At 58.7% G+C, this 47,635-nt stretch carries 42 protein-coding genes and 2 tRNA genes (1 of these 44 running past the window's edge); 26 read left to right on the top strand and 18 right to left on the bottom strand.

All coding sequences use genetic code 11. From position 1 onward, the window contains the following. Positions 1-67 precede the first annotated feature (67 nt). Positions 68-144: transfer RNA gene (locus tag MFP24_RS11255), tRNA-Asp, on the top strand. An 8-nt stretch (positions 145-152) separates the two neighbouring features. Further along, positions 153-228: transfer RNA gene (locus MFP24_RS11250), tRNA-Trp, on the top strand. A 147-nt stretch (positions 229-375) separates the two neighbouring features. On the opposite strand, the gene hdfR is transcribed toward MFP24_RS11250, so the two are convergent. Then, positions 376-1,200, bottom strand: a complete 825-nt coding sequence (gene hdfR, locus MFP24_RS11245; protein ID WP_249230625.1) for an HTH-type transcriptional regulator HdfR — start codon at positions 1,198-1,200, stop codon at positions 376-378. A gap of 119 nt (positions 1,201-1,319) precedes the next feature. Here hdfR and MFP24_RS11240 point away from each other — a divergent pair, with 119 nt between their 5' ends. Then, positions 1,320-1,658, top strand: coding sequence for a MaoP family protein (locus MFP24_RS11240; RefSeq protein WP_136168797.1), 339 nt, complete (start codon positions 1,320-1,322; stop codon positions 1,656-1,658). Positions 1,659-1,787: 129 nt separating this feature from the next. Here the strand turns inward: MFP24_RS11240 and MFP24_RS11235 are convergent, their stop codons facing one another. Next, positions 1,788-3,314 carry a YifB family Mg chelatase-like AAA ATPase gene (locus MFP24_RS11235; RefSeq protein WP_249230624.1) on the bottom strand — a complete coding sequence of 509 codons (1,527 nt, stop codon included), beginning with the start codon at positions 3,312-3,314 and terminating at the stop codon, positions 1,788-1,790. A gap of 485 nt (positions 3,315-3,799) precedes the next feature. Between MFP24_RS11235 and ilvL the strand changes: the two genes are divergently transcribed. From ilvL to MFP24_RS11190, 9 genes are all read left to right on the top strand, one after another. Then, positions 3,800-3,898: an ilv operon leader peptide gene (ilvL, locus tag MFP24_RS11230; protein ID WP_071778504.1), complete on the top strand. Its 99-nt coding sequence runs from the start codon at positions 3,800-3,802 to the stop codon at positions 3,896-3,898. A gap of 140 nt (positions 3,899-4,038) precedes the next feature. After that, positions 4,039-5,685, top strand: coding sequence for an acetolactate synthase 2 catalytic subunit (gene ilvG, locus MFP24_RS11225; protein WP_249230623.1), 1,647 nt, complete (start codon positions 4,039-4,041; stop codon positions 5,683-5,685). A 15-nt stretch (positions 5,686-5,700) separates the two neighbouring features. Continuing rightward, positions 5,701-5,964, top strand: coding sequence for an acetolactate synthase 2 small subunit (gene ilvM / locus MFP24_RS11220; RefSeq protein WP_136168794.1), 264 nt, complete (start codon positions 5,701-5,703; stop codon positions 5,962-5,964). Between the two features lie 24 nt (positions 5,965-5,988). Further along, positions 5,989-6,915, top strand: a complete 927-nt coding sequence (locus MFP24_RS11215; RefSeq protein ID WP_249230622.1) for a branched-chain amino acid transaminase — start codon at positions 5,989-5,991, stop codon at positions 6,913-6,915. Between the two features lie 81 nt (positions 6,916-6,996). Then, on the top strand, positions 6,997-8,847 hold the full coding sequence (gene ilvD, locus MFP24_RS11210) for a dihydroxy-acid dehydratase (protein WP_249230621.1): 1,851 nt from the start codon (positions 6,997-6,999) through the stop codon (positions 8,845-8,847). Positions 8,848-8,853: 6 nt separating this feature from the next. Next, a complete protein-coding gene (ilvA, locus tag MFP24_RS11205) occupies positions 8,854-10,398 on the top strand; it encodes a threonine ammonia-lyase, biosynthetic (RefSeq protein ID WP_249230620.1) in 1,545 nt (514 codons plus the stop codon). Between the two features lie 96 nt (positions 10,399-10,494). Then, positions 10,495-11,199 (top strand): DUF2461 domain-containing protein, encoded by a 705-nt coding sequence (locus MFP24_RS11200; protein WP_249230619.1) that lies wholly within the window; start codon positions 10,495-10,497, stop codon positions 11,197-11,199. Positions 11,200-11,332: 133 nt separating this feature from the next. Beyond that, positions 11,333-11,782, top strand: coding sequence for an STM2901 family protein (locus MFP24_RS11195; protein ID WP_249230618.1), 450 nt, complete (start codon positions 11,333-11,335; stop codon positions 11,780-11,782). Further along, on the top strand, positions 11,782-12,096 hold the full coding sequence (locus tag MFP24_RS11190) for a DUF1493 family protein (RefSeq protein ID WP_249230617.1): 315 nt from the start codon (positions 11,782-11,784) through the stop codon (positions 12,094-12,096). The genes MFP24_RS11195 and MFP24_RS11190 overlap by 1 nt, the downstream gene beginning before the upstream one ends. Positions 12,097-12,115: 19 nt before the next feature. Here the strand turns inward: MFP24_RS11190 and MFP24_RS11185 are convergent, their stop codons facing one another. Together MFP24_RS11185 and ilvY are read right to left on the bottom strand one after the other, a co-directional pair. Beyond that, the gene (locus MFP24_RS11185; RefSeq protein WP_249230616.1) at positions 12,116-12,574 is read right to left on the bottom strand and encodes a thermonuclease family protein; all 459 of its coding nucleotides are present in this window, start codon (positions 12,572-12,574) and stop codon (positions 12,116-12,118) included. Positions 12,575-12,615: 41 nt separating this feature from the next. Then, entirely contained in the window at positions 12,616-13,506 is an 891-nt protein-coding gene (ilvY, locus tag MFP24_RS11180) for an HTH-type transcriptional activator IlvY (RefSeq protein ID WP_249230615.1), read from the bottom strand. Between the two features lie 167 nt (positions 13,507-13,673). Between ilvY and ilvC the strand changes: the two genes are divergently transcribed. After that, positions 13,674-15,152, top strand: a complete 1,479-nt coding sequence (ilvC, locus tag MFP24_RS11175) for a ketol-acid reductoisomerase (protein WP_249230614.1) — start codon at positions 13,674-13,676, stop codon at positions 15,150-15,152. 122 nt (positions 15,153-15,274) lie between these two features. On the opposite strand, the gene MFP24_RS11170 is transcribed toward ilvC, so the two are convergent. From MFP24_RS11170 to putP, 10 genes are all read right to left on the bottom strand, one after another. Further along, entirely contained in the window at positions 15,275-17,185 is a 1,911-nt protein-coding gene (locus MFP24_RS11170; RefSeq protein ID WP_249230613.1) for a BglG family transcription antiterminator, read from the bottom strand. Positions 17,186-17,244: 59 nt separating this feature from the next. Beyond that, positions 17,245-17,985 (bottom strand): 2-dehydro-3-deoxy-phosphogluconate aldolase, encoded by a 741-nt coding sequence (gene dagF / locus MFP24_RS11165; protein ID WP_249230612.1) that lies wholly within the window; start codon positions 17,983-17,985, stop codon positions 17,245-17,247. After that, positions 17,982-19,100 (bottom strand): DgaE family pyridoxal phosphate-dependent ammonia lyase, encoded by a 1,119-nt coding sequence (locus MFP24_RS11160; protein ID WP_249230611.1) that lies wholly within the window; start codon positions 19,098-19,100, stop codon positions 17,982-17,984. The genes dagF and MFP24_RS11160 overlap by 4 nt, the downstream gene beginning before the upstream one ends. Continuing rightward, positions 19,084-20,217, bottom strand: a complete 1,134-nt coding sequence (locus MFP24_RS11155) for an amidohydrolase/deacetylase family metallohydrolase (protein WP_249230610.1) — start codon at positions 20,215-20,217, stop codon at positions 19,084-19,086. Before MFP24_RS11155 ends, MFP24_RS11160 begins: the two co-directional genes overlap by 17 nt. Before the next feature lie 41 nt (positions 20,218-20,258). Further along, positions 20,259-20,903 carry a DUF4310 family protein gene (locus MFP24_RS11150; protein ID WP_249230609.1) on the bottom strand — a complete coding sequence of 215 codons (645 nt, stop codon included), beginning with the start codon at positions 20,901-20,903 and terminating at the stop codon, positions 20,259-20,261. Positions 20,904-20,915: 12 nt separating this feature from the next. Further along, positions 20,916-21,692: a DUF4311 domain-containing protein gene (locus MFP24_RS11145; RefSeq protein WP_249230608.1), complete on the bottom strand. Its 777-nt coding sequence runs from the start codon at positions 21,690-21,692 to the stop codon at positions 20,916-20,918. A gap of 41 nt (positions 21,693-21,733) precedes the next feature. Then, positions 21,734-22,033 carry a DUF4312 family protein gene (locus MFP24_RS11140; RefSeq protein ID WP_249230607.1) on the bottom strand — a complete coding sequence of 100 codons (300 nt, stop codon included), beginning with the start codon at positions 22,031-22,033 and terminating at the stop codon, positions 21,734-21,736. Positions 22,034-22,035: 2 nt separating this feature from the next. Continuing rightward, positions 22,036-22,398, bottom strand: coding sequence for an SFCGS family glycine-rich protein (locus tag MFP24_RS11135; protein WP_249230606.1), 363 nt, complete (start codon positions 22,396-22,398; stop codon positions 22,036-22,038). Positions 22,399-22,414: 16 nt separating this feature from the next. Continuing rightward, a complete protein-coding gene (locus MFP24_RS11130; RefSeq protein ID WP_249230605.1) occupies positions 22,415-22,756 on the bottom strand; it encodes a glycine dehydrogenase in 342 nt (113 codons plus the stop codon). Between the two features lie 198 nt (positions 22,757-22,954). Continuing rightward, the gene (putP, locus tag MFP24_RS11125) at positions 22,955-24,448 is read right to left on the bottom strand and encodes a sodium/proline symporter PutP (RefSeq protein ID WP_249230604.1); all 1,494 of its coding nucleotides are present in this window, start codon (positions 24,446-24,448) and stop codon (positions 22,955-22,957) included. A gap of 473 nt (positions 24,449-24,921) precedes the next feature. Between putP and putA the strand changes: the two genes are divergently transcribed. After that, positions 24,922-28,890, top strand: a complete 3,969-nt coding sequence (gene putA / locus MFP24_RS11120; protein ID WP_249230603.1) for a trifunctional transcriptional regulator/proline dehydrogenase/L-glutamate gamma-semialdehyde dehydrogenase — start codon at positions 24,922-24,924, stop codon at positions 28,888-28,890. 80 nt (positions 28,891-28,970) lie between these two features. Here the strand turns inward: putA and ppiC are convergent, their stop codons facing one another. Continuing rightward, positions 28,971-29,252, bottom strand: a complete 282-nt coding sequence (gene ppiC / locus MFP24_RS11115) for a peptidylprolyl isomerase PpiC (RefSeq protein ID WP_136166730.1) — start codon at positions 29,250-29,252, stop codon at positions 28,971-28,973. Positions 29,253-29,410: 158 nt separating this feature from the next. Between ppiC and rep the strand changes: the two genes are divergently transcribed. Next, positions 29,411-31,435, top strand: coding sequence for a DNA helicase Rep (gene rep / locus MFP24_RS11110; protein WP_249230602.1), 2,025 nt, complete (start codon positions 29,411-29,413; stop codon positions 31,433-31,435). Between the two features lie 33 nt (positions 31,436-31,468). Here rep and MFP24_RS11105 read toward each other — a convergent pair whose 3' ends face one another. The 3 genes from MFP24_RS11105 to rhlB all read right to left on the bottom strand — a co-directional run bounded on the left by MFP24_RS11105 (position 31,469) and on the right by rhlB (position 36,283). Further along, positions 31,469-33,283: a glycosyl hydrolase family 28 protein gene (locus tag MFP24_RS11105; RefSeq protein WP_249230601.1), complete on the bottom strand. Its 1,815-nt coding sequence runs from the start codon at positions 33,281-33,283 to the stop codon at positions 31,469-31,471. Positions 33,284-33,484: 201 nt separating this feature from the next. Continuing rightward, entirely contained in the window at positions 33,485-34,987 is a 1,503-nt protein-coding gene (gene ppx, locus MFP24_RS11100) for an exopolyphosphatase (protein WP_249230600.1), read from the bottom strand. Between the two features lie 6 nt (positions 34,988-34,993). Continuing rightward, positions 34,994-36,283, bottom strand: a complete 1,290-nt coding sequence (gene rhlB / locus MFP24_RS11095) for an ATP-dependent RNA helicase RhlB (RefSeq protein WP_249230599.1) — start codon at positions 36,281-36,283, stop codon at positions 34,994-34,996. 118 nt (positions 36,284-36,401) lie between these two features. Between rhlB and trxA the strand changes: the two genes are divergently transcribed. The 11 genes from trxA to MFP24_RS11040 form a co-directional block, all read left to right on the top strand. Further along, a complete protein-coding gene (trxA, locus tag MFP24_RS11090) occupies positions 36,402-36,728 on the top strand; it encodes a thioredoxin TrxA (protein WP_009111024.1) in 327 nt (108 codons plus the stop codon). Between the two features lie 407 nt (positions 36,729-37,135). Beyond that, positions 37,136-38,395 (top strand): transcription termination factor Rho, encoded by a 1,260-nt coding sequence (gene rho / locus MFP24_RS11085; RefSeq protein WP_009111025.1) that lies wholly within the window; start codon positions 37,136-37,138, stop codon positions 38,393-38,395. Positions 38,396-38,639: 244 nt separating this feature from the next. Beyond that, positions 38,640-39,722: a UDP-N-acetylglucosamine--undecaprenyl-phosphate N-acetylglucosaminephosphotransferase gene (gene wecA / locus MFP24_RS11080; RefSeq protein ID WP_263458470.1), complete on the top strand. Its 1,083-nt coding sequence runs from the start codon at positions 38,640-38,642 to the stop codon at positions 39,720-39,722. A gap of 21 nt (positions 39,723-39,743) precedes the next feature. Continuing rightward, complete coding sequence (gene wzzE, locus MFP24_RS11075; protein ID WP_249230597.1) at positions 39,744-40,790, top strand: ECA polysaccharide chain length modulation protein; 1,047 nt, start codon at positions 39,744-39,746, stop codon at positions 40,788-40,790. A 67-nt stretch (positions 40,791-40,857) separates the two neighbouring features. Next, positions 40,858-42,000: a non-hydrolyzing UDP-N-acetylglucosamine 2-epimerase gene (gene wecB, locus MFP24_RS11070; protein WP_249230596.1), complete on the top strand. Its 1,143-nt coding sequence runs from the start codon at positions 40,858-40,860 to the stop codon at positions 41,998-42,000. Then, entirely contained in the window at positions 41,997-43,259 is a 1,263-nt protein-coding gene (gene wecC / locus MFP24_RS11065) for a UDP-N-acetyl-D-mannosamine dehydrogenase (protein WP_249230595.1), read from the top strand. Before wecB ends, wecC begins: the two co-directional genes overlap by 4 nt. Further along, complete coding sequence (rffG, locus tag MFP24_RS11060; RefSeq protein ID WP_249230594.1) at positions 43,256-44,323, top strand: dTDP-glucose 4,6-dehydratase; 1,068 nt, start codon at positions 43,256-43,258, stop codon at positions 44,321-44,323. The genes wecC and rffG overlap by 4 nt, the downstream gene beginning before the upstream one ends. Before the next feature lie 39 nt (positions 44,324-44,362). After that, positions 44,363-45,103 (top strand): dTDP-4-amino-4,6-dideoxy-D-galactose acyltransferase, encoded by a 741-nt coding sequence (gene rffC, locus MFP24_RS11055; protein WP_249230593.1) that lies wholly within the window; start codon positions 44,363-44,365, stop codon positions 45,101-45,103. A 4-nt stretch (positions 45,104-45,107) separates the two neighbouring features. Beyond that, a complete protein-coding gene (gene rffA, locus MFP24_RS11050; protein ID WP_249230592.1) occupies positions 45,108-46,238 on the top strand; it encodes a dTDP-4-amino-4,6-dideoxygalactose transaminase in 1,131 nt (376 codons plus the stop codon). 1 nt (position 46,239) lies between these two features. Further along, positions 46,240-47,490, top strand: a complete 1,251-nt coding sequence (gene wzxE / locus MFP24_RS11045; RefSeq protein ID WP_249230591.1) for a lipid III flippase WzxE — start codon at positions 46,240-46,242, stop codon at positions 47,488-47,490. Continuing rightward, positions 47,487-47,635 carry the 5' end (the start) of a TDP-N-acetylfucosamine:lipid II N-acetylfucosaminyltransferase gene (locus tag MFP24_RS11040; RefSeq protein ID WP_249230590.1) on the top strand. The gene runs 934 nt beyond the window's last position, so 149 of the gene's 1,083 nt are visible here — the first part of the coding sequence; the start codon lies at positions 47,487-47,489; its stop codon lies off the right edge, out of view. Before wzxE ends, MFP24_RS11040 begins: the two co-directional genes overlap by 4 nt.

Below are 47,635 nucleotides of genomic sequence, written 5' to 3'. Positions count from 1 at the left end.
CATAAACTGCCAGGCATCAAATTAAGCAGTAAGCCGGCGAAATGCTGGTGAATAAAAGAAATTCGGTGGAGCGGTAGTTCAGTTGGTTAGAATACCTGCCTGTCACGCAGGGGGTCGCGGGTTCGAGTCCCGTCCGTTCCGCCACCCTATTTAGGGGCGTAGTTCAATTGGTAGAGCACCGGTCTCCAAAACCGGGTGTTGGGAGTTCGAGTCTCTCCGCCCCTGCCAGATAAAAACCCTTCACCGTGAGGTGAAGGGTTTTTTGTTACCTACCATCCCTGGCGGTCACCCTTGCGGACCATCGCTGGCCGTTAGTAAACGGAGTCAGCATGCCCGGATTAGCCAGAGCATGCCCAACATCCCCGATAAGGCCGTTTATGCTAGTTCAATGGGGTTTTTCAGCAACTGCCGAATCAACGCCTGCTGATCGCTGTTTTGCAGCCAAACCGCATAAAACGGACGCACAACAGCCGGCGTATCCCCCAGCACTTTCAAATGCGTGTACTTTTGTGCCCAGTGGCTGGGTAAAAATGCGCAACCGCCGGTTGTCGCCAATAATTTACGCGTCAGATGGGCTGAAGTCGTGGCGAGAACCGGATGCTGTTCGCTGGTCAGCAGGTTATTTTCCTGCTGATGGAAATCAGCTCCCCATTCCAGCTTGATATAAGGCAATTCCTGATGGATTTCATTCGCCGCCGAGGTAAACAGCGAGAGTGAGAAATCACCGAGCAGCTGGCTGGCTAACTCCTCCATTTTGGGCTGTTCCGTGGTAATGAGCAGATCCAACTGGCGTTCATGCAGCTGCTTTACCAGCGAATGGCGCAGGGCGATGCGCGCCTCCAGTTGCAGCAACGGGCGTTGGGCATAAATCGTTTGCAGCCACGGGGTCAAATACGCTTCCCATAGCGACGCGGTGGCCCCGATCGACAGAAGACTATGTTGCTGTGAACGCGCCACCTCTTTTTTAGCCAGCTGCCAGGTGCCGATCAGGCTTTCCGCATAGGGTAAAAGCCGCTCTCCCGCCGGCGTCAGACGGATATTGTTGCGGTGACGGGTGAATAAATTTGCCCCAAGCTGGGTCTCTAATTGACGGATGCGAAAACTGACCGCGGACTGCGTCAGGTAGAGGGATTCTGCGGCGCGACCAAAGTGTCTTGTCCTGCTGACTTCCAGAAAGGTTTTCAGTAATTCGGTATCCACGCCTATCTCCAAAAAAATTTGTCGTGATGATTTAAATGTTTTGTTTTACACATTGTCAAGCCTATCTAATACTCCGCGCCATAAACAGCACGACCATAAAAGAATTAGGAGCGTGTAAGATGGCGGAAAGCTTCTCTACCAATAATCGTTTTTTTGATAACAAGTTTTACCCACGTGGTTTTTCCCGACACGGCGACTTTACTATTAAAGAAGCACAACTGTTGGAACGCCATGGTTATGCCTTTAACGAACTCGATCTGGGTAAACGCGAACCGGTCACTGAGGAAGAGGTACAGTTTGTGGCGATGTGCCGCGGCGAGCGTAAGGCTGAAACGGACATGGAAAAAATATGGTCCAAGTATATGGATCGTATCCGTCGTCCTAAGCGGTTCCACACGCTGTCAGGCGGTAAGCCGCAAATGGACGCGGTGGAAGAATACATCGAAAGCGACGATTAATAAAAACGGGGCGCAGGCTTAATGCCGATCGTTCAGGGATTGTTGAGCGATCAGCCGGCCGGTGCAAAAAGGGTTCATGATTTTCCATGAGCCCTTTTTTATTACGCCGACTGACGCACCGCCTTCGTTTTATTCCAGATTTTTGTGCAGTTGTATCAGCAGACGATCCATACATCGGTAGTTAAGCGCTTCTGCAAGATGTTTTCTCTGTATATTATCCTGTTCGCCGAGATCGGCGATGGTTCGGGCGACTTTTAGTATCCTGTGCCAGGCGCGGACGGATAGCCCCAGTTTACTCATCACCTCTTCCAGATAGACCGCATCATCCGACTCCAGCCGGCAATGTTTTTCTACCTCATGGGGATTTAACAGCGCGTTGGTTTTATTGGCCCGCTTAAGCTGCCTCTGCCGTGCGGCCAGAACACGTTCCCTGACGACCGCGCTGCTTTCCCCCTGATAAGCCTGCCGGCGTAATATGCCGGGCGGCAGCAAAGGAACCTCAATCGAAATATCAAAACGATCCAGAAAGGGACCGGAAAGTTTGCCGAGATAGCGTAAAATCTGCCGTGCGGGCAGGCGGTTATGCATGCCCTGATAATGGCCGGAAGGGCTGGGGTTCATCGCCGCAACCAGCTGTACCCTGGCTGGATAGCAAACTTTTGCCCGGGTGCGGGAGATAATGATTTCTCCTGACTCTAACGGTTCGCGCAGCGAGTCCAGCACGCGGCGCTCAAATTCGGGCAGTTCATCGAGAAACAGCACGCCGTTATGCGCCAGGGAAATTTCACCCGGTTTAGGCAGCGAGCCGCCGCCGACCAGCGCCGTCATGGAGGCGCTGTGATGCGGCGCCCTGAACGGCCTGGTGCGCCATCGGGTCATGGTGGCGTCGATATTTATCAGGCTATTGATCGCCGCGCTTTCCAGCGCCTCTTCGTCGCTCAGCGGGGGCATCAGGTTGTTGAGCCGGCTGGCTAACATGGTTTTCCCCGTTCCCGGCGGCCCAAGTAACAGCAGGTTATGTCCGCCGGCCGCCGTGATCTCCAGCGCCCGCTTTGCCTGCTCCTGTCCGATAATATCTTTCAGGTCGGGCTCGTCGTTGTGGAACGAGGGGGGCTCGGGAATCGCGCTGCAACGCACCAACGCTTCCTCGCCTTGTAAAAACGCGCAAACCTGCAACAGATGTCCCGCCATCAGCGCTTCTCCCTGCGGGATCAGCGCCATTTCCAGCTTATTGCCGTCTGGCAGGATGAGCTGACGGCCTGATTTTATCGCCTCCAACGCTGCCGGAATGGCGCCGTTGACCGACCGTAGCGCGCCTGAGAGGCCCAACTCGCCGAGAAACTCATAGCGGCTTAACCCTTCGCCGCGGATTTGCTCCGAGGCCGCGAGAACGGCCAGGGCGATAGGGAGATCGTAACGGCCGCCCTCTTTGGGAAGGTCGGCAGGGGCCAGATTGACCGTAATACGTTTGGCGGGGAATGAGAATCCGCAATTGATAAGCGCGCTGCGTACACGATCGCGCGCCTCCTTGACGGTGGTTTCCGGCAAGCCAACCAGCGTAAGGGCCGGTAATCCGCTGCTGATATGCACCTCAATGGATACCTCCGGCGCCTGCACGCCTATCATCGCCCGTGTATAGGTAACTGCCAGTGACATACTGTTCTCCCTTCGATAAGGGAGGCATGATGCGAAATAACGGGCAAGAAAGGGATGAGGCGATGGTGTTTTCGCGCAGTGGCTTTGAAAAATAGTCCCTTTTCGCAAGGTATTGCCTGAGGAATGCGTAACCTGTCGCAGAAGCGGCCTATGGCGCTGGGCGATTTTTTGCCGCTATGCGATCTTTACATTGACGTCACGCGGCGGCGAGAGAACTGATATGATCATCGAACGCCATCCCGGTTGCGCCAGTTTTCCGCGTAACGGTGTTGCCATTAATATACTCATCAATCGCCGAACCGTTTAAATTCCCGATTGTGCCGACATTAGCCTGAATGCCTGCTACTTTAATGATTATATTCTATTTTTTAGCGGGTCTTATTCTGCGCGACAGAAAAACACCGAAAAAATTGTTGTCATATCGTGCTGGAATGTGATAACTCTGTAGGTATTCGTTCGACAGTAGATTAATGAACACTCTATTTATGAAAGCTTTCTCCCTAGTGATTAGCCTAGTCGTGATTAGCGTGGTGGTGATTATTATCCCACCGTGCGGGGCAGCACTTGGACGAAGAATGGCTTAGAAATCAGGCCCGAATTCAAGAAAACCCCCGCACCGAAAGGTCGGGGGTTTTTTTTCGGGCGCAATGTATAACGTAAGGGAGCAGAAAATGGTTAGTGGTACAGAATGCTGTTATTCCCGCAAGATGTTGGGGAAATAACGATGAATGGGGCTCAGTGGGTGGTACAAGCGTTGCGGGCGCAGGGAGTGGATACCGTTTTCGGTTATCCCGGAGGCGCGATTATGCCGGTCTATGATGCACTTTATGACGGCGGCGTAGAACACCTACTGTGTCGTCATGAGCAAGGCGCCGCCATGGCGGCGATTGGCTATGCCCGCGCAACCGGCAAGGTCGGCGTATGTATCGCCACTTCCGGCCCCGGCGCGACGAACCTGATAACCGGGTTGGCGGATGCGTTGCTGGATTCCGTTCCTATTGTGGCGATCACCGGGCAGGTGGGATCGGCGCTGATCGGTACCGATGCGTTTCAGGAGATCGACGTACTGGGTTTGTCTCTGGCCTGTACCAAGCACAGTTTCCTGGTTGAGTCGCCGGAGTCGCTGCCCGAAGTGATGGCCGAAGCTTTCGCCATTGCCGGCAGCGGACGTCCGGGACCCGTTCTGATTGATATTCCTAAAGATATCCAACTGGCCGAAGGGGACTTCACGCCGCGTTTCGCGCCTGTCGATAACCACGTCGACTTTCCCGCAGCGGATATCGCGCTGGCGCGCGCGATGTTGGCCAAGGCGCAGAAGCCGGTGCTGTACGTCGGCGGCGGCGTGGGGATGGCGCAGGCGGTTCCCGCTTTGCGCGAGTTTATCGCCGCTACCGAAATACCCTCTGTCGTGACGCTGAAAGGGTTGGGCAGCGTGGATGCCAATCATCCCTACTATCTGGGTATGATTGGCATGCACGGTACGAAAGCGGCCAACCTGATGGTTCAGCAATGCGACCTGCTGATTGCCGTCGGCGCCCGTTTTGACGACCGGGTGACGGGTAAGCTGAACGCCTTTGCGCCCCATGCCGACGTTATCCATATGGATATCGATCCCGCCGAGTTGAGTAAACTACGTCAGGCCAACGTGGCGCTGCAAGGGGATCTGAACGCGCTGCTGCCCGCGCTGCAACAGCCGCTGAACGTTGACGCATGGCGGCGACAGGCCGTGATGATGAAAGCCGAATACCCGTGGCGTTACGATCATCCGGGCCAGGCGATTTATGCCCCGGCGTTACTGAAGACGATTTCCGATCGCAAAGCGGCGAATACCGTGGTGACGACGGACGTCGGTCAGCATCAGATGTGGGCGGCTCAGCATATGGCGTTCAGCCGGCCTGAAAATTTCATCACCTCCAGCGGCCTGGGCACCATGGGATTCGGCGTTCCCGCCGCCGTGGGCGCGCAGGTCGCCCGCCCCGACGATATGGTGATCTGTATTTCGGGTGACGGCTCTTTTATGATGAATGTTCAGGAGCTGGGCACCATCAAGCGAAAACGGTTGCCGGTGAAGATCGTGCTGCTGGATAACCAACGATTAGGCATGGTTCGGCAGTGGCAGCAGCTGTTTTTTGATCAACGCTATAGTGAAACCAACCTCTCCGATAACCCCGATTTCCTGACGCTGGCAAGCGCTTTTGATATTCCCGGCCAGCGCATCACCCATAAAAACCAGATTGACGCCGCGCTGGATGCCCTGTTTAACAGCGAAGGGCCGTACCTGCTGCACGTTTCCATCGATGAGTACGAGAATGTCTGGCCGCTGGTGCCGCCCGGCGCCGGTAACGAAACGATGTTAGATAAAACAGAATAATAGCTGGAGAAAACAATGACACGCCATCAGCTTTCGATTCAGGCCCGCTTCCGTCCAGAGATTCTGGAGCGTGTACTGCGCGTCGCCCGTCATCGCGGCTTTCAGGTCTGCGCCATGAATATGGCGCAGAGCGCCAATACCAACGATCACATTAATATTGAACTGACCGTTGCCAGTCATCGCCCGATAGATTTATTGTCGGCGCAATTAAGCAAGTTGCTGGATATTGCCTGCGTTGAAATCCAGCCAATGACCGCATCACAACAGTTCAGTGCCTAACACAGAGAGTAAGGAAAATAAAAAATGACCAAGAAAGCCGACTACATTTGGTTTAACGGGGAAATGGTTCCGTGGGCAGATGCTAAAGTTCATGTTATGTCGCACGCCTTGCATTACGGGACGTCGGTATTTGAAGGCGTCCGTTGCTATAACACCCATAAAGGACCCGCGGTGTTCCGTCACCGCGAGCATATGCAGCGCCTGCATGACTCGGCGAAAATTTATCGTATGCCCTTGCAGCAGAGCGTCGACGAACTGATGGAAGCGTGCCGCGCGACGTTACGCAAAAACAACCTGACCAGCGCCTATATTCGCCCGCTGGTGTTTGTGGGCGACGTCGGTATGGGCGTCAATCCGCCGGACGGCTATAAAACCGATGTGATTATCGCCGCATTCCCGTGGGGCGCCTATCTGGGAGAAGAGGCGCTGGACCAGGGGATCGATGCGATGGTCTCTTCATGGCATCGCGTGGCGGCGAATACCATCCCCACCGCGGCGAAAGCCGGGGGCAACTATCTTTCGTCGCTGCTGGTGGGCAGCGAAGCCCGCCGCCATGGCTATCAGGAAGGGATTGCGCTGGATGTGCACGGCTATGTTTCCGAAGGCGCGGGTGAAAATCTGTTTGAGGTGAAAGACGGCATCATTTTCACCCCGCCGTTTACCTCTTCGGCGCTGCCGGGGATTACGCGCGATGCGATTATCAAACTGGCGAAAGCGGCGGGTTTTGAAGTGCGTGAGCAAGTGCTGTCGCGCGAGTCGCTCTATCTGGCGGATGAAGTGTTTATGTCCGGCACCGCGGCGGAAATTACCCCGGTTCGCAGCGTTGACGGTATTCAGGTCGGTATTGGCAAATGCGGCCCGGTAACCAAAAAACTACAACGGGCGTTCTTCGGGCTATTTAGCGGTGAAACCGCGGATAAATGGGGCTGGCTGGATCCGGTAAACCCTTAATCAAGACAAGATGACAGACAGAATCAGGTGATGGCGCGCTTCGCCATCGCCCACTAAGTTAATACTGGAGTAAACAAGAGTATGCCTAAGTATCGTTCAGCCACCACCACGCACGGCCGTAATATGGCCGGCGCCCGAGCCCTGTGGCGCGCCACCGGAATGACCGACGACGATTTTGGCAAGCCGATTATCGCGGTGGTTAACTCATTCACGCAGTTCGTTCCCGGGCACGTGCATTTGCGCGACCTGGGAAAACTGGTTGCCGAGCAGATTGAAGCCTCCGGCGGCGTGGCGAAAGAATTCAATACCATTGCGGTTGATGACGGCATCGCCATGGGACATGGCGGTATGCTCTATTCTCTGCCTTCGCGCGAGCTGATCGCCGACTCGGTTGAATATATGGTCAACGCGCACTGCGCCGACGCCATGGTGTGTATTTCCAACTGCGACAAAATCACCCCCGGCATGATGATGGCCGCGCTGCGCCTGAACATTCCGGTGATCTTCGTCTCCGGCGGGCCGATGGAAGCGGGGAAAACCAAGCTTTCCAATCAGATCATCAAGCTGGACCTGGTGGATGCGATGATCCAGGGGGCCAACCCCAACGTCAGCGACGCCGACAGCGATCAGATCGAGCGCTCCGCCTGTCCGACCTGCGGCTCCTGTTCCGGTATGTTCACCGCCAACTCGATGAACTGCCTGACCGAGGCATTGGGCCTGTCGCAGCCGGGCAACGGCTCGCTGCTGGCGACCCACGCCGATCGCAAACAGCTGTTCCTCAACGCCGGTAAACGTATCGTCGAACTGGCGAAACGCTACTACGAGCAGGATGACGATCGCGCGTTGCCGCGCAATATCGCCACCAAGGCGGCGTTCGAAAACGCCATGACGCTGGATATCGCCATGGGGGGCTCGACCAATACCGTACTGCACCTGCTGGCGTCGGCGCAGGAAGGCGAGGTCGACTTCACCATGGAAGACATCGACCGTCTGTCGCGTAAGGTTCCGCATCTGTGCAAGGTCGCGCCGAGCACGCAAAAATATCATATGGAAGACGTGCACCGCGCCGGCGGCGTGATAGGGATCCTCGGCGAGCTGGATCGCGCCGGCCTGCTGCATCGCGACGTCTACAACGTGCTGGGCAAAACGCTGCCGGAAACGCTCGAAGCCTACGATGTGATGCTGACGCAGGATGACGGCGTGAAAAAAATGTACTCCGCCGGGCCGGCCGGTATCCGCACCACGCAGGCGTTTTCGCAGGATTGCCGCTGGGATTCGCTGGACGTCGACCGCCGGGAAGGCTGTATCCGTTCCCGTGAGTTCGCCTACAGCCAGGACGGCGGTCTGGCCGTGCTGTACGGCAATCTGGCGGAAAACGGCTGCATCGTGAAGACGGCGGGCGTGGACAAGGGCAGCCTGGTGTTCCGCGGTCCGGCGAAGGTTTATGAAAGCCAGGATGATGCGGTCGCCGCGATCCTGGGCGGAAAAGTGGTGGCGGGCGACGTGGTGGTCATTCGCTATGAAGGACCGAAAGGCGGGCCGGGGATGCAGGAAATGCTTTACCCCACCAGCTTCCTGAAATCGATGGGGCTGGGCAAAGCCTGCGCGCTGATCACCGACGGCCGCTTCTCCGGCGGGACCTCCGGTTTGTCCATCGGCCACGCTTCGCCGGAAGCCGCCAGCGGCGGAACCATCGGCCTGGTGGAAGACGGCGATATGATCGCCATCGATATTCCCGGCCGCAGCATCGTGCTGGACGTGGCGGAAAAAGAGCTGGCGGCGCGCCGTGAAACCGAACTGGCGCGCGGCGACGCGGCCTGGACGCCGCGCAGCCGCGACCGTCTGGTCTCTTTTGCGCTGCGCGCTTACGCCAGTCTGGCAACCAGCGCCGATAAAGGCGCCGTTCGTGACAAGAGCAAGCTGGGAGGCTGATTAATCATGGCTGTGTCACAACCTCTTCCCTCCGCGCCCTGTGGCGCGGAGTACCTGAGAGCGATCCTCCGTTCGCCGGTTTATGAAATCACCCAGGCCACGCCGCTGGAGAAGATGGACAAACTCTCTTCGCGGCTGGGCAACGTTATTCTGGTGAAGCGTGAGGACCGGCACGCGGTGCATAGCTTTAAGCTGCGCGGCGCCTACGCGATGATGGCCGGTCTGACGGACGAGCAGAAATCGCACGGCGTGGTGACGGCGTCCGCCGGCAACCACGCTCAGGGCGTGGCGCTCTCCGCCAGCAAGCTGGGCATCAATTCGCTGATCGTGATGCCGGTGGCGACGGCGGATATCAAAGTCGACGCGGTGCGCGGTTTCGGCGGCGAAGTGCTGCTGCACGGCGCCAACTTCGATGAGGCGAAAGCCAAGGCGATTGAGCTGTCGCAGCAGCAGAAAATGACCTTTCTGCCGCCGTTCGATCACCCGGCGGTCATCGCCGGGCAGGGCACGCTGGCGCTGGAGCTGCTGCAGCAGGACGCGCATCTGGACCGGGTGTTTGTGCCGGTCGGCGGCGGCGGTCTGGCCGCCGGGGTGGCGGTGCTGATTAAGCAGCTGATGCCGCAGATCAAGGTCATCGGCGTGGAAGCGGAAGATTCGGCCTGCCTGCGCGCGGCGCTGGACGCCGGCCATCCGGTGGATCTGGCGCGCGTGGGGCTGTTTGCCGAAGGCGTGGCGGTCAAGCGCATCGGCGACGAAACCTTCCGTTTGTGCCGCGAGTATCTGGACGATTCGATCACCGTGGACAGCGACGCGATCTGCGCCGCGGTAAAAGATCTGTTTGAGGATGTGCGCGCCGTTGCCGAGCCGTCCGGCGCGCTGGCGCTGGCGGGGATGAAAAAGTACATCCAGCAGCATCAGATCCAGGGTGAGCGGCTGGCGCACGTATTATCCGGCGCCAACGTCAATTTTCACGGCCTGCGCTATGTTTCCGAGCGCTGTGAGCTGGGCGAACAGCGGGAAGCCCTGCTGGCGGTCACCATTCCAGAGAAAAAAGGCAGCTTCCTGACCTTTTGCCAACTGCTGGGCGGCCGTGCCGTCACCGAATTCAACTATCGCTATGCGGATGACCAGGACGCCTGCATTTTCGTCGGCGTGCGCCTGACGCGCGGCCACGCGGAGCGCCAGGAGATCATTGCCGAGCTGTCCGCGGGCGGCTACAAGGTGGTGGATTTATCCGACGACGAAATGGCCAAGCTGCATGTGCGCTACATGGTGGGCGGACGGCCGTCAAAACCCCTGCGGGAGCGGCTGTATAGCTTTGAATTTCCCGAATCGCCGGGCGCGTTGCTGAAGTTCCTGAACACTCTGGGCACCCATTGGAATATTTCGCTGTTCCACTACCGCAGCCACGGTATGGATTTTGGCCGGGTGCTGGCGGCGTTTGAACTGGAAGAGAGCGATCCGTCGTTCGAGCGCCATCTGCAGGAGCTGGGCTATGAGTGTCATGACGAGACCAGTAATCCGTCGTTTCGCTTCTTTCTGGCAGGCTAGCGGCTGAATTTATCTTGCCCGCGCTCCCGATGGCGTTTCATGGTCGGGAGCGTTATCTTTACGTTATTCAACGGGTCATACGGATAATGTAAAACCATGGCAACGCATTTCAACGGCTTTTCCCAGCGGGGACTGACCTTTCTTCAGCAGGTACGCCAATACAACGATAAAGCGTGGTTTGATGAGCATCGTGATATTTACGATCGGCAATTAGTGGCTCCCTTTCGGGCATTGGTTGATGAGCTTAGCCTGACCATGCTGCAGATTGACGATCATTTTGAAACCCGCCCGGCCATCGGCAAAACGCTGTCCCGCATTCACCGCGATACCCGCTTTTCCCATGATAAATCACGCTATCGCAGCCAAATGTGGCTGACGTTCAAGCGCACCCGCAAGGACTGGACGGATGCGCCGGTCTATTTCTTTGAAATAGCGCCGGACTTCTGGCGCTACGGCCTGGGGTATTACAGCGCGACGCGCAACACCATGGAGCTGTTCCGCCAAACGCTGCGCGGCAATCCGCAGCGCTTTCTGGCGGCGGCGAGCTGTTTACAGCACCGGTTTAAGCTGGAAGGGGACAGTTACAAACGTCCGCTGATAAAAGAGCAGCCGCCGGAACTGGCCGACTGGTATAACCGCAAATCCTTTGCCGCCATTTGTACCCGCCAGGATATGGAAGCGCTCTTCTCCGCTGAGCTGGCCGCGACCCTGGCGCAGGGTTTTACCCAACTCGAGCCGCTCTATCGCTATCTGAGGGAAATCGAAGCCATGAAAAAAGCTGATGTTGCGCATTACGGTTGACCGAATAGTCGGCCGGAGATGTTTTTGAAATACATTAACGGGCTAATCAATAATAAGTATTATCTGATAAATATCATGGGCCTGGACAGATATTCTCCATCGGTACTAAATGGATCCAGATTGGAGGGGAGGGATGGATACAGTTGAAGAGTTGCGTGGAACGTATTTTTTTGACGGTATGAGTGTTGATAAGGACGAGCTTCTGCTCTGGCTGATTCTTGACGAATTTAAGAAACAGTTCAGGGGGGTGATTGATATGCTTGCTATCGCCTCGATGCTCGTCAGCCTGCCGCTCATCCCTGTGAGTGGTAAGTTGGGGGCAGGCGCGGCCACCAGAGGTACAAGCCCGCTTTCTTTGGCCAGTCGTACACTTATTCGCCAGAGGTTTAGCACAGGACACAGAACCATTACCTGGGCAAAAATGTTACGCGGCGAATGGGCTTATACGACCAGTATTGGCGCATATATTGGCCGCTGGCTTCCGTGGGCGGGGGCGGTTGTGACAGCTTATGATCTCGCCATGATTACTCGGAATGTCATACACCGTTATGAGCTGATTGTTGGTGTAGGAGGCAGACGGTAATGACCAAAGCCGATCATGTGCGGGTACTTATTAAAAAACATTTCTGGGAAATGCCGGATGAAGCCTCCCTGAGCACGGGTAAAAAATGCGTTTTGCCTGAAGATGCCACTGACTTTCTGGAGGAATACGCAGAGAAACTACACGTCGATATGACCGGTTTTAACTTCCGGCGATATTTTCCTAACGAAGGGATTCGCTTCCTTCCTAACGCTATTCTCCCCAGATACCTGCAAACGGATCACCATGCTCCAGAGCCTATAACGATTCAGATGCTGATCGCTTCCGCAGAGGCTGGCCGTTGGCTTTATGACTGAAAAAAGGCGCCACGCCCCGTCAGCGCGTGCGGCGGTACGCCCAGGGGGCCTGCGGATCGGGGGTTCGCCACAGGCCCAGCCGTTGGCGGCGGGCGGCGTTTTCACGGCTCATTAACTCGCGGTCGTTGCGGTAGTCTCGGTACACCCACGCCTGGCCGTTGCGCAGCAGTTCCAGATTGATATTGTTATTGCGGTAATAGACCGTGCCGAGGTAGCGGCCGTAGCGATCCTTTTCCTCATACCATATCGTCACCCGTTTTCCGCCGACCCGCCTGTCCAGCGCGCGGCGGGACTCCTTGCCGTAAGGCTGGCGATATTCCGGCGCGTCGATGCCCAACATGCGGATACGGTAGTCAGCGCCGTTGCGGCGCACCAGGAGGGTGTCGCCGTCAACGACTTTCACCACCTTGCCGCTGAGCGTCGCCGCCGGCGCGGGGGCGGAGAACAGTAATATCGCCGCCAGCAAATACGATTTCATCAATACCTTCCTTGTGGCCGGGCGGATAAATAGCGCCCGCTTTATGATTTTTCCCGTAGCGTTTCCCAGAACGCGGCGATCAGCGGCTCGCTTAGCCGCTTTTTCTGCACGCATACGCCCAGGTCCAGCGGTTCCATCGCATTTTCGGCGAAAACCGAGACGCGGTTGCGCACCGGTTCCGGGCTGTTTTCCAGCACCACATCGGGGATCAGCGCGATGCCGCAGCCCAGCGCCACCATCGACACCATCGCCTCGTGGCCCGACACGGTGGCGTAAATCTGCGGATTGGCGATATGGTGGCGGCGAAACCACAGTTCGATACGCTTCCGTACCGGCCCGTGTTCCGGCAGAATAAACGGGATTTGCGCCCAGTCGGTGTCGGGCTGCTTCACCTGCGCCTGAACCGGACAGGGCAGCGCCGGGATAATCAGCGATAGCGGGATGCTGCCGATGGGCATAAAGTCCACGCTGGCGGGCAGCGTCTCCGGATGCCCGGCGATACCCAAATCGGCGTCGTTGGATTGTACCTTATCGACGGCGTCGGCGGCGTCGCCGGTGGTCAGTTTGATCTCCACCAGCGGATGTTCGGCGCGGAAGCGATCCAGGATCGGCGGCAAATGGCTGTAGGCGGCGGTGACGGAGCAAAAAATACGCAGTTCGCCGCTGATCGACGGCCCGCGCTGACCGATAAGGTGCCGTAGCTGCTGGTATTGCAGCAGCGTCTGCTGGGCGAACAGCTTCAGATGTTCCCCCGCATCGGTTAGCTGCACGGTGCGGTTATCGCGTTGAAACAGGGTTTGACCGAGGTCTTCCTCCAGTCGTTGAATCTGTCGCGACAGCGTGGAAGGGCTGATATGCATCGCTTTGGCCGTGCGGCCGAAATGGCGGCTTTCCGCCAGGTGGAGAAATAATTTGAGATCACGTAAATCCATGGGCGGCGAGCCTCGTTGTTATCTTGCAGATCTTGCAATATGACGTTGTTAATATATCAATTTAAGCAACGCATTTCCTGTCATATGATGAGTGCCATAATGGTTTCCCATCCGGCGGGAAACCTTTCCCGAATAACAGACAAACAAAACAGTATACGGAGCATGACATGGCTAACTATTTCAACACATTGAACCTGCGTCAGCAGTTGGCGCAATTGGGTCAGTGTCGTTTTATGGGACGTGACGAATTCGCCGATGAAGCGGGCTATCTGAAAGGCAAAAAAGTGGTGATCGTCGGCTGTGGCGCCCAGGGGCTGAACCAGGGGCTGAATATGCGTGACTCCGGTCTGGATATCGCTTACGCCCTGCGCCAGGAAGCGATCGCCGAGAAGCGCGCCTCATGGCGTAAAGCCACCGAAAACGGTTTTACCGTCGGTACATACGAAGAACTGATCCCGCAGGCCGATCTCGTGGTTAACCTGACGCCGGACAAACAGCACTCCGCGGTGGTTCAGGCGGTTCAGCCGCTGATGAAACAGGGCGCGGCGCTGGGTTACTCCCACGGTTTCAACATCGTTGAAGTGGGCGAGCAGATTCGTAAAGACATCACCGTGGTGATGGTGGCGCCGAAGTGCCCCGGCACCGAAGTGCGTGAAGAGTACAAACGCGGTTTCGGCGTGCCGACGCTGATCGCCGTCCACCCGGAAAACGATCCGCAGGGCGAAGGCATGGCGATCGCCAAAGCCTGGGCCGCGGCGACCGGCGGTCATCGCGCCGGCGTGCTGCAATCCTCTTTCGTCGCGGAAGTGAAGTCCGACCTGATGGGCGAGCAGACCATCCTGTGCGGCATGCTGCAGGCGGGTTCTCTGCTGAGCTTCGACAAGCTGGTGGCTGACGGCGCGGATGCCGCCTATGCGGAAAAACTGGTGCAGTTCGGCTGGGAAACCATTACCGAAGCGCTGAAGCAGGGCGGCATTACGCTGATGATGGACCGCCTGTCCAACCCGGCGAAACTGCGCGCCTATGCGCTGTCCGAACAGCTGAAAGAGATTATGGCGCCGCTGTTCCAGAAACATATGGACGACATCATCTCCGGCGAATTCTCCAGCGGCATGATGGCCGACTGGGCCAACGACGACGTCAAACTGCTGACCTGGCGCGAAGAAACCGGCAACACGGCGTTTGAAAACGCGCCGCAGTTTGACGGTAAAATCGCCGAGCAGGAATACTTCGATAACGGCGTGCTGATGATCGCCATGGTGAAAGCCGGGGTTGAACTGGCGTTCGAGACCATGGTCAGCGCGGGTATCATCGAAGAGTCCGCCTACTACGAATCGCTGCATGAGCTGCCGCTGATTGCCAACACCATCGCCCGTAAGCGTTTGTACGAAATGAACGTGGTGATTTCCGATACCGCCGAGTACGGCAACTACCTGTTCGCCAACGCCGCGGTGCCGCTGCTGCAAGAGAAGTTCATGTCTTCGCTGCAGCCGGGCGATCTGGGTAAAGCCGTTGCGGCCACCGAAGTGGACAACGCCCAACTGCGCGATGTCAATGAAGCCATCCGCAACCACCCGATCGAAGCGGTCGGCCGTACGCTGCGCGGCTATATGACCGATATGAAACGTATCGCCGTCGCCGGTTAAGTTTACCCCTCGGCTCAATACCTCAAGGCACCGCGTTCGCGGTGCCTTTTTGTTGCCGACAAAGCTTCGGTGTCTAACCCTCCCCAACCCTCCCCTTCGCAGGGGGAGCACGTTATCTCCCCCTAAAACCGGCTGACGCAGTGCATCGCCACCGCTTTGAAATCCGCGAAATCCCGGCTGTCGCGCAGTTGGCTCATGGCGCGCTCGCGCAGAAAGGTGACGAACAGATCGTAAATCGCCATCGCCTCCTCATACTCGTTTTTGTTGATGGCGAGCAGGAAAATGACGTATGCCGTCTCATCGCCCCACGGAATTCCCCGTGGCGCCAGTACGGTATAGACCACCGTTTTGCGCGCCAGCAGTCCCAGCGAGTGGGGCAGCGCAATGCCTTCGCCGAGCATGGTGCTGACGATGGATTCGCGCTCCGCCACCGAGGGCAGAAAGTCGGCGTCGACGTATCCCTCTTTTTGCAACTGGCGGCACAGTTGGGCAAAAAGCGCCTGTTGGCTGATGGGCTGGTCGATGATGCGGAAGTGGCCGGCGTCAAAATATTTTTCCAGAATCCACGGCCGGGTTCTGTCCACCAGCACCAGTTTGCCGATCTGTTCCAACTGATAGCCGGTGGGAAACGGCGTCATGGTCACCACCGGTTTGTCTTTCTCCGTCACCCGGGCGGTGGCGATGACGAAATCCTCATCGATGGCGCCGCGCTGTTCGTAGTCCCGCAGGGTTATCGTTCCGGCGACCTCAATTTGCGGGTATTTGCGCAGCAGCAGCGCTTCAATCATGCGGATAGTGGAGTTGCCGCTGTCGCACACCAGCAGCACGCGCGGCCGGCGCTGATAACCGATGTTGTAATGGCGCTCCAGCCCCACGCCGATATGCAGCACCAGAAAGCCGATCTCGTTTTCGCTGATGGTATAGGGCGAGTATTTCCCCCAGCTCGATACCGCCGCCAGCGTCATGTCCCACGCCATCGGGTAGTGCTGTTTGATGTTGTCCAGCAGCGGATTGGGAATATTTATCTGATAGCGCACGCGAGTGATCATGGTTTTGATATGGGTCAGCAGGTCGGCATGCAGCTGCTCGTCGTGGAGCAGGTGGTAGTTATAGTGCGTATTGATATAGCGCAGCAGGTAGTTGACCAGCGCTTCATCGTCATCGGCGCTGATGGCGCTGGGGGAGATATCCTGAATCTGGCGCGCGGCGATATGCACCCTGAGCCAGTTTTCTTCCGCCGGCGCGAGCGGTTTGCCCGCCAGCCGCCGCAGAATATCCGCAATGCGCCGCGCCGCGTCCCGCACATTGTCATCCACATCGTCGACGGCAAACTCCGGCAGGGGATAGCCTTCGCTGATGCGCCTGACGGCAACGGCGCAGTAAAGCCGCAGGAACCGTTCGCCTTCATCGGTCAGGCGAATATGACAGCGGTGGAAACAATCATGCAGCGCGTCCGCCAGGCGAGGGAGGATATCGGGCGTGAGCGCCTCTTCGGTGATAAGCGGATCGGCGTCGTCCCGCTGGGCCAGTTCCCACAGCAGGTCGGTCAGACAGGCGCGAATCGCCGTCTCGTCGCCAAACAGCTTCATACCGTGGCGCGGGCGGGTTTCAATGCTCAGGCTGTAGCGGCCGAGCCATTCGCGCACCTCCGCCATATCGTTTTGCAGCGTGGCGCGGCTGACGAACCACGCCTCGGCGAGATCCTCCAGCTTGAGGGAAAAGGCCGCGGTCAGCAGGCGCACCACCAGATAGCGAATACGCGCCTGCGACGTCCGCGGAGTGCGCCGCGGACGCGGACGGCTTTCCTGTAGCGCCCGGTAGCGCGCCGGGTCGTCGATTTTCAACTGGTAGCCGCTGCCCCGGCTAAGCACCAGCCGGGCGCCGTGGCGCGCCAGCAGCGCATTGAGCGCGGTGATGTCGGCGCGAACGGTGCGGGTGGAAACCGACAGGCGCTGCGCCAGCTCATCCTGCGGCAGCGTCTCGTTTTGCAACAGATCAAACAACCGGGTCAAACGTTGGTTGGGGAATTGCACGCCTTTTCCTCTTGTCTTGCCGACGCGACGCCCGTTGATGCGCTATGGTGGCCGCCTCGCTAGGCTACGCGCTGCTTCACGATGGCGAGCAGGGCGCGCACGTCCTCCGGCCGGGTGTCGCCGCTCTGTTTATCGATAATCGAACTGTAGACGTGGGGGATGATTTTGCTTACCCCGGCATCCAGCGCAATCTGCAAAATATCGCCGACGTTGTCCAGATCGATGCCGCCGGTCGGCTCCAGCCAGAAGTCGTGGCGCGCGCAGGCGTCGGCCACCGCCTGATACTCGTCGCGGCAGCCTAGCCCGCCCATCGGGAAATACTTGATCGAACTGCCGCCCATATCCTGCAGCAGGGCGATGGCGGTATCGATGGGGACGACGCCGTCCGGCGACCGGCTGCTGCGTGGGCCGGTGGAAATTTTTACCCACCCCGGCCGGCCCGTCGGCGAGACCAGACCGTTCACCACCGTATCATACTGGCCGAGCAGCGCGCGGCTGGCCGCCACGCCGGTAAATACCTGGTTGACGTGCTGCGGCTGCACCTCACGGGCAATGTCGCCGACCATCGCCGACTGATTGGGGTCGCCCGCGCCCAGCCCGACGGAAAGCGCGTTATCAATCAGTTTGGCATAATCGCGCATATCCGCGACCGCGCTGGCCACGTCGGGATAGTTTTTCGACAGCACGCCGACCAGCACATGGCCTTCGGCGGCGTCATAAATGGCGCGGGCGTTGGTTTTCGATCCCGCCAGCACATTCAGGCAAACGCGGCCGCGGTAAAAATCGGGGGTCAGTTTCATGCACTTTTCTCCTGATGCAGCACGTCGCGAATACGGCGATAGACAATGTCCAACTGCTCGGCCGTCACGCTGCGCACGTCCGCTTCGATAATGCCTGCGTTGGCCTTGTAGCCGCGAAAATAGATGGCGTACTCGCCCTGCTTTAAGGCGTTGATTAAATCGGCGGTGGCGACGCCGGTGATGGCCTGGTCAAAGGTGATTTCGGCGCGGGCGATATCGCGTCCGGCGCTGTCCCACACCACGCGGGCGGAGACGCCCTCCAGCGTATTCAGCCGGTTGATGAAGCCGCTCATCTTTTCCGCCATCTGCGCGCCGCTCTCTTTCGCGGCGCCGAGATAATGTTCAATGGCGCAGGTCAGCCCCAGAATGCCCTCTTTGCCGACTTTCATGGCGCGCCCAATGCCGCCGGACTGGCGTTTCACCCACTCGACGTAGCGCGCTTTGCCGATCACCAGGCCGCTGGTGGGGCCTTCAATCGCCTTGGCGCCGCTGTAGATCACCAGATCGGCGCCGGCACGGTAGTAGCGCTGCAAGTCTTCCTCGGCCGCCGCGTCGACGATCAGCGGCACCCGGTATTCACGCGCCACCGCCGCCGCCTGTTCTACGCTGAGCATGCTTTTCTGCACGCAGTGATGGGATTTGATATACAGGATCGCCGCGGTGCGCGAGGTGATGGCCGCGGCGAGCTGAGCGGGCGAGCATTCGTTGGCGTAGCCGGCTTCCACCACTGCGCCGCCGCCGAGCGCCACCATCGCGCCCACCGGCGCGCCGAAGTTGACGTTATGGCCTTTCGGCAACAGGATATGGTTGTTTTCGATGGGGGTAACGTGCAGGTTTTCCAGCAGCCAGTCGCTGTCTTGCACCAGCACGGCGGCAACCGACTGCGCGATGCCGGCGCTGGCGCAGGAGACCACGACGGCGCCTTCCACGCCCAGCAGCCGCGCGATGTACTCCCCGGTTTTGTCCACCAGATCTTTGATTTCGAAGTAGTGGTTCATCCCCGCGACGACGGCGTCCACCACCTCCGGACGCGGGGTGGACACCCCGAGCGCCGTCATGCGCCCGGAGGCATTAATTACCTGTTTTAACTTATATTTATCATAAATCGACGGCATGTGACGTTCTCCCGTGTTCGGTCAGGAAGCCTTTGCCCGCCCGGATGGCGGCCAGCGGCAGCAGCAGATGCTCGGCCTGAAGGCTGTCGTCGGCGCAATCGGTCAATACGACGGGCCGGCGCTTTAGGTCAAACAGCGTCAGGTCGGCGTCGAGGCCGACGGCCAGGCGGCCTTTACGCGCCAGGCGCAGCCCGTCGGCGGCGTTGGCGGTGACGCAGTCAATCACCTGCGGCAGCGACATGCCGAGGGCGAGGAATTTGGACATCACCTGCGCCAGGCTATGCACCGGCCCGTTGATGCGATTGCGGCAGTAGATGTCGGAACTGATGGTGTGCGGCAAAATACCCTGGCTTATCGCCTGCCTGGCCACCGCGAAGCTGAAGCTGGCGGAGCCGTGGCCGACGTCTAGCCGCACGCCGCGCGCCAGCGCCTGCGAAATCGAGGCGCGTAATTGCCCGGTCGGCGTCAGAATACGGTTCGGCTTGCCGTTATAGCAGTGGGTGATGATGTCGCCGGAGGCCAGCAGCGCGGCTATCTCGTCCAGATCGGGCGGGGTGTTGCCGATATGCACCATCAGCGGCAGGCCGCCGTTTTCCTGCTGGAGCGCCTTGGCGCGCGCCAGCGGCGCGATGCCGTTGGCGCCCACCACGCTGCCGCTGAGGCGGGCTTTGAGCCCGACGATAAAGTCCGGGTGACGCTTTACGGCGTCGCGTACCGCGGCACCGTCGATATGTGACAGGTCGGCCAGCTCGTTCTGGGCGATCAGCCCGACGCGGGAAATATTCAGCAGCGCGTAAACCTCGGTGGCGGCGGCGCGCGTCAGGCGATAAAAGTCGTCCACATCGTCCGCGCCGGTGCTGCCGGCGTCCACCACGGTGGTGACGCCGGCGGCGATCCCCACGCTGTCCGGCTCATCGTGATAAATCGGCGAAGCCGGGTAGCAGTGGACGTGGGAATCAATCCAGCCGGCGCTGACATAGTGTTCCCCCTGAAGGTCGCATTCCTTGCGCGCCGGGCCGGCGACGTCGCCCAACGCCGCGATGCGTCCGTCCTGAATGGCGATATCGGTCAGCGCATCGTCCGGCAGGCGGGCGCGGCGAAGGAGTAAATCGAACATGGTTGCCTCCTGTTGAGACGGGCGCCGCGGCGCCCGACGGATTAGCCGATGGCCACCGGGAAAAAGGTTCCGAACAGCATCGCCCCGAGGATCGCGCCGCCGGTGATAGGTTTCTGCCACAGATAGAACAGCAGGGCGCCCAGCAGCGAGCCGACGCCGATGGGAATCGAGGCGCTCATCGCGCTGAGGATAATCAGCGGACCGAGAAAGCGGCCGGAGGCGTTGCCCGCGCCCATCATGACGTCGGCGCCGTAGGTGGAATCGCTCTGGTTGATGGTGAATTTACGCGCCAGAATAATCAGGTAGCCGATCGCCAGACCGATGACCAGGCCGGTTATCAGCGAGGCGGCGAAGTTGGCGACCGGGAAGACAAAGCCCGCGCCGAGCAACAGCGCCGGCACGCCAAGGCCGACGCCGGTCTGAATGGCGCCGCCGATATCCAGAATGCCCACCAGCGAACCTTCGATAATGCGGGCGAACAGAAAGCTGGCGCCGAACGCGGCCACCGCGCCGTAAACGCCGGTATCCATTCCGGCGCGCAGCATGGACACAAACGCCACTTCGTTGAACGCGCCGATGCCGTAGAGGTAATACATATGCGTACCGGCGAATACGCCGGAGGAGAGCAGGCCGACAAAGATCGGAAACGACCAGTCGGCATACCAAAACCCTTTATTCTCTTCCATTATTGGCTCCTGTTATTTTCCGCTCAGCGCGTTATGGATGCGATCCAGCCAGTCCGGCACGGTCAGGTGGAAAGATTCGATCATCTTCATATCGAAACCGCGGAAGAAGGCGCTCAGCACGAACAGGGCGACGATGGCGGTCATCATGATTTTGGTGACCCGGTTCCAGCCGCTCTCTTCAACGCCTTTGCCGATCAGAATCCCCAGCACCAGCCCCGGCACGGCGTTGCCCATAATCAGCTGCGCCGCGCCGCCGAATACGGTGGCCCAAAAGCCCGATTTTTTGCCGGCGTCGATCGCCGCCAGCCAGAAGATCACCGGCATCACGATATTGACCAGCAGGTTGGCGGCCGGCACCAGCACTTTCACCGCCGTCACCTGCAAGGCTTCCGGCACCGAGGAGGCGGTGAGGTTGAGGAAGGTGACCACCGCCATGCCGACGATGCCGCAGGCGATGGCCATTTTTCTCGGATCGTGCAGGGTTTGCGCCACGTTGCGGTTTTTCACCATCAGCGCCGCCGCGCCCCAGTTGGGGATGATGCGGTGGTCGACGTCCTGGGTGAAGGCGCCCGCCGCCACCGACGAGGCCCAGGCGTTAAAGAAGAAGCCCAGCCCGAAAGAGAAGTGCGACGCGGGATCGCCCTCGCAGGCGTTCAGTTCGCCCAGGGTGCGAAACGCGCCCATGCCTTGCGTGGTGGGCGCGTGAAACATGCGCGCCGCCCCGGCGCCCACGCCCACGCCGACCAGCGCGCCGATGATGAGCGATTTCATTAATATTATTAAGAACATCAGCCAGCCCCTTTATATTGAACATTCGCCGTTTGGCGCCATCAGCGTTGGGTAACGAAATCCACCTTATCGAGATTGATGGCCGTCACGTTGACGGTGACGTCCAGCTCCACGCTGAAGGTGCGTCGTTGCCGGCGCAGAAAGAAAAACAGAAACGCTTCGTTACGCACCGCTTCACGCGCGGCGATAACCCGCACGTCCTGCGGCTCGATGCGCAGCAAAATATGGGGTGAGGATTTCATCACGGCGGCCTGAACCTGGTTCAGGGCATCGGCGAAGGCCCTGGTCTTGCTCTCCCCCTTGCCGCTAACGCGCACCGTGGCGGTAAATTGCGTTTTCATTGTCAGCCGCCGTATTTCTTTTTCCAGGCTTGCACCAATCGTTCGCCCAGCTCTTCTTTATCCATAAAGCCGAAGCCCAGCACGTTGCAGCCGTCGTTGATGGCCGTCACCCCTTCCTCCACCGAGCGCATGCCGTATCTGGCTTTGTAGCCATGCTTATTCTGCGCGGTGATCGCCCCGGCGCCGCCGCTGCCGCAGAAAGAGATGCCGAAGTCGGCGTTTTCCGTTTTCATCACGTCGCCGAGCTTCATATCGGCGGCCATGCCGGGCACCACCACCGCCCGGCCGCCCGCTTTCTCGACGCCCGCCGCCACTTTCTGACCTTTTCCCAGACGATCGCCGATGACTACGCTGATTTTTTCCATCACTCACTCCTGAAAGTTAAAGGTTCTCTTTTGCCACTTCGAAATGAACCGACAGCAGCCAGGCTTCTTCATCGGGAAGATTGGCGAACTCCGCCACCACCGCGCGCGCCAGGCGCATCGAGTCGGCGGAAATCTCGTCGAACAGATCGGCGTCCACCTCCGGCAGCGGTTCGCCGGTCACCGACCGGTGCGCCATCGCCCGGACGTGGGAGGTCAGCATCTGCGTCTGCACCGCGTTCGGGATGATGTTGTGGCGTCTGAGTAGCTCGTCGATCCATAGCAGCATGCGATCGGCGAGTTGCCGGCTTTGCTCCGCTTCACGACTCCCGTTTTCGTTCATTACCGCTCCGTTATGCACATGTGTTACCTGTTTGATGGCGTTGTAGGCACACTAGCGCCGGCGGAGGAAGGTTTGTAGCGAGTTGTTTTCCACTTCAAAGTGGAAATCGGCGAGGCGTTGGCGATCTTCGCCACAGAACAGGCGCGTAGCGATGGGGGAAATAGCCGGTTGGACGGAGCGAAGAAACGGGCGCGGCGAACCGCGCCCGGCGGCGGATCAGACTTCCTTGATGGATCTGAATTCCGTTTCCGCTTGCTGGAAGCGTTCGGTAATCGCTTTGGACGGCGCCCGTCCCAGCAGGCTGACCACAAAGATGGTCACGCAGTTGAACAGGAAGCCGGGGATGATTTCATACAGCCCCAGAAAGCCGTAGTGTTTCCAGATCAGCACGGTGGCCGCGCCGACGATCATGCCGAACAGCGCGCCGTTGCGGGTCATGCGCGGCCACAGCAGCGAGATCAGGATAACCGGCCCGAACGCGGCGCCAAAACCGGCCCAGGCATAGCTGACCAGCCCCAGCACGCGGTTTTCAGGGTTGGCGGACAGGGCGATGGCGATAACCGCCACCAGCAGCACCATGGCGCGGCCTACCCACACCAGCTCTTTCTGGCTGGCGTTTTTACGCAGGAAGGGTTTGTACAAATCCTCGGTGATGGCGCTGGAGCACACCAGCAGCTGGCAACTGAGGGTGCTCATCACCGCCGCCAGGATGGCCGACAGCAATATGCCGGCGATCCACGGGTTGAATAACAGCATGGCCAATTCGATAAACACCCGTTCGCTGTTCTGGGACACGTTGCCCGCCAGTTCCGGGTGGTCGGAAAAATAGGCGATGCCGAAGAAGCCGACGGTTACCGCCCCGGCCAGACAGAGGATCATCCAGGTCATGCTGATGCGTCTGGCGTTGTGAATGATGTGGTGGGAATCGGCGGCCATAAAGCGCGCCAGAATGTGCGGCTGGCCGAAATAGCCCAGTCCCCAGCCCATCAGTGAAATAATCGCAACGAAGTTCAAGCCCTTGAACATATCCAGATTGGCGGGATTTTTCGCTTCAATCACCATCAGCGAGGTATCGATGCCCCCCAGCGCCAGGATCACCATCACCGGCGTCAGGATCAGGGCGAAAATCATCAGGCTGGCCTGTACGGTGTCCGTCCAGCTTACGGCGAGAAATCCGCCGATAAAGGTATAGGCGATGGTGGCGGCGGCGCCCGCCCACAGCGCGGTGCCGTAGCTCATGTCAAAAGTGCTTTCAAACAGGCGGGCGCCGGCCACCACGCCGGAGGCGCAGTAAATGGTGAAAAAGATCAGAATAACCACCGCGGAGATCACGCGCAGCAGCTTGCTGTTGTCCTCGAAGCGGTGAGTGAAATAGTCCGGCAGGGTCAGCGCGTTGTGGTTGACTTCGGTGTGCACGCGTAAACGGCCGGCCACCCACTTCCAGTTAAGGTAAGCGCCGATGGTCAGGCCGATGGCGATCCAGCTTTCGGAAATGCCGGAAATAAACACGGCGCCAGGCAGTCCCATCAATAGCCAGCCGCTCATATCCGACGCGCCGGCGGAGAGGGCGGTGACCAGGCTGCCCATACGGCGTCCGCCCAGAATGTAATCACCGAAGTTGTTGGTCGCCCGGTAAGCAAACAGGCCGATAAGGACCATCCCGAAGATATACACCAGAAAAGTCACCAGCATTGGTGTGCTCATTGTCATTTCACTCTCCACGTTCGTTATTATTCGCGCACCGTTGTGGTTGCGATAAACCCTGGCTTTCCACTCTGGCCGGAACGGGGCGCAGAGTGGATGTGTTATCGGTTGCAATAAGTGCCACTCGTATTGGCGGCCGTTGGTTATCCTAGTTGAGCAAGTGCGTTACCAACAGTATTTTTAACATATGAATTACATATTTCTCACTCCACATCACATTTACCATAATCGCTCTGGCCGAAAATCACACCGGCGATCGCACGTTATAATCCCTTGATAATATTATGGGTAAAGGCTTGTTATACGGGCGTTTCTTTTCTTCGCCGGCGGTGCGAGCCGTTTCGCAGCGCGGCGAAATGTTAAAAATAGCGAAAATAATCACCTTGCGTACGTCCCTGATTTAACAAGGTTGCACAAAGTTGCAACATGGCCGATATTGACGTGGACGATATTTACTTTTAATCACAGGAGTGGAGCGAATGGGTTCTACCACGATGGGCGTCAAACTCGACGAGGCAACGCGCGACCGCATCAAGGCAGCTGCGCAGCGCATCGATCGCACGCCGCACTGGCTGATCAAGCAGGCCGTTTTCAACTACCTCGAACGCCTGGAAAGCGGCGCCGATACTCCTGAGATACCGCAATCGGCCACGTCCGGCCACATTGAAGCGGAAGAGATTATGCCGCAATCTCAGGAAGAAGAAACCCATCAACCGTTTTTGGATTTTGCCGAACAGATTTTGCCCCAGTCGGTGATCCGCGCCGCCATCACCGCCGCCTACCGCCGTCCGGAAACGGAACTGGTGCCGATGTTGCTTGAACAGGCGAAACTTCCCGACGAAATGGCGCAATCTACCCATAAAATGGCCTATCGCCTCGCCGAGCGGCTGCGCGGACAAAAGTCGGCCGCCGGTCGCGCGGGCATGGTGCAGGGGCTGCTACAGGAATTTTCACTCTCCTCTCAGGAGGGCGTGGCGCTGATGTGCCTGGCCGAAGCCTTACTGCGCATTCCGGACAAGCCGACCCGCGATGCGCTGATCCGCGACAAAATCAGCGGCGGAGACTGGCACGCCCATCTCGGCAACAGCCCGTCGCTGTTTGTCAACGCCGCCACCTGGGGGCTGCTGTTTACCGGCAAGCTGGTCGCCACCCATAACGAAGCCAACCTGTCGAGCTCGCTTAACCGCATCATCGGCAAACGCGGCGAACCGCTGATCCGCAAAGGGGTGGATATGGCGATGCGCCTGATGGGGGAGCAGTTCGTCACCGGCGAAACCATCGCCGAGGCGCTGGCGAACGCCGGCAAGCTGGAAGCGCAGGGATTCCGCTACTCCTACGATATGCTGGGCGAAGCCGCGCTGACGGAAAAAGACGCCGCGGCCTACCTGGTCTCCTATCAACAGGCGATCCACGCCATCGGCAAAGCCTCCAACGGGCGCGGAATCTATGAGGGGCCGGGCATTTCCATCAAGCTCTCCGCCCTGCATCCCCGCTATAGCCGGGCGCAGTACCAGCGCGTGCTGGATGAGCTATACCCGCGTCTGCTGTCGCTGACGCTGCTGGCCCGCCATTACGATATCGGCATCAATATCGACGCGGAAGAGGCCGATCGGCTGGAGATTTCCCTCGATCTGCTGGAAAAACTCTGTTTCGAACCGCAGCTCGCCGGCTGGAACGGCATCGGTTTTGTTATTCAGGCCTATCAGAAGCGCTGTCCGTTCGTTATCGACGCCCTGATCGACCTGGCGCAGCGCAGCCGCCGGCGGCTGATGATCCGCCTGGTGAAAGGCGCCTACTGGGACAGCGAAATCAAATGGGCGCAGGTGGACGGTCTGGAAGGCTATCCGGTCTATACGCGCAAGGTCTATACCGATATCTCCTATCTGGCCTGCGCGCGTAAGCTGCTGGCGGTGCCCAATCTGATTTATCCCCAGTTCGCCACCCACAACGCCCACACCCTGAGCGCCATTTATCACCTGGCCGGCAACAACTACTACCCCGGCCAGTATGAGTTCCAGTGTCTGCACGGCATGGGCGAACCGCTGTATGAGCAGGTGGTGGGGAAGGTGGCGGACGGCAAACTAAACCGTCCGTGTCGCATCTACGCCCCGGTGGGCACCCATGAGACGCTGCTGGCCTATCTGGTGCGCCGGCTGCTGGAAAACGGCGCCAATACCTCTTTCGTCAACCGTATCGCCGACGCCAGCCTGCCGCTGGAAACGCTGGTGGCCGATCCGGTCGGCGACGTTGAAGCGCTGGCTGAGGCGGAAGGGCGTATCGGTCTGCCCCATCCGCGCATCCCGCTGCCGCGCCGGCTGTACGGCGACGGGCGGCCCAATTCCAGCGGACTGGATTTGTCGAATGAGCACCGCCTCGCGTCCCTGTCCAGCGCGCTGCTCAGCAGCGCGGCGCAGCCGTGGCAGGCGGGGCCGCTGATGGCCGACGCGCCTGAGCCGGGCGAGGCGCGGCCGGTGGTCAACCCGGCGGACGCCGGCGATATCGTCGGCTATGTGCGCGAGGCCGGCGCAGCGGATGTCGAACGGGCGCTGGACGCCGCGCTAAACGGCGGCGCCATCTGGTTCGCCACGCCGCCGGCGGAGCGGGCGGCGGTGCTGAATAACGCGGCCTCGCTGATGGAGAGCCAACTGCAACATTTGCTGGGGCTGCTGGTGCGCGAAGCGGGTAAAACCTTCGACAATGCGATAGCGGAAGTGCGTGAAGCGGTTGATTTTCTACGTTATTACGCCAGCCAGGTGGGCGAGTCGTTCGCCAACGACACCCACCGGCCGCTGGGGCCGGTGGTGTGCATCAGCCCGTGGAATTTTCCGCTGGCGATTTTTACCGGGCAGGTGGCGGCGGCGCTGGCCGCCGGCAATAGCGTGCTGGCCAAACCGGCGGAGCAAACGCCGCTGATCGCCGCCCAGGCGGTGCGGATCCTGCTGGAGGCGGGAGTGCCCGCCGGGGTGCTGCAACTGTTGCCGGGGCGGGGAGAAACCGTCGGCGCGGCGCTGGTCGACGACGGCCGGATCCGCGGCGTGATGTTTACCGGCTCGACGGCGGTCGCAGGCTTGTTGCAGCGCAGCATCGCCGGGCGTCTCGATGCGCAGGGGCATCCCATCCCGTTTATCGCCGAAACCGGCGGGCTGAACGCGATGATTGTCGACTCGTCCGCGCTGACGGAACAGGTGGTGACCGACGTGATCGCCTCGGCCTTCGACAGCGCCGGCCAGCGTTGTTCGGCGCTGCGGGTATTGTGTATCCAGGAGGACGCGGCGGAGCATACCTTGCAGATGCTGCGCGGCGCGATGGCCGAATACCGCATGGGGAATCCCGAACGCCTGTCCACCGATATCGGGCCGCTGATCGACGCGGACGCCCGGCAGGCCGTCGAACGGCATATTCAGGCGATGCGGGCCAAAGGACGCACGGTGTTCCAGGCGGCGCGGCCGGAAGAGCGCCAGGAGTGGCAGCGCGGCACTTTCGTCAAGCCGACGCTGATTGAGCTGGAAAGTTTTGACGAATTGGAGCAGGAGGTATTCGGGCCGGTATTGCACGTGGTGCGCTATCAGAGCCAGAACCTGAACGCGCTTATCGGGCAGATTAACGCGGCTGGCTACGGCCTGACGCTGGGCCTGCACACGCGCATTGATGAAACCATCGCCCGCGTGACCGGGGAAGCCCGGGTGGGGAATCAGTACGTCAACCGCAATATGGTGGGCGCGGTGGTGGGCGTTCAGCCGTTTGGCGGGGAGGGATTATCGGGCACCGGGCCGAAAGCGGGCGGGCCGCTGTATCTCTACCGCCTGCTGTCGCATCGCCCGGACGAGGCGGTGGCGCAGGGGCTGGCCGGACAGGATGGCGGCCAAACGGCGGATGCGAGCGCGCGGGCGGCGTTACTGGGCGCGCTGCGGGCGTTTGAACAGTGGGCGCGGGACGAACAGCGCGACGATCTGGCCGCCCTCTGCCGGCGCTACGGCGAGAACGGACTGGGCGGCTCGACCTATCTGCTGCCGGGGCCGACGGGAGAGCGCAACAGCTATACGCTGGTGCCGCGCGAATGGGTGTTATGTCTGGCGGATGACGACCAGGATGCGCTGACGCAGCTCGCCGCGGTGCTGGCCGTCGGCGGCCGCGTCCTGTGGGTGGAGTCGGAGGAGGGCAGAGCGCTGTACCGGCGTTTACCGCAGGCCGTGCAGTCGCGCATTCGCTTCGGCGACGACTGGCGGCAGGCGGAGCCGGCGTTTGACGCGGTGATCTATCACGGCGACGCGGATCGGCTGCGCCAGCTGAGCCAGCAATTGGCCGAGCGCGAGGGGCCGATCGTTTCCGTACAGGGATTTGCCCGCGGCGAGAGCGGCATCCTTCTGGAGCGGTTGCTGCATGAGCGGGCGCTGAGTATCAATACCGCCGCCGCCGGCGGCAATGCCAGCCTGATGACCATCGGCTAGATCCAGGCGCTATCGCCCGGCCGGGAAAGGGACGCGTTTGCCAGCAACGCGCTTTCCTCCCGGCAGGGCGCGCGGCGCCCTCAGTTGCGGTACAGCACTTTGATCAGATGGTAACCGAACTGGGTTTTCACCGGGCCGACCGGTTTCAGCAGCTCGCAGGAAAACACCGCTTTATCGAAAGCCGGCACCATATCGCCTTTGCGAAACTCGCCTAAATCACCGCCGTTGCGTTTTGACGGGCAGGTGGAATATTGCTGCGCCAGTTTCTGAAAGTCAGCGCCCTGTTGCAGCTGGGTCAGAATGTCGTTGGCCTGTTGCTCGGTATCCACCAGAATATGCAGTGCTGCCGCGGTATTCGCCATTTTATTACCTTTTTACGTTAGAGATTCCCGCGTGCAATGTAACATCTGCAACGCAGGATGTAGACTGCGGTGTGCCTTCGTCAGTATAAATCCCCGATCAGGATCGCGCTGGCTTTCTGCTACAATCGCCGTTCGTTTGATGAGTGAGCAATACCCTTATGCGTTTAAACCCCAGCCAACAACATGCTGTCGAATTCGTTACCGGCCCTTGTCTGGTGCTGGCGGGGGCCGGTTCGGGCAAGACGCGCGTCATCACCAATAAAATCGCCCATCTGATCCGCCAGTGCGGCTATCAGCCTCGGCACATCGCCGCGGTGACCTTCACCAACAAAGCGGCGCGCGAGATGAAAGAGCGGGTGGCGCAAACGCTGGGACGCAAGGAAACCCGCGGGCTGACCATCGCCACCTTCCATACGCTGGGCCTGGAGATCATCAAGCGGGAGTACGCGGCCCTGGGGATGAAAGCCAACTTTTCCCTGTTTGACGATCAGGATCAGATGGCCTTGCTGAAAGAGTTGACCGAGCAGTGGCTGGAAAACGATAAAACGCTGTTGCAGCAGTTGACGTCGACGATCTCGAACTGGAAAAACGATCTTATCGATCCCGCCGGCGCGGCGGCAACGGCGCGTTCCGAGCGCGACCGGCTGTTTGTCCATTGCTATGCGCTATACCACGACCATCTGCGCGCCTGCAACGTGCTGGATTTCGACGATCTGATCCTGCTGCCCACGCTGTTGCTTAAACGGAATGACGAGGTGCGCGAACGCTGGCAGAACCGCCTGCGCTATCTGCTGGTGGACGAATACCAGGACACCAACACCAGCCAGTATGAGCTGGTCAAATTGCTGGTGGGCAGCCGCGCGCGCTTTACCGTGGTGGGGGACGACGATCAGTCGATTTACTCCTGGCGCGGGGCGCGCCCGCAGAATCTGGTGCTGTTGCAGCAGGATTTCCCCAGGCTGGAGGTGATCAAGCTGGAGCAGAACTATCGCTCCTCGGGGCGGATCCTCAAGGCGGCCAATATCCTGATAGCCAATAACCCGCACGTGTTTGAAAAGCGCCTGTTCTCCGAGCTGGGCTATGGCGACGAATTAAAAATCATCACCGCCAACAACGAAGACCACGAAGCCGAACGGGTGGTCGGCGAGCTGATTGCGCACCATTTCATCAAGAAAACCGAGTATCGCGACTACGCCATTCTGTATCGCGGCAATCATCAGTCCCGGCTATTTGAAAAAATGCTGATGCAGAACCGCATCCCTTATCGCATTTCCGGCGGCACCTCATTTTTTTCCCGTCCTGAAATCAAGGATCTGCTGGCCTATCTGCGCGTCTTGACCAATCCGGACGACGACAGCGCTTTCTTGCGCGTCGTCAATACGCCCAGACGCGAGATTGGCCCGGCGACGTTGAAGAAGCTGGGGGAGTGGGCCAACCAGCGCAATAAAAGCCTGTTCAGCGCCAGCTTTGATTTGGGATTAAGCCAGTCCCTGACCGGGCGCGGGTTGGAGTCTCTGCAACGCTTTACCCAGTGGATGGCGGAGGTCGCCCGGCAGGCGGAGTCTGAACCGATCCCGGCGGTTCGCGACCTGATCCACGGGCTGGACTACGAAAGCTGGCTGTACGAAACCTCGCCCAGCCCCAAGGCGGCGGAAATGCGCATGAAAAACGTCAATCAGCTGTTTAGCTGGATGACGGAAATGCTGCAAGGGTCGGATCTGGATGAGCCGATGACGCTGACCCAGGTGGTGGCGCGCTTCACCCTGCGGGATATGATGGAGCGGGGGGAAAATGAGGAAGAGCTGGATCAGGTGCAGTTAATGACGCTGCACGCGTCAAAAGGCCTGGAGTTTCCCTACGTTTTTCTGGTGGGCATGGAGGAAGGGCTGTTGCCGCACCAGAGCAGCATTGATGAAGATAATGTCGATGAGGAGCGCCGTCTGGCGTATGTCGGCATTACCCGCGCGCAGCGGGAGTTGATCTTTACCCTGTGCAAAGAGCGGCGTCAGTACGGGGAGCTGGTGCGTCCGGAACCCAGCCGGTTTTTGCTTGAGCTGCCGCAGGACGACCTGATCTGGGAGACGGAGCGCAAGATGGTCAGCCCGCAGGAGCGGATGCAGAAGGGGCAAAGTCATCTGGCGAATATCCGTGAGCAGCTGGCGAAGGCGAAAGCAAGCAAGTGACGGTCAGGGCGGGGGAGCCCGCCCTGTTCCGGTTTACGGATTGATAGCCTTACCGTCAACGCTCACATTTTCCGTGGCGCCAAAATTCCAGGGCGCGTCGCCATCGCGCAGTCGGCTGAATACCACGCCGTCGAAGCGGCTGTTGCGTAAGTCGCTGATAGCCGTCGGCGGGACATTCTCCAGCTTGACGTTAGCGAAGTGGATGTCGCTGTGCCAGGCGTTTTTCGCGCTGTTCCCTTTGATTTCAATGGACGGAGAGTTACCCGTCGTGCCTTGTATCGTGACATTTTTTATCAGGAAATCATGGAACCGGGCGGGCGTCGTTGACGGCGGATAATCAATTTTCGCATTGACATCGGAGTAGCTCAGCGTGAGCACCACCGCCTGTTTGGCGATATCCTTCATGGCGTTGTTGCGAAACAGAATGTTGCGCGCGCCGCCGCCGATATCGGTGGTGCTTTTCGCCCGTAAACCGACGTCGGTCAGATACATGACGTTGTTTTCCGCGATGATATTTTCAATCCCGGCGCCGGTATGGCTGCCGGTCACGATGGCGCCGTGCCCCATGCGGAAATAGTTATTGAACAGCCAGGCGCCGTTCATGGCTTCCTGCCGGCGGGCTTTTTCTCCCGTCCCGGCGGCGAAGTTGATGCAGTCATCGCCGGTGTCGAAAAAGTTATTGAATACCATTACGTTTTTGCTATTGCCGAATTCGATGCCGTCGCCGTTGTTGGCGTCATAGGTTTGGTGAATCAAACCGTTTGCCACCACGTTATGGTTTTCCAGGTTCATGATCCCGTGAAATGCCGGGTTGCGCACCGTGAAGTCGGCCAGATAGACATTTTCCACGCCGCGCAGGGTGATCAGGCTGGAGCGCCGTTGTCCGTAGGCGGTTTTGAGATCCATTCCGCCGGCGACGGCCTGCTCGACCTGATGTTTAGCCAGTATGCCGTCTTCGTGTACCTTGCTGTTTTTACTGGCGACGTACTGCGGCAACGTCCCGCCCAATTCGTCCTTTATTTCACCTTTTGCGGTTCGCCGCCAGCCGTTGCCGTCGATCATCCCCTTGCCGACGATGCGAATATTGCGAAACGTGCCGGGGTGCGAGCTTTTGGCATCGATGGCATTAATCAACGACGCCGGGCGTTCGGTGGTGGAGTAAGGGTAGAGCCGATAACCGGCCGGATAGTCGGCGGGATTATCCGAGCCCAGCAGAACGGCGCCGGCTTGCAGATTCAGCGTCATATCGCTTTTTAACCACAGCGCGCCGGTCTTGTAAATCCCGCGGGGAACATCGACCCGGCAACCGGGTTTACAGGCATCAATGGCCTGCTGGATCGCCGCGGTATTCAGCGTGTTGCCGTCCGCTTTGGCGCCAAATTCATTAATATTCACCACCTGGGGGAAGACGGCGGTTTTCGCGCTTACGGTATTGCTGGCGGCGGAAAGCGAGCCGTCCGCATAGACCGCTTTGACGGTGAAGCGGTATTCCGTGCCGGGTTGCAGCCCTTCAGCCTTAAAATTGTGTATCGCAATCTTATGATGAAAGGCGTGTTCGTCGCCGGCGTAAAACGCATTGATATAGGGCTTGGCCGGTGAGTGTCGATCGTTGTTCCGGCTGGCGAGCCCCAGGGATTTTCCATCCTGGTAAAGGTGATAATCAGTAATATTGCCGTTGTATTCCGGGGCTTCCCATACCAGAACGATGCTGCGATCGTCATAGGCCAGGGTGGGAACCTGCAAATTTTGCGGCGCCGGCGACGAAGCCGCCTCGACAGTAAGTGGCGCGGCGGTCAGGCTTAACATCGCTGCAAACATACCGCTCCGGTAACGGATAGAAGATTGCATGTTTATCTTTCCTCAGAGTGTATCGGGTTAAGGTCATTAGCCTTACAGAGGGAATGGCTATTTTATTTTTTATAAAAGAAACACTGTTTTATAAAAATACACTCGGCGTTTCTTTTTGTACCGGAAGGGGATCACAGAACAACGGGCGAGATTGCAAACGGAGAGGTTAATACGGGCGGACGAAGTCACAACCCGTTGAGATTAAATGGGGTTTTCTTCCAGAATCAACGGCCAGTGAACGTAGCTTTGCCAGCGGCTTTCCTGTTCCAGCGCTTCCGCCCGCAGCGGATGCTGCGCCATCCAGCCGGCGGGCAGAGTAACGAGCAAACCGTCGCTGGCGATATCCACCCGCAAGCGTACCGCGGGGAGGGTGTCGTCGCGGCGGCGGCTGGCGAAAATAATCGCCAGGCGCAGCAAACGGCACAGGCGCTGCGCCTGGATCGCCGGCAGCGCGTTTTGCTGGTTCAGCAGCATCAGGTCGACGGGGTTACTCTGGTTTTGCAGCAGGGTGGCCAACAGTTTCTTTTGCGCGGGAGTAAAACCGGGAAGATCGCTATGGCGGATCAGATAGGCCGCATGCTGCGGCGACTGGCGAAAATCGATACTCAGACCAATTTCGTGCACCAGACAGGCGTTATGCAGAAGCTCGCGACATCGGTCGTCCAACTGCCAGTCCCGGGCGACCTGCCGCAGGAAATTATCGGCCACCGCGCTTACCCGCTCGGCCTGTTCGACGTCCAGCAGATAACGGCGTTGCAGATTGTGCAGCGTGCGGTGGCGAATATCCTGCTCAATCGGCAAATGCAGCATGCCGTAGACCAGACCCTCGCGCAGCGCGCCGCCGGCCAGCGTCATGCAGTTAATGTCGAGCTCTTGAAAAACCGCCAGCAGAATGGCCAGCCCGCTGGGGAAAACCAGCGCCCGTTCCAGCATCAGGCCTTCAATTTCCAGCTCCTCCAGCTTACCGCACTGGATCGCATGCTGTTTCAACTGCTGAAGTTTCGCCAGAGTAATGTATTCATCCATACCCTGGGCGACCATAATTTCCTGTAACGCCTGTACGGTGCCCGACGCCCCGACGCAGATCTGCCAACCCTGTTCACGCAGGGACGCCGCAACCGGCCGCAACATATCGCGGGCGGCCTGTTCGGCGCGCTCGAAATTGCCGCTTTCCAGATGGCGATCGCCGAAGTAGCGCTCCAGCCAGGTTACGCATCCCATGGGCAGGCTGATTAACCGAGTGGCCTGCGCGCCGGTGCCGGCGGCCAGCTCGGTGCTGCCGCCGCCGATATCGACCACCAGGCGTTTTTCCGGGCCGCCGGTGGTATGGGCTACGCCCTGATAGATAAGCCGGGCTTCTTCTTCGCCGCTGATAACCTGCACCGGCAGGCCCAGTATCCGCCGGGCCTGTTGCAGGAATTCCTCGGCGTTGGTGGCCAGCCGCAGGGTGGCGGTGGCGACAACGCGCACCTGCTCGCGCGGGATATCCTGCAGCCGTTCTGCAAAGAGCTGCAGGCAGTGCCAGCCTCGCTGCATCGCTTCCGGCGATAGCCGGTGCCGCTTATCCAGCCCGGCCGCCAGGCGGACTTTGCGCTTTACTTTCGCCAGCGTCTGAATGCTGCCCGCGGCTTCCCTGACGACCAGCATATGAAAGCTGTTGGAGCCGAGGTCGATGGCGGCATAAAGTGAAGAAGAGCTTGGCATTGGCGATCAACCCGGCCGTTTACGAGTATTGCGCGGCGGGCCGCTGCGGCGCGGCGAGTTGTGCCTGCGCGGGCCGCTGTTGGAGCGCGGAGGCCGCGTTAAACGCTTCGGCGCCGGTAAATCGTTAAGCAGCGCGTCGCTGTTATATTTACTGACCGCAATGCCATGGCCGATATAGGCTTCAATGGCCGGCAGGTTCAGCGCATATTCCTCGCAGGCCAGGCTGATGGAGAAGCCGCTTTCGCCGGCGCGGCCGGTGCGGCCGATACGGTGAACGTAGTCTTCGCAATCATCCGGCAGATCGTAGTTGAAGACGTGGGTCACCAACGGAATATGCAGGCCGCGCGCCGCGACGTCGGTGGCGACCAGAATGTCCAGATTGCCGTTGGTGAAATCATCCAGAATGCGCAGGCGTTTTTTCTGCGCCACGTCGCCGGTTAACAGGCCGACGCGGTGGCCGTCGGCGGCCAGATGGCCCCAGATATCTTCGCAGCGGTGTTTGGTATTGGCGAAAATAATGCAGCGATCCGGCCACTCTTCCTCGATAAGCGTTTGCAGCAGGCGCATTTTTTCTTCATTGGACGGATAAAACAGCTCTTCGGTGATGCGGTGGCCGGTTTTTTGGTCCGGTTCGACTTCCACGTATTCCGCATTGTTCATCTGTTCGAAGGCAAGTTCGCGTACGCGGTAGGAGAGCGTGGCGGAGAAAAGCATGTTCAGGCGCTGGGTAACGGGCGGCATGCGGCGGAACAGCCAGCGAATGTCTTTGATAAAGCCGAGGTCGTACATGCGGTCGGCTTCATCGAGAATGACGACCTGGATGGCGCCCAGATTAATATGGTTCTGTTTGGCGTAGTCGATCAGGCGACCGGTGGTGCCTACCAGAATATCGACGCCGCTTTCCAGCACCTTGAGTTGTTTATCGTAACCGTCGCCGCCATAGGCGAGACCGAGTTTTAATCCGGTCAGACGGGAAAGCGCTTCCGCGTCAGCGTGGATCTGTACGGCTAATTCACGGGTCGGCGCCATAATCAACGCCCGCGGCTGATTGGTTTGACGCTCCGCGTTGGCGGGGTGTGAAAGCAGATAATGGAAAGTAGACGCCAGAAAAGCCAGCGTCTTGCCGGTACCGGTTTGCGCCTGACCCGCGACATCACGTCCTGACAGAGCCAGGGGTAATGTTAACGCCTGAATCGGCGTACAGTTATGAAACCCTTTACTTTCAAGAGCTTCTATAACATGCGGGTGCAGGGCGAAGTCGGAAAACTTCTGTTCGGTTAAGTGTGTTTTGCTCATAGTGTGGTAGAATATCAGCTAACTATTGCTTTACGAAAGCGTATCCAGTGAAATAAAGTCAACCTTATTGTTGGTTAATCTACACCAACAAGGTTGAGATAATCCTGTGGAGTAAAACATGAGCGATAAAATTATTCACCTGACTGACGGCAGTTTCGATACGGAAGTATTGCAGGCTGAGGGCGTAACCCTGGTTGATTTCTGGGCTGAGTGGTGTGGTCCCTGTAAAATGATCGCTCCTATTCTGAATGAGATAGCCGAGGAGTTCGACGGTAAATTGACCGTCGCCAAACTCAACATTGACGAGAACCCGGCCACCGCGCCGAAATACGGCATCCGCGGTATTCCCACGCTGCTGCTGTTCAAGAACGGCGAAGTCGCGGCAACCAAAGTGGGCGCCTTGTCCAAAGGGCAACTGAAAGAGTTCCTGACCGCTAATTTGTAAATCTTCATGGGGGCAATCGGCCAATGAGCAATTCTCATATTGACCGCTTGCCGCCCGTCGTGAAGCGTGCTAGATTCGTCATCACTGCATATCGTACTTACCTATGTTTAAGCCCTTAAGCTTAAGCCTGAAAGTTTGAGTCTAAAGCGTTATTCTGTGTCAAAATCGGAAAGTCATTGATTTACAAAAATGTTCGTCATCCGATTTGGGCAATCTAATAGTTTTAAAATAATTGGTTTTATGTGTCTTCGATCTCTTGCCGTCGTTTTGTGCAGATCCTGCGCCCCTTAAATGCGAAACAAAACAGGTACTCAGCGATTGAAGGCCGTTATAGAGGCACGGATGATCCTGCCATACCATTCACGTTACTAGTTCGAGATTTACCCCGAGTTTAAGAACCCACCACTATGAATCTTACCGAATTAAAGAATACGCCAGTTTCCGAGTTAATTACTCTTGGCGAAAATATGGGGCTGGAAAACCTGGCCCGCATGCGCAAACAGGACATTATCTTCGCCATTCTGAAACAGCACGCTAAAAGCGGCGAAGATATTTTCGGCGACGGCGTGCTGGAAATATTGCAGGACGGATTTGGTTTCCTCCGCTCAGGAGACAGCTCCTACCTCGCCGGTCCTGATGATATCTACGTTTCCCCCAGCCAGATTCGCCGTTTCAACCTGCGCACCGGTGATACCATTTCCGGCAAGATCCGCCCGCCGAAAGAAGGCGAACGCTACTTTGCGCTGCTGAAAGTCAACGAAGTCAACTACGATAAGCCTGAAAACGCCCGCAACAAGATCCTGTTTGAAAACCTTACCCCTCTGCATGCGAACTCCCGCCTGCGTATGGAGCGCGGTAACGGCTCAACCGAAGACTTGACCGCCCGCGTGCTGGATCTGGCATCCCCCATCGGCCGCGGCCAGCGCGGACTGATCGTGGCGCCGCCGAAAGCCGGTAAAACCATGCTGCTGCAGAATATTGCGCAAAGCATCGCCTATAATCATCCCGACTGCGTGCTGATGGTGCTGCTGATTGACGAACGTCCGGAAGAAGTGACCGAAATGCAGCGTCTGGTGAAAGGCGAAGTGATTGCCTCTACCTTTGATGAGCCGGCCTCCCGTCACGTTCAGGTCGCCGAAATGGTGATCGAAAAGGCGAAGCGTCTGGTCGAGCATAAAAAAGACGTCATCATTCTGCTGGACTCCATCACCCGTTTGGCGCGCGCCTACAACACCGTGGTGCCGGCGTCGGGCAAGGTGCTGACCGGCGGTGTGGACGCCAACGCCCTGCATCGTCCCAAACGTTTCTTCGGCGCGGCGCGTAACGTTGAAGAAGGCGGTAGTTTGACTATTATCGCCACAGCGCTGGTGGATACCGGTTCCAAGATGGATGAAGTGATTTACGAAGAGTTCAAGGGCACCGGCAACATGGAACTGCACCTGGCGCGTAAAATCGCTGAAAAACGCGTTTTCCCGGCCATCGACTACAATCGTTCCGGTACGCGTAAAGAAGAGTTGCTTACCACGTCTGAAGAACTGCAGAAGATGTGGATTTTGCGTAAAATTATCCACCCAATGGGTGAGATTGACGCGATGGAGTTCCTGATTAACAAGTTGGCGATGACCAAAACCAACGATGAATTCTTCGATATGATGAAGCGTTCATAAATCACGGATGAACTCGGGGAACGCCACGCTGGGTCGTGGCGTTTTTTATATTTGTGCGTCCAACATGGCTATGCAGCGCGTTAATCTTATAAATATAGCGTTCTTGTATGCTATGCCGTCCGACAGCACTGGTAGTGCTGTGAGCTGGTGTATACCGGGAGGACGACAGGACGCAAGACGTAAACCGAGCGTATATTAGCAGCCATGGCGCAGCCAGAAGCTGTGAACGGTGAATTTACTCACGATGAGTATCGAATTATTAGTTATCTTTCTGTTTTCTCTGAGCTTCCTGTTTTTTGCTCGCCAGGTAGCGAGAAAAATAGGATTCGTCGATCGCCCCAATTACCGTAAACGGCATCAGGGACTGGTCCCGCTTGTCGGCGGTATCTCGGTGTACGCCGGGATTTGCTTCACCTACCTGATCACCGATCAATACATCCCCAATTTCCGTCTCTACCTGCTTTGCGCCGGCGTGCTGGTGTTGGTCGGCGCGCTGGACGATCGCTTTGATGTCAGCGTGAAAATCCGTGCGGTCGTCCAGGCAGGCGTGGCGGTTATCATGATGGCGTTCGCCGGCCTCTCTTTGCATAATCTCGGTCATATTTTCGGTCCGTGGCAAATGGAGCTGGGGCCGTTTGGTTATCTGGTGACGCTATTTTCCGTCTGGGCCGCCATCAACGCCTTCAATATGGTGGATGGCATCGACGGGCTGCTGGGCGGATTGTCCTGCGTTTCATTTGGCGCGCTGGGCATACTGCTGTACCTCAGCGGCCATGCCAATCTGGCGCTGTGGTGTTTCGCCATGATCGCCGCCACCCTGCCTTATATCCTGCTTAACCTGGGCGTTTTCGGTAAACGTTATAAAGTTTTCATGGGGGATGCCGGGAGTACCATGATCGGCTTTACCGCTATCTGGATCCTGATCCAGACCACCCAGGGACAACAGCATCCCGTTAATCCGGTCACCGCGCTGTGGATTATCGCCATTCCGCTGATCGATATGATTGCCATCATGTATCGCCGCCTGCGTAAAGGGATGAGCCCGTTTTCGCCCGATCGTCAGCATATCCACCATTTAATGATGCGTGCGGGGTTTACTTCCCGGCAGGCTTTTGTCCTGCTTACGCTGGCGGCGGGGCTGCTGGCCGCCATCGGCGTATTAGGGGAATACCTCTCTTTTGTTCCTGAATGGGTTATGTTGGCATTGTTCTTGCTTGTATTCTTGCTGTATGGCTACTGTCTGAAACGCGCGTGGCGCGTCGCCCGCTTCGTGAAGCGAATCAAACGTCGCATGCGGCACGCCGATGAGCAGAAGCAGTCGTCTTGACCAAATAATTTTGGGGAAGTAATGAAATCAGAGAATCGCTCCACCGGGAATGCGTTAATTGATAATGAGCTGGATATCCGCGGTTTATTCCGCACGCTGTGGCGTGGGAAGCTGGGCATCCTGTCTATTGCCCTGTTGTTTAGCGTTAGCGCGCTACTCTATTCCTACCTGGTAACGCCGCAATGGAGCGCGACGGCGATCACCGATAAGCCGACGGTCAACATGTTGGGCGGATACTACTCGCAGCAGCAGTTTTTGCGTAACCTGGATGCCAAATCTTTCGCTACGCCGCAGCCTGAGCAGCCCTCCATCTCTTCGGCGGCTTACGATGAATTCATCATGCAATTAGCGGCTTACGATACCCGCCGCGATTTCTGGCTGCAGACCGACTATTATAAACAGCGTCAGGAGGGGGATGCCAAAGCCGATGCCGCCCTGCTGGATGAGCTGGTGAACAACATTCAGTTTACGCCGCGCGACGACGCCAAGAAGACCAATGACGGCGTGAAGCTGGTGGCGGAAACCTCGGCTGACGCCAATACATTGCTGCGTCAGTATGTTACGTTTGCCAGCCGGCATGCGGCCGGCCATCTGAACGAGGAGATTAACGGCGCGTGGGCCGCCAGAACCATCTTTATGAAATCGCAGATTAAACGCCAGGAAGCGGTGGCCAAGGCCATTTACGAACGAGATGTTCGCAGCGTCGAACGGGCGCTGAAAATCGCCCAGCAGCAGGGTATCAGCCGCAGCCAGACCGATACGCCGGCGGATGAACTGCCGGCGTCGGAGATGTTTTTACTGGGCAGGCCGATGCTGCAGGCGCGTCTGGAGTCGTTGCAGGCCAGCGGGCCGCACTACGATCTCGATTACGATCAGAACCGCGCCATGCTGGCCACCCTGAATGTCGGGCCGACGCTTGACGACAATTTCCAGACTTACCGTTATTTACGTACGCCGGAAGAGCCGGTAAAACGCGACAGTCCGCGCCGGGCTTTCCTGATGGTAATGTGGGGGGCTATCGGTGCGTTGGTGGGCGCGGGAGTCGCTCTGGTTCGCCGTCCACGCTAATCAGCCTGTTGATTAGCGTCCGATTCGCAGCGTAAGTCTGCGTCTAACCTGATTAAAGAGATTCACTGTGAAAGTGTTGACTGTTTTCGGCACCCGGCCGGAGGCCATCAAGATGGCCCCGCTGGTTCATGCCCTGGCTCAGGATGAAGCCTTTGAATCAAGAATTTGCGTAACGGCCCAGCATCGGGAGATGCTTGATCAGGTGTTGCGTCTATTTAGTATTACCCCTGACTACGACCTGGATATCATGCGTCCGGGCCAGTCTCTCAGCGAGATATCCTGCCGGATTCTGGCCGGCCTTGAACCGGTGATGGCGGAGTTCAAGCCGGATCTGGTGCTGGTGCATGGCGATACCACCACCACGTTGACCACCAGTCTGGCCGCTTTTTATCAACGTATTCCGGTCGGACATGTGGAAGCCGGGCTGCGCACCGGCAATCTCTATTCGCCCTGGCCGGAAGAGGCCAACCGTAAGCTGACCGGACATCTGGCGATGATCCATTTCGCCCCGACGGAAAATTCCCGTCAAAACCTGCTGCGCGAGCACCTGTCGGACCGGCAGATTTTCGTCACCGGGAACACGGTGATCGACGCCTTATTCTGGGTGCGGGATTGCATCGTCAACAATGAGGATCTGCGCCGCAGGCTGGATGAAAAATATGCTTTCCTCGACGCCGACAAAAAACTGATTCTGGTTACCGGGCACCGGCGCGAAAGCTTTGGCGGCGGTTTTGAGCGCATATGCGGCGCGCTGGCGGATATCGCCCGGCGGCATCCGGAAGCGCAGATTGTCTATCCGGTCCATCTTAACCCTAACGTCGGCGAGCCGGTGAACCGCATTCTGAGCGGCATCGGCAATGTGAAGCTGATCGCGCCGCAGGATTACCTGCCCTTTGTTTATCTGATGAATCGTTCCTATCTTATCCTGACGGACTCCGGCGGCATTCAGGAAGAGGCGCCGTCGCTGGGCAAGCCGGTGCTGGTGATGCGCGACGCCACCGAGCGGCCCGAAGCCGTTGAAGCCGGCACGGTCAGGCTGGTGGGCACGGACGTGGTGAAAATCGTCGATACCGTTTCGCAACTGCTGTCGGACGATAATGAATATCAGGCCATGAGCCGGGCGCATAACCCTTATGGCGACGGCCATGCCTGCCGGCGTATTATTGACGCGCTCAAGAACTATCAGGAAAACCATCGGGTGACGCTATGAGTTTTGACACGATTTCCATTATCGGGCTGGGTTATATCGGTTTACCGACGGCGGCGGCGTTCGCTTCCCGCAAGAAAAAAGTGATCGGCATCGATGTAAACCGGCAGGCGGTAGAGACCATTAACCGCGGTGAAATTCACATCGTCGAGCCGGATTTGGCCGCGCTGGTAAAAACCGCCGTGGAAAACGGTTACCTGCGGGCGTTGACCAGGCCGGCGGCGGCGGACGCGTTTCTGATTGCCGTTCCCACGCCCTTCAAGGGCGACCATGAGCCGGATATGGCCTATGTGCAGGCGGCGGCGGAGTCCATCGCGCCGGTGCTGAAAGCGGGCGATCTGGTTATTCTTGAGTCGACGTCGCCGGTGGGCGCCACCGAGCAAATGGCGGAGTGGCTGGCGCAGGCGCGCCCGGATTTAACCTTTCCGCAGCAGTCGGGCGAGGCCGCCGATATCCATATCGCCTACTGCCCGGAGCGCGTGTTGCCCGGACAGGTGATGGTGGAACTGATTAAAAACGATCGGGTCATCGGCGGCATGACCCCGGCGTGCTCGGCGCTAGCCAGCGAGCTGTACAAGATCTTTCTCGAAGGTGAGTGTGTGGTTACTAACTCCCGTACGGCCGAAATGTGCAAACTGACGGAAAACAGTTTCCGTGACGTTAACATCGCCTTCGCCAATGAGCTGTCGCTGATCTGCGCGGAACAAAATATTAACGTATGGGAACTTATCCGATTGGCAAACCGCCATCCGCGCGTCAATATTCTGCAACCCGGTCCCGGCGTCGGCGGGCACTGCATCGCGGTGGACCCCTGGTTTATCGTGGCGCAGAACCCGCAACAGGCGCGGTTGATTCACACCGCCCGGCTGGTGAATGACGGCAAGCCGCTATGGGTCGTCGATCGGGTTAAAACGGCGGTGGCGGATTTTCTGGCGCAGAGCGATAAACGCGCCAGCGACGTGACGGTGGCCTGTTTCGGCCTGGCGTTCAAGCCGGATATCGACGATTTGCGGGAAAGCCCGGCGGTGGAAATTACGGCGATGATCGCCCAGTGGCACGCGGGCGCCACCCTGGTGGTGGAGCCGAACGTCAAACAGCTGCCGGCCGCCCTGGCGGGGCTGGTGACGTTGGTCGATACCGCCACCGCGCTGCAACAGGCGGATGTGCTGGTCATGCTGGTCGATCACCGCCAGTTCCGGGCCATCAGCCCCGATGATATTAAACAAAATTGGGTTATTGATACCAAAGGAGTGTGGCTTTGAAACGTATTTTGATCACCGGCGGCGCCGGATTTATCGGTTCGGCCCTGGTCCGGCATATTCTTACCGAGACGCCGGACAGCGTGGTGGTGGTGGATAAGCTCACCTATGCCGGTAATCTCGCCTCCCTGGCGCCGGTCGCCGACAGCGACCGTTTCGCCTTTGAACAGGTGGATATTGGCGATCGTCCGGCGCTGGATCGGCTGTTCGCCGAGTATCAGCCGGCGCTGGTGATGCATCTGGCGGCGGAAAGTCACGTCGACCGCTCCATCGACGGCCCGGCGGCGTTTATTGAAACCAATATCGTGGGCACTTACACGCTGCTGGAGGCCGCCCGTCATTACTGGCAAAGCCTGGCGTCGGCGGAACAAGCGGCGTTCCGCTTCCACCATATTTCCACCGATGAGGTATTCGGCGATCTGCACGGCACCGACGATCTGTTCACCGAAACGACGCCCTATGCGCCCAGCAGCCCTTATTCGGCGTCAAAGGCGTCGAGCGATCATCTGGTGCGCGCCTGGCTGCGCACCTACGGGCTGCCGACCATCATCACCAACTGTTCCAATAACTACGGCCCTTATCACTTCCCCGAAAAGCTGATCCCGCTGGTGATTCTGAACGCCGTGGCGGGTAAACCGCTGCCGGTGTACGGCGACGGGGCGCAGATTCGCGACTGGCTGTTCGTCGAGGATCACGCCCGGGCGCTGTATAAGGTGGTGACGCAGGGCGTCGTCGGCGAAACCTATAATATCGGCGGCCACAACGAGCGCAAAAACATAGAAGTGGTGCAGACCATCTGTGATTTGCTGGAAGAGCTGGCGCCGAATAAACCGGCCGGCGTGCAGCGCTATCGCGACTTGATCACCTATGTCAAAGATCGCCCCGGTCACGATATGCGTTACGCCATCGATGCCGGAAAAATCGAGCGTGAATTGGGCTGGCGCCCGGAAGAAACCTTTGAAAGCGGAATGCGGAAAACCGTGCGCTGGTATCTGGATAATGAAGCATGGTGGCGCAGCGTACAGGATGGATCTTACACCGGCGAGCGCCTGGGTCTGAACCGCTGAGGCCGTTCGCCCGGACGAACGCGCCGTAGAGGAGCTGGTATGACAGAGACAACGCTTTTCGCGGGCGAACCGTCGCCGGTGCGTATCCACGCCCATATTGAGCCGCTAAGCTGGGAAAGCCGCTTTTTCAACCTGAACAGCGGCAAACTCGATTTCTCGCCGTCGGCGCCGTTGTTGACGGCGGATGCGCTGAACGCCTACGCGCTGACGCAGGCCAAGATACCGGCGGATAATATGCAACTGGCCGACGCTCTGGCGGACTGCGGTTTCCGCCTGGTTGAAGGGGAGGTCGATCTCTGCCTGGCGCTGGAGGCGCTTCCGGCCGCGGAGCCTCCTCGTCTGCGGGTCGCGGACAGCGCCGATATCCCGGCGCTGCGGTCGGCGGCGGCTCAGGTTTTCGCCCTGAGCCGTTTTCGCCCCCCCTGGTATCGGCCCGAAGACAGCGGGCGTTTTTATGCGCAGTGGGCGGAAAACGCCGTGCTGGGCGTCTTCGATCACCAGTGTTTGTTGCTGGAAAACGCGGCCGGGGAGCCGCAAGGCTGGGTGACGCTGCGCCGGTTGAACGCCGGCGAGGCCCGCATCGGTCTGCTGGCCGTCTGGCCGGGCGCCGCCGCCCGCGGCATCGGCACGCAGCTGATGTCGGCCGCGGAAACCTGGTGCCGGCGGCAGGGAATGCAACGTTTATGGGTCGCGACGCAGACAGGCAACGTGGCGGCTCTCCGTCTTTATCTTCGTCGCGGTGCCAGAATGATGAGCACGGCCTATTGGTTATACAGGTGATCAAATGATTCCGTTTAATGCGCCACCGATTGTGGGTACCGAACTCGACTATATGCAGGCCGCCATGAGCAGCGGCAAGCTGTGCGGCGACGGCGGCTTTACCCGCCGTTGCCAGCAGTGGCTGGAACACTATTCCGGCAGTAAAAAAGTGTTGCTGACCCCCTCCTGCACCGCGTCTCTGGAGATGGCGGCGATTTTGCTGGATATCAAACCCGGCGACGAAATCATTATGCCGAGCTACACCTTTGTCTCCACCGCCAACGCCTTTGTGCTGCGCGGGGCGAAAGTGGTGTTTGTCGATATCCGTCCCGACACCATGAATATCGATGAGACTAAAATCGAAGCGGCGATCACCGATAAAACCCGGATTATCGTGCCGGTGCATTATGCCGGCGTGGCCTGCGAGATGGACGTCATCATGGCGCTGGCGAAGCAGTACGATCTGTTTGTGGTGGAAGACGCCGCGCAGGGGATGATGTCCCGCTACAAGGGGCGGGCGCTGGGCTCCATCGGCCATATCGGCTGTTTCAGTTTCCATGAAACCAAAAATTACACCTCCGGCGGCGAGGGCGGGGCGACGCTGATTAACGACCCGCGGCTGATTGACCGGGCGGAGATCGTGCGTGAAAAAGGCACCAACCGCAGCCAGTTTTTCCGCGGGCAGGTGGACAAATACACCTGGCGCGATATCGGCTCCAGCTATTTGATGGCCGATATTCAGGCCGCCTATCTGTGGGCGCAGCTGGAAGCGGCCGCGCCGATTAACGAACGCCGCCTGCGCCTGTGGCAGAACTATTATACGGCTTTCCAGCCGCTGGCGGACGCGGGGCGTATCACCCTGCCGACGGTGCCGGCGAACTGCGTCCACAATGCGCATATGTTTTATATCAAACTGCGCGATGCCGAAGATCGCGCCGCGTTTATCCGTTATATGAAAGAGGCCGAGATCCTTACCGTCTTTCATTATATTCCGCTGCATAGCTGCCCCGCCGGGCAGAACTTCGGCCGTTTCAGCGGCGAAGATCGCTACACCACGCCGGAAAGCGAGCGTCTGGTGCGCCTGCCGCTATTCTATAACCTGCCTGACGTCAATCAGCGAACGGTCATCAACACCATTCTGAGTTTCTTCTCCTGATATGTCGCTGGCGAAAGCATCGATCTGGACGGCCGGCTCCACGCTGATAAAAATCGGCGCCGGGCTGGTGGTGGTCAAACTGCTGGCGGTGGCGTTCGGTCCCGCCGGCGTCGGGCAGGCGGGCAATTTCCGCCAGTTGATCACCGTATTGGGCGTACTGTCCGGCGCGGGTATTTTTAACGGCGTCACCAAGTATGTCGCGGAATACCAGCAGCAGCCGGATCGTCTGCGGTCGCTGCTGGGCACCTCGGTTACTCTGGTGCTGGGGTTTTCCACGCTGCTGGCGGCGGTATTCGTACTGGCCGCCGCGCCGATTGCCCATGCGCTGTTCGGCCATGACGAATATCGTGAGGTGATCCGCGCGCTGGCGCTGATCCAGATGGCCATCGCCTACGCCAACCTTTTTCTGGCGATCCTGAAAGGCTACCGCGATGCCGTCGGCAATGCGCTGGCCGTCATCGGCGGCAGCCTGATCGGTCTGGCGGCCTATTGGCTGTGCTTTACCCTGGGCGGATACCGCGGCGCGCTGGCCGGGCTGGCTCTGGTGCCCGCGCTGGCGGCGCTGCCGGCCGGCTGGCTGATGCTGCGGCGCACGCCGCTCACGTTGGAGTGGCTAAAACCGGCCTGGGACAAGGCGATGGCCGGGCATCTGGGCAAATTCACCCTGATGGCGCTGATGACGGCGGTCACGCTGCCGGTGGCCTATATCATGATGCGCAACCTGCTGGCGGCGCACTACGGCTGGGACGATGTCGGCATCTGGCAGGGGGTCAGCACTATTTCGGATGCCTATCTGCAATTTATCACCGCGTCGTTCACCGTTTATCTGTTGCCGACGCTATCCCGCCTGACGGACAAAACGTTGCTGGCGCAGGAGATCGTCCGTTCGCTGAAATTCGTACTTCCGGTGGTGGCCGCGGTCAGCTTTGGCGTCTGGCTGCTGCGCGACGTTGCCATCTGGCTGCTGTTCTCCAGCCAGTTTACCGCGATGAGAGATCTGTTCGCCTGGCAGCTGGTGGGCGATGTGATGAAAGTGGGCGCTTACGTTTTTGGTTATCTGGTGATCGCCAAGGCGGCGCTGCGTTTTTATCTGCTTACCGAGGTCAGCCAGTTTCTGCTGCTTACCGGGTTCGCCCACTGGCTGATCCCGGTCAACGGCGCGCTGGGCGCCGCGCAGGCGTATATGGCGACCTACCTGGTCTATTTTTTGCTTTGTTGTAGCGTATTCATTATTTACCGTAGGCGAGCATGACGACGACACTGATCCATGTCCTGGGATCCGATATCCCGCATCATAACCGCACGGTTCTGCGTTTCTTTAACGACACGCTGGCCGCGGAGCTGCCCGCGCCGCAGGTCGGCCGTTTTATGGTGGCCGCCCGCGACCCCCTGCCGGC

It is taken from the genome of Brenneria tiliae (assembly GCF_023347575.1).
Taxonomy (GTDB): domain Bacteria; phylum Pseudomonadota; class Gammaproteobacteria; order Enterobacterales; family Enterobacteriaceae; genus Brenneria; species Brenneria corticis.
The sequence above is the reverse complement of the archived record's forward strand: the minus strand, read 5'-3'. Positions and strand labels throughout refer to the sequence as shown.

Excerpts from the sequence above, each read along its gene's own strand:
- MFP24_RS11240 (WP_136168797.1), top strand. The coding sequence starts at position 1,320 with ATGGCGGAAAGCTTCTCTACCAATAATCGTTTTTTTGATAACAAGTTT.
- MFP24_RS11235 (WP_249230624.1), bottom strand. The coding sequence starts at position 3,314 with ATGTCACTGGCAGTTACCTATACACGGGCGATGATAGGCGTGCAGGCG.
- ilvL (WP_071778504.1), top strand. The coding sequence starts at position 3,800 with ATGAAAGCTTTCTCCCTAGTGATTAGCCTAGTCGTGATTAGCGTGGTG.
- ilvG (WP_249230623.1), top strand. The coding sequence starts at position 4,039 with ATGAATGGGGCTCAGTGGGTGGTACAAGCGTTGCGGGCGCAGGGAGTG.
- ilvM (WP_136168794.1), top strand. The coding sequence starts at position 5,701 with ATGACACGCCATCAGCTTTCGATTCAGGCCCGCTTCCGTCCAGAGATT.
- MFP24_RS11215 (WP_249230622.1), top strand. The coding sequence starts at position 5,989 with ATGACCAAGAAAGCCGACTACATTTGGTTTAACGGGGAAATGGTTCCG.
- ilvD (WP_249230621.1), top strand. The coding sequence starts at position 6,997 with ATGCCTAAGTATCGTTCAGCCACCACCACGCACGGCCGTAATATGGCC.
- ilvA (WP_249230620.1), top strand. The coding sequence starts at position 8,854 with ATGGCTGTGTCACAACCTCTTCCCTCCGCGCCCTGTGGCGCGGAGTAC.
- MFP24_RS11200 (WP_249230619.1), top strand. The coding sequence starts at position 10,495 with ATGGCAACGCATTTCAACGGCTTTTCCCAGCGGGGACTGACCTTTCTT.
- MFP24_RS11195 (WP_249230618.1), top strand. The coding sequence starts at position 11,333 with ATGGATACAGTTGAAGAGTTGCGTGGAACGTATTTTTTTGACGGTATG.
- MFP24_RS11190 (WP_249230617.1), top strand. The coding sequence starts at position 11,782 with ATGACCAAAGCCGATCATGTGCGGGTACTTATTAAAAAACATTTCTGG.
- MFP24_RS11185 (WP_249230616.1), bottom strand. The coding sequence starts at position 12,574 with ATGAAATCGTATTTGCTGGCGGCGATATTACTGTTCTCCGCCCCCGCG.
- ilvY (WP_249230615.1), bottom strand. The coding sequence starts at position 13,506 with ATGGATTTACGTGATCTCAAATTATTTCTCCACCTGGCGGAAAGCCGC.
- ilvC (WP_249230614.1), top strand. The coding sequence starts at position 13,674 with ATGGCTAACTATTTCAACACATTGAACCTGCGTCAGCAGTTGGCGCAA.
- dagF (WP_249230612.1), bottom strand. The coding sequence starts at position 17,985 with ATGAAACTGACCCCCGATTTTTACCGCGGCCGCGTTTGCCTGAATGTG.
- MFP24_RS11160 (WP_249230611.1), bottom strand. The coding sequence starts at position 19,100 with ATGCCGTCGATTTATGATAAATATAAGTTAAAACAGGTAATTAATGCC.
- MFP24_RS11155 (WP_249230610.1), bottom strand. The coding sequence starts at position 20,217 with ATGTTCGATTTACTCCTTCGCCGCGCCCGCCTGCCGGACGATGCGCTG.
- MFP24_RS11150 (WP_249230609.1), bottom strand. The coding sequence starts at position 20,903 with ATGGAAGAGAATAAAGGGTTTTGGTATGCCGACTGGTCGTTTCCGATC.
- MFP24_RS11145 (WP_249230608.1), bottom strand. The coding sequence starts at position 21,692 with ATGTTCTTAATAATATTAATGAAATCGCTCATCATCGGCGCGCTGGTC.
- MFP24_RS11140 (WP_249230607.1), bottom strand. The coding sequence starts at position 22,033 with ATGAAAACGCAATTTACCGCCACGGTGCGCGTTAGCGGCAAGGGGGAG.
- MFP24_RS11135 (WP_249230606.1), bottom strand. The coding sequence starts at position 22,398 with ATGGAAAAAATCAGCGTAGTCATCGGCGATCGTCTGGGAAAAGGTCAG.
- putP (WP_249230604.1), bottom strand. The coding sequence starts at position 24,448 with ATGACAATGAGCACACCAATGCTGGTGACTTTTCTGGTGTATATCTTC.
- putA (WP_249230603.1), top strand. The coding sequence starts at position 24,922 with ATGGGTTCTACCACGATGGGCGTCAAACTCGACGAGGCAACGCGCGAC.
- ppiC (WP_136166730.1), bottom strand. The coding sequence starts at position 29,252 with ATGGCGAATACCGCGGCAGCACTGCATATTCTGGTGGATACCGAGCAA.
- rep (WP_249230602.1), top strand. The coding sequence starts at position 29,411 with ATGCGTTTAAACCCCAGCCAACAACATGCTGTCGAATTCGTTACCGGC.
- MFP24_RS11105 (WP_249230601.1), bottom strand. The coding sequence starts at position 33,283 with ATGCAATCTTCTATCCGTTACCGGAGCGGTATGTTTGCAGCGATGTTA.
- ppx (WP_249230600.1), bottom strand. The coding sequence starts at position 34,987 with ATGCCAAGCTCTTCTTCACTTTATGCCGCCATCGACCTCGGCTCCAAC.
- rhlB (WP_249230599.1), bottom strand. The coding sequence starts at position 36,283 with ATGAGCAAAACACACTTAACCGAACAGAAGTTTTCCGACTTCGCCCTG.
- trxA (WP_009111024.1), top strand. The coding sequence starts at position 36,402 with ATGAGCGATAAAATTATTCACCTGACTGACGGCAGTTTCGATACGGAA.
- rho (WP_009111025.1), top strand. The coding sequence starts at position 37,136 with ATGAATCTTACCGAATTAAAGAATACGCCAGTTTCCGAGTTAATTACT.
- wecA (WP_263458470.1), top strand. The coding sequence starts at position 38,640 with ATGAGTATCGAATTATTAGTTATCTTTCTGTTTTCTCTGAGCTTCCTG.
- wzzE (WP_249230597.1), top strand. The coding sequence starts at position 39,744 with ATGAAATCAGAGAATCGCTCCACCGGGAATGCGTTAATTGATAATGAG.
- wecC (WP_249230595.1), top strand. The coding sequence starts at position 41,997 with ATGAGTTTTGACACGATTTCCATTATCGGGCTGGGTTATATCGGTTTA.
- rffC (WP_249230593.1), top strand. The coding sequence starts at position 44,363 with ATGACAGAGACAACGCTTTTCGCGGGCGAACCGTCGCCGGTGCGTATC.
- rffA (WP_249230592.1), top strand. The coding sequence starts at position 45,108 with ATGATTCCGTTTAATGCGCCACCGATTGTGGGTACCGAACTCGACTAT.
- wzxE (WP_249230591.1), top strand. The coding sequence starts at position 46,240 with ATGTCGCTGGCGAAAGCATCGATCTGGACGGCCGGCTCCACGCTGATA.